61 protein-coding genes, 1 tRNA gene and 1 pseudogene (1 of these 63 running past the window's edge) are annotated in these 54086 nt (G+C 70.3%); 38 read left to right on the top strand and 25 right to left on the bottom strand.

The genetic code is table 11. The annotated features are described in order from the left end of the window. The 3 genes in view from ABZ863_RS23450 to ABZ863_RS23440 are tightly spaced (each overlapping or abutting the next) and all read left to right on the top strand, a layout consistent with a single transcriptional unit that may run on beyond the window. Positions 1-969 carry the 3' portion of a replication initiator gene (locus tag ABZ863_RS23450; RefSeq protein ID WP_358539242.1) on the top strand. 399 nt of this gene lie to the left of the window's left edge, so the window shows 969 of its 1368 coding nt (coding positions 400-1368); its start codon lies off the left edge, out of view; the stop codon is at positions 967-969. Further along, the gene (locus tag ABZ863_RS23445; protein ID WP_358539240.1) at positions 944-1120 is read left to right on the top strand and encodes a helix-turn-helix domain-containing protein; all 177 of its coding nucleotides are present in this window, start codon (positions 944-946) and stop codon (positions 1118-1120) included. The genes ABZ863_RS23450 and ABZ863_RS23445 overlap by 26 nt, the downstream gene beginning before the upstream one ends. Next, positions 1120-2328, top strand: coding sequence for a tyrosine-type recombinase/integrase (locus ABZ863_RS23440; RefSeq protein ID WP_358539238.1), 1209 nt, complete (start codon positions 1120-1122; stop codon positions 2326-2328). The genes ABZ863_RS23445 and ABZ863_RS23440 overlap by 1 nt, the downstream gene beginning before the upstream one ends. Positions 2329-2434: 106 nt before the next feature. On the opposite strand, the gene ABZ863_RS23435 is transcribed toward ABZ863_RS23440, so the two are convergent. After that, a tRNA-Pro gene (locus ABZ863_RS23435) sits at positions 2435-2511 on the bottom strand. A gap of 138 nt (positions 2512-2649) precedes the next feature. Here ABZ863_RS23435 and ABZ863_RS23430 point away from each other — a divergent pair. From ABZ863_RS23430 to crcB, 3 genes are read left to right on the top strand one after another with little or no spacing between them, the layout of a single operon-like run. After that, entirely contained in the window at positions 2650-3081 is a 432-nt protein-coding gene (locus ABZ863_RS23430) for a CrcB family protein (RefSeq protein WP_358539236.1), read from the top strand. Beyond that, entirely contained in the window at positions 3081-3422 is a 342-nt protein-coding gene (locus ABZ863_RS23425; RefSeq protein ID WP_358539234.1) for a DUF190 domain-containing protein, read from the top strand. Before ABZ863_RS23430 ends, ABZ863_RS23425 begins: the two co-directional genes overlap by 1 nt. Continuing rightward, entirely contained in the window at positions 3419-3793 is a 375-nt protein-coding gene (gene crcB, locus ABZ863_RS23420) for a fluoride efflux transporter CrcB (protein ID WP_358539232.1), read from the top strand. Before ABZ863_RS23425 ends, crcB begins: the two co-directional genes overlap by 4 nt. 4 nt (positions 3794-3797) lie before the next feature. Here crcB and ABZ863_RS23415 read toward each other — a convergent pair whose 3' ends face one another. Together ABZ863_RS23415 and ABZ863_RS23410 are read right to left on the bottom strand one after the other, a co-directional pair. Next, the gene (locus ABZ863_RS23415; protein WP_358539229.1) at positions 3798-4751 is read right to left on the bottom strand and encodes an LLM class F420-dependent oxidoreductase; all 954 of its coding nucleotides are present in this window, start codon (positions 4749-4751) and stop codon (positions 3798-3800) included. Further along, a complete protein-coding gene (locus tag ABZ863_RS23410; protein ID WP_358539407.1) occupies positions 4748-6868 on the bottom strand; it encodes a prolyl oligopeptidase family serine peptidase in 2121 nt (706 codons plus the stop codon). The genes ABZ863_RS23415 and ABZ863_RS23410 overlap by 4 nt, the downstream gene beginning before the upstream one ends. A 115-nt stretch (positions 6869-6983) precedes the next feature. Here ABZ863_RS23410 and rocD point away from each other — a divergent pair, with 115 nt between their 5' ends. Further along, a complete protein-coding gene (gene rocD / locus ABZ863_RS23405; RefSeq protein WP_358539227.1) occupies positions 6984-8213 on the top strand; it encodes an ornithine--oxo-acid transaminase in 1230 nt (409 codons plus the stop codon). Between the two features lie 6 nt (positions 8214-8219). On the opposite strand, the gene ABZ863_RS23400 is transcribed toward rocD, so the two are convergent. Then, the gene (locus tag ABZ863_RS23400; protein ID WP_358539225.1) at positions 8220-9851 is read right to left on the bottom strand and encodes an ATP-binding cassette domain-containing protein; all 1632 of its coding nucleotides are present in this window, start codon (positions 9849-9851) and stop codon (positions 8220-8222) included. Between the two features lie 66 nt (positions 9852-9917). On the opposite strand from ABZ863_RS23400, the gene ABZ863_RS23395 reads away from it, so the two are divergent. Continuing rightward, positions 9918-10556, top strand: a complete 639-nt coding sequence (locus tag ABZ863_RS23395; protein ID WP_358539223.1) for a phosphatase PAP2 family protein — start codon at positions 9918-9920, stop codon at positions 10554-10556. Here ABZ863_RS23395 and zapE read toward each other — a convergent pair. Beyond that, the gene (zapE, locus tag ABZ863_RS23390) at positions 10491-11531 is read right to left on the bottom strand and encodes a cell division protein ZapE (protein WP_358539221.1); all 1041 of its coding nucleotides are present in this window, start codon (positions 11529-11531) and stop codon (positions 10491-10493) included. The genes ABZ863_RS23395 and zapE overlap by 66 nt on opposite strands. Positions 11532-11585: 54 nt before the next feature. Here zapE and ABZ863_RS23385 point away from each other — a divergent pair, with 54 nt between their 5' ends. From ABZ863_RS23385 to msrB, 15 genes are all read left to right on the top strand, one after another. Then, positions 11586-12359: a pyrimidine reductase family protein gene (locus tag ABZ863_RS23385; RefSeq protein WP_358539218.1), complete on the top strand. Its 774-nt coding sequence runs from the start codon at positions 11586-11588 to the stop codon at positions 12357-12359. 183 nt (positions 12360-12542) lie between these two features. Further along, entirely contained in the window at positions 12543-13007 is a 465-nt protein-coding gene (locus tag ABZ863_RS23380) for an Asp23/Gls24 family envelope stress response protein (RefSeq protein ID WP_358539216.1), read from the top strand. Positions 13008-13022: 15 nt separating this feature from the next. Then, positions 13023-13358 (top strand): hypothetical protein, encoded by a 336-nt coding sequence (locus tag ABZ863_RS23375; RefSeq protein ID WP_358539214.1) that lies wholly within the window; start codon positions 13023-13025, stop codon positions 13356-13358. Beyond that, positions 13355-13621 carry a hypothetical protein gene (locus ABZ863_RS23370; RefSeq protein ID WP_358539212.1) on the top strand — a complete coding sequence of 89 codons (267 nt, stop codon included), beginning with the start codon at positions 13355-13357 and terminating at the stop codon, positions 13619-13621. Before ABZ863_RS23375 ends, ABZ863_RS23370 begins: the two co-directional genes overlap by 4 nt. Positions 13622-13668: 47 nt before the next feature. After that, entirely contained in the window at positions 13669-13845 is a 177-nt protein-coding gene (locus ABZ863_RS23365) for a hypothetical protein (protein WP_358539210.1), read from the top strand. Further along, complete coding sequence (locus tag ABZ863_RS23360; RefSeq protein WP_358539208.1) at positions 13842-14204, top strand: Asp23/Gls24 family envelope stress response protein; 363 nt, start codon at positions 13842-13844, stop codon at positions 14202-14204. The genes ABZ863_RS23365 and ABZ863_RS23360 overlap by 4 nt, the downstream gene beginning before the upstream one ends. A 21-nt stretch (positions 14205-14225) precedes the next feature. Then, entirely contained in the window at positions 14226-14762 is a 537-nt protein-coding gene (locus ABZ863_RS23355) for a DUF6286 domain-containing protein (RefSeq protein WP_358539206.1), read from the top strand. After that, complete coding sequence (locus ABZ863_RS23350; RefSeq protein ID WP_358539203.1) at positions 14759-15361, top strand: alkaline shock response membrane anchor protein AmaP; 603 nt, start codon at positions 14759-14761, stop codon at positions 15359-15361. The genes ABZ863_RS23355 and ABZ863_RS23350 overlap by 4 nt, the downstream gene beginning before the upstream one ends. A 4-nt stretch (positions 15362-15365) precedes the next feature. Further along, the gene (locus tag ABZ863_RS23345; RefSeq protein ID WP_358539201.1) at positions 15366-16442 is read left to right on the top strand and encodes an ATP-dependent DNA ligase; all 1077 of its coding nucleotides are present in this window, start codon (positions 15366-15368) and stop codon (positions 16440-16442) included. Positions 16443-16520: 78 nt separating this feature from the next. Beyond that, entirely contained in the window at positions 16521-18068 is a 1548-nt protein-coding gene (locus tag ABZ863_RS23340; protein WP_358539199.1) for an alpha/beta hydrolase, read from the top strand. Positions 18069-18120: 52 nt separating this feature from the next. Then, positions 18121-19410 carry an AMP-binding protein gene (locus tag ABZ863_RS23335; RefSeq protein WP_358539196.1) on the top strand — a complete coding sequence of 430 codons (1290 nt, stop codon included), beginning with the start codon at positions 18121-18123 and terminating at the stop codon, positions 19408-19410. Positions 19411-19475: 65 nt separating this feature from the next. Beyond that, positions 19476-20138: a TVP38/TMEM64 family protein gene (locus ABZ863_RS23330; RefSeq protein ID WP_358539193.1), complete on the top strand. Its 663-nt coding sequence runs from the start codon at positions 19476-19478 to the stop codon at positions 20136-20138. Between the two features lie 71 nt (positions 20139-20209). Beyond that, positions 20210-21808 (top strand): protein kinase, encoded by a 1599-nt coding sequence (locus ABZ863_RS23325; protein ID WP_358539191.1) that lies wholly within the window; start codon positions 20210-20212, stop codon positions 21806-21808. Positions 21809-21843: 35 nt separating this feature from the next. Then, on the top strand, positions 21844-22143 hold the full coding sequence (locus ABZ863_RS23320; protein ID WP_358539188.1) for a hypothetical protein: 300 nt from the start codon (positions 21844-21846) through the stop codon (positions 22141-22143). 10 nt (positions 22144-22153) lie between these two features. Further along, positions 22154-22579, top strand: coding sequence for a peptide-methionine (R)-S-oxide reductase MsrB (gene msrB / locus ABZ863_RS23315; RefSeq protein WP_358539185.1), 426 nt, complete (start codon positions 22154-22156; stop codon positions 22577-22579). 42 nt (positions 22580-22621) lie between these two features. On the opposite strand, the gene ABZ863_RS23310 is transcribed toward msrB, so the two are convergent. The 4 genes from ABZ863_RS23310 to hemE all read right to left on the bottom strand — a co-directional run bounded on the left by ABZ863_RS23310 (position 22622) and on the right by hemE (position 26374). Then, a complete protein-coding gene (locus tag ABZ863_RS23310; protein WP_358539182.1) occupies positions 22622-23029 on the bottom strand; it encodes an Hsp20/alpha crystallin family protein in 408 nt (135 codons plus the stop codon). Positions 23030-23158: 129 nt separating this feature from the next. Continuing rightward, positions 23159-23851 carry a hydrogen peroxide-dependent heme synthase gene (hemQ, locus tag ABZ863_RS23305; protein WP_358539179.1) on the bottom strand — a complete coding sequence of 231 codons (693 nt, stop codon included), beginning with the start codon at positions 23849-23851 and terminating at the stop codon, positions 23159-23161. A 4-nt stretch (positions 23852-23855) separates the two neighbouring features. Beyond that, entirely contained in the window at positions 23856-25286 is a 1431-nt protein-coding gene (gene hemG / locus ABZ863_RS23300) for a protoporphyrinogen oxidase (protein ID WP_358539177.1), read from the bottom strand. Beyond that, on the bottom strand, positions 25283-26374 hold the full coding sequence (hemE, locus tag ABZ863_RS23295; RefSeq protein ID WP_358539174.1) for a uroporphyrinogen decarboxylase: 1092 nt from the start codon (positions 26372-26374) through the stop codon (positions 25283-25285). Before hemE ends, hemG begins: the two co-directional genes overlap by 4 nt. Before the next feature lie 96 nt (positions 26375-26470). Between hemE and ABZ863_RS23290 the strand changes: the two genes are divergently transcribed. From ABZ863_RS23290 to ABZ863_RS23280, 3 genes are all read left to right on the top strand, one after another. Then, positions 26471-27025, top strand: coding sequence for a DUF3000 domain-containing protein (locus tag ABZ863_RS23290; protein ID WP_358539404.1), 555 nt, complete (start codon positions 26471-26473; stop codon positions 27023-27025). A 367-nt stretch (positions 27026-27392) separates the two neighbouring features. Further along, positions 27393-28109 carry a response regulator transcription factor gene (locus tag ABZ863_RS23285; RefSeq protein WP_091796107.1) on the top strand — a complete coding sequence of 239 codons (717 nt, stop codon included), beginning with the start codon at positions 27393-27395 and terminating at the stop codon, positions 28107-28109. A 66-nt stretch (positions 28110-28175) separates the two neighbouring features. Then, the gene (locus ABZ863_RS23280; RefSeq protein WP_358539171.1) at positions 28176-29417 is read left to right on the top strand and encodes a ribonuclease D; all 1242 of its coding nucleotides are present in this window, start codon (positions 28176-28178) and stop codon (positions 29415-29417) included. A gap of 95 nt (positions 29418-29512) precedes the next feature. Here the strand turns inward: ABZ863_RS23280 and ABZ863_RS23275 are convergent, their stop codons facing one another. The 4 genes from ABZ863_RS23275 to dxs all read right to left on the bottom strand — a co-directional run bounded on the left by ABZ863_RS23275 (position 29513) and on the right by dxs (position 33491). Then, a complete protein-coding gene (locus ABZ863_RS23275) occupies positions 29513-29644 on the bottom strand; it encodes a hypothetical protein (RefSeq protein ID WP_358539170.1) in 132 nt (43 codons plus the stop codon). Between the two features lie 34 nt (positions 29645-29678). After that, positions 29679-30815, bottom strand: a complete 1137-nt coding sequence (locus ABZ863_RS23270) for a HAMP domain-containing sensor histidine kinase (protein ID WP_358539168.1) — start codon at positions 30813-30815, stop codon at positions 29679-29681. Then, complete coding sequence (locus tag ABZ863_RS23265) at positions 30812-31507, bottom strand: response regulator transcription factor (RefSeq protein ID WP_358539166.1); 696 nt, start codon at positions 31505-31507, stop codon at positions 30812-30814. The genes ABZ863_RS23270 and ABZ863_RS23265 overlap by 4 nt, the downstream gene beginning before the upstream one ends. 61 nt (positions 31508-31568) lie before the next feature. After that, positions 31569-33491, bottom strand: a complete 1923-nt coding sequence (dxs, locus tag ABZ863_RS23260; RefSeq protein WP_358539164.1) for a 1-deoxy-D-xylulose-5-phosphate synthase — start codon at positions 33489-33491, stop codon at positions 31569-31571. Positions 33492-33636: 145 nt separating this feature from the next. Here dxs and ABZ863_RS23255 point away from each other — a divergent pair, with 145 nt between their 5' ends. Next, complete coding sequence (locus ABZ863_RS23255) at positions 33637-34215, top strand: putative glycolipid-binding domain-containing protein (RefSeq protein WP_358539162.1); 579 nt, start codon at positions 33637-33639, stop codon at positions 34213-34215. Positions 34216-34228: 13 nt separating this feature from the next. Here the strand turns inward: ABZ863_RS23255 and ABZ863_RS23250 are convergent, their stop codons facing one another. Continuing rightward, positions 34229-34945, bottom strand: coding sequence for an FCD domain-containing protein (locus tag ABZ863_RS23250; protein WP_358539160.1), 717 nt, complete (start codon positions 34943-34945; stop codon positions 34229-34231). Positions 34946-35036: 91 nt separating this feature from the next. Between ABZ863_RS23250 and ABZ863_RS23245 the strand changes: the two genes are divergently transcribed. Continuing rightward, positions 35037-35546 (top strand): gluconokinase, encoded by a 510-nt coding sequence (locus tag ABZ863_RS23245; protein ID WP_358539159.1) that lies wholly within the window; start codon positions 35037-35039, stop codon positions 35544-35546. A 1-nt stretch (position 35547) separates the two neighbouring features. On the opposite strand, the gene ABZ863_RS23240 is transcribed toward ABZ863_RS23245, so the two are convergent. Then, positions 35548-36732 carry a class I SAM-dependent RNA methyltransferase gene (locus tag ABZ863_RS23240; RefSeq protein ID WP_358539156.1) on the bottom strand — a complete coding sequence of 395 codons (1185 nt, stop codon included), beginning with the start codon at positions 36730-36732 and terminating at the stop codon, positions 35548-35550. Continuing rightward, positions 36732-38783 (bottom strand): APC family permease, encoded by a 2052-nt coding sequence (locus ABZ863_RS23235; RefSeq protein ID WP_358539153.1) that lies wholly within the window; start codon positions 38781-38783, stop codon positions 36732-36734. The genes ABZ863_RS23240 and ABZ863_RS23235 overlap by 1 nt, the downstream gene beginning before the upstream one ends. Before the next feature lie 140 nt (positions 38784-38923). Between ABZ863_RS23235 and ABZ863_RS23230 the strand changes: the two genes are divergently transcribed. Together ABZ863_RS23230 and ABZ863_RS23225 are read left to right on the top strand one after the other, a co-directional pair. Continuing rightward, positions 38924-39589, top strand: coding sequence for a TrkA family potassium uptake protein (locus ABZ863_RS23230; protein ID WP_358539401.1), 666 nt, complete (start codon positions 38924-38926; stop codon positions 39587-39589). Beyond that, entirely contained in the window at positions 39589-40245 is a 657-nt protein-coding gene (locus tag ABZ863_RS23225; RefSeq protein ID WP_358539151.1) for a TrkA family potassium uptake protein, read from the top strand. Before ABZ863_RS23230 ends, ABZ863_RS23225 begins: the two co-directional genes overlap by 1 nt. Positions 40246-40254: 9 nt before the next feature. Here the strand turns inward: ABZ863_RS23225 and ABZ863_RS23220 are convergent, their stop codons facing one another. Beyond that, entirely contained in the window at positions 40255-40917 is a 663-nt protein-coding gene (locus tag ABZ863_RS23220; RefSeq protein WP_358539398.1) for a DUF3159 domain-containing protein, read from the bottom strand. Between the two features lie 105 nt (positions 40918-41022). Next, complete coding sequence (locus tag ABZ863_RS23215) at positions 41023-41403, bottom strand: OB-fold nucleic acid binding domain-containing protein (RefSeq protein WP_358539148.1); 381 nt, start codon at positions 41401-41403, stop codon at positions 41023-41025. A gap of 105 nt (positions 41404-41508) precedes the next feature. Between ABZ863_RS23215 and ABZ863_RS23210 the strand changes: the two genes are divergently transcribed. Beyond that, positions 41509-42219: an alpha/beta hydrolase gene (locus tag ABZ863_RS23210; protein WP_358539146.1), complete on the top strand. Its 711-nt coding sequence runs from the start codon at positions 41509-41511 to the stop codon at positions 42217-42219. A gap of 193 nt (positions 42220-42412) precedes the next feature. Here ABZ863_RS23210 and ABZ863_RS23205 read toward each other — a convergent pair whose 3' ends face one another. After that, entirely contained in the window at positions 42413-43090 is a 678-nt protein-coding gene (locus ABZ863_RS23205; RefSeq protein ID WP_358539144.1) for a DUF3710 domain-containing protein, read from the bottom strand. 2 nt (positions 43091-43092) lie between these two features. Further along, entirely contained in the window at positions 43093-43554 is a 462-nt protein-coding gene (dut, locus tag ABZ863_RS23200) for a dUTP diphosphatase (RefSeq protein WP_358539142.1), read from the bottom strand. A gap of 24 nt (positions 43555-43578) precedes the next feature. Between dut and ABZ863_RS23195 the strand changes: the two genes are divergently transcribed. Further along, a complete protein-coding gene (locus tag ABZ863_RS23195) occupies positions 43579-44082 on the top strand; it encodes a DUF3093 domain-containing protein (protein ID WP_358539139.1) in 504 nt (167 codons plus the stop codon). Positions 44083-44183: 101 nt separating this feature from the next. Here ABZ863_RS23195 and ABZ863_RS23190 read toward each other — a convergent pair whose 3' ends face one another. Then, positions 44184-44492 (bottom strand): DUF4193 domain-containing protein, encoded by a 309-nt coding sequence (locus ABZ863_RS23190; RefSeq protein ID WP_009153915.1) that lies wholly within the window; start codon positions 44490-44492, stop codon positions 44184-44186. A gap of 436 nt (positions 44493-44928) precedes the next feature. Here ABZ863_RS23190 and cei point away from each other — a divergent pair, with 436 nt between their 5' ends. Next, positions 44929-45645 carry an envelope integrity protein Cei gene (cei, locus tag ABZ863_RS23185; protein WP_358539135.1) on the top strand — a complete coding sequence of 239 codons (717 nt, stop codon included), beginning with the start codon at positions 44929-44931 and terminating at the stop codon, positions 45643-45645. 3 nt (positions 45646-45648) lie between these two features. Here the strand turns inward: cei and ABZ863_RS23180 are convergent, their stop codons facing one another. Continuing rightward, positions 45649-46476, bottom strand: a complete 828-nt coding sequence (locus ABZ863_RS23180) for an inositol monophosphatase family protein (protein WP_358539133.1) — start codon at positions 46474-46476, stop codon at positions 45649-45651. 193 nt (positions 46477-46669) lie between these two features. On the opposite strand from ABZ863_RS23180, the gene ppgK reads away from it, so the two are divergent. Together ppgK and ABZ863_RS23170 are read left to right on the top strand one after the other, a co-directional pair. Beyond that, complete coding sequence (ppgK, locus tag ABZ863_RS23175) at positions 46670-47431, top strand: polyphosphate--glucose phosphotransferase (RefSeq protein WP_358539130.1); 762 nt, start codon at positions 46670-46672, stop codon at positions 47429-47431. Between the two features lie 183 nt (positions 47432-47614). Next, entirely contained in the window at positions 47615-49003 is a 1389-nt protein-coding gene (locus ABZ863_RS23170; protein WP_358539127.1) for an RNA polymerase sigma factor, read from the top strand. On the opposite strand, the gene ABZ863_RS23165 is transcribed toward ABZ863_RS23170, so the two are convergent. The 3 genes from ABZ863_RS23165 to ABZ863_RS23155 are packed head-to-tail and all read right to left on the bottom strand — an operon-like array spanning position 48991 to position 51990. After that, positions 48991-49800, bottom strand: a complete 810-nt coding sequence (locus ABZ863_RS23165) for a hypothetical protein (RefSeq protein ID WP_358539124.1) — start codon at positions 49798-49800, stop codon at positions 48991-48993. The two genes, ABZ863_RS23170 and ABZ863_RS23165, sit on opposite strands and share 13 nt — an antisense overlap. 4 nt (positions 49801-49804) lie before the next feature. Further along, positions 49805-51157, bottom strand: coding sequence for a glutamine synthetase (locus ABZ863_RS23160; RefSeq protein WP_358539121.1), 1353 nt, complete (start codon positions 51155-51157; stop codon positions 49805-49807). Positions 51158-51195: 38 nt separating this feature from the next. Next, positions 51196-51990 carry an EamA family transporter gene (locus ABZ863_RS23155; protein WP_358539395.1) on the bottom strand — a complete coding sequence of 265 codons (795 nt, stop codon included), beginning with the start codon at positions 51988-51990 and terminating at the stop codon, positions 51196-51198. A gap of 324 nt (positions 51991-52314) precedes the next feature. Between ABZ863_RS23155 and ABZ863_RS23150 the strand changes: the two genes are divergently transcribed. The 3 genes and pseudogenes from ABZ863_RS23150 (at position 52315) to ABZ863_RS23140 (ending at position 53987) form a co-directional block, all read left to right on the top strand. Next, on the top strand, positions 52315-52494 hold the full coding sequence (locus ABZ863_RS23150) for a hypothetical protein (protein WP_358539118.1): 180 nt from the start codon (positions 52315-52317) through the stop codon (positions 52492-52494). A 133-nt stretch (positions 52495-52627) separates the two neighbouring features. Further along, positions 52628-53379 (top strand): annotated as a pseudogene (locus tag ABZ863_RS23145) (PepSY-associated TM helix domain-containing protein). Further along, positions 53307-53987: a PepSY domain-containing protein gene (locus ABZ863_RS23140; protein ID WP_358539392.1), complete on the top strand. Its 681-nt coding sequence runs from the start codon at positions 53307-53309 to the stop codon at positions 53985-53987. Before ABZ863_RS23145 ends, ABZ863_RS23140 begins: the two are co-directional and overlap by 73 nt. Positions 53988-54086: the final 99 nt, after the last annotated feature.

The following is a 54086-nucleotide window of genomic DNA, read 5'->3' as shown; positions in this document are numbered from 1 at the left end:
TGCGGCGAACACCACCACGACGCCGACCCCCGCATCGGCTCGCCGCTGGACCCCGAGACCTACGACTATCAAGCCTCGGTGCTGTGGCAGGCCCACGCCGGGGTGCTGTGGCAGCGCTTCACCATGCGCCTACGCCGGGAAATCGCCAAACGCGCCGGAATCCGCGTCCGCGAATTCCCAGACCACGCCCGCCTGTCCTACGGCAAGGTCGCCGAATACCAGCGGCGGGGCCTGGTCCACTTCCACGCCGTCATCCGCCTCGACGGACCCGACGGCGCCACCACCCCACCACCCCCCTGGGCACATGCCGACCTGCTCACCGACGCCATCCACGCCGCCACCAGAGCCATCCAGCTCACCGTGCCCCGCCCCGACGGCGAAGCCCTCGAACTGTCCTGGGGCAGCCAAGTCGACATCCGCACCATCCAACCCGCCAACACAGACGACTTCGAAGACCAGACAGGGCAGATCAGCGAACCCCGCCTGGCCGCCTACATCGCCAAATACGCCACCAAAGGCACCGGCAAAACCGAGGCCGCCGACCGGCCCATCCGCTCCCAACTCGACATCGACCTCCTCAAAGTCACCCCCCACCACAAGCGGATGATCCAAACCGCGTGGGACCTCGGCGACCTGCCCCTATACGAGGACCTGAACCTGCGGCGGTGGGCGCACATGCTCGCCTTCCGAGGCCACTTCCTCACCAAATCCCGCGCCTACTCCACCACCTTCAAAACCATCCGAGACGACCGCCGCGCCTACCGGCTCGCCGAAACCCTCGACCGCCTCGGCCTCACCGACCACGCCAACACCGTGCTCGTAGTCAACGAGTGGACCTTCGACGGCGCCGGATACCGCGACGACGCCGAACGCGAACTCGCCGCCGCCATCGCCACCCGCATCCAAGACGACCGCAAAACCAAATACGACAAGGAATACCACCGTGAACAACAAACTACTCACCATTGACGACCTCGCCCACTACCTCGGCATCCCCAAAAACACCCTCTACCAATGGCGCACCAAAGGCTACGGACCCACCGGCCGCCGCATCGGCAAACACATCCGCTACCGCACCGAAGACGTCAACACCTGGATCGACCAACAAGGAACCGTCTGATGGCACGAGCGTGGATCTACGACCGGACGAAGAAGGCGAAGTATCGCGAGGCGGTGGACAGGGCCAAGAGCAAGGGTCGGAAGTCTCCCGCGCGCTGGGAGGTCATGTACTACGACCACACTGGCAAACTTCGATCGGAAGCCATCGCGAACAAGACTCGCGCAGAGGACAGGCGTACCGAGCTGGAAGCATCGCTCGCGGCAGGGAGCTATGTCGACCCAGCCCGTGCCAAGGTGCCGTTCACGGAAATGGCTGAGAAGTGGCTGGAAACCCGGCACGACCTCAAACAGTCGACCTGGTGGAAGTACCGGGGCCTACTCGACAACCACGTCAACGTGCGCTGGGGCGAGCTGGCGCTGAACAAGATCGCTCGCGAGGACATCGACCTTTGGGTTGCCAAGCTACTTAAGTCCAAAAAGGATCGTGGTGCCGAGTTGGGGCCGTCGCAAGCGAGGCATGCGTACCGGGTGCTCGCGATGGTGCTGGAATGGTGCACGCCCTCACGCATCCCGGTCAACCCAGCTCGCGGCGTGAAGCTGCCAGTGCGCCCGGACGCCGAACATGTGTATCTCACCTACGAGCAGGTCGAACGGCTCGCGGACGCGGCGGCAAAGCTCCGCACGAAGTACGACCGGCCAACTGCGGGCGCGGCCATCAACAAACCACTGATTCTCGTCCTGACCTACACCGGGCTACGGTGGGGCGAGGCAGCGGCGCTGCGCGTCGGCAGGGTGGACCTGCGCAAGCGGCGCATCCGGGTCGCCTCCACCTTTTACGAGATCAACGGCGTACAGCACGAGGGCCTGCCCAAGACCGGCAAGCGACGCACCGTCTCGTTCCCGGCCTCGCTCGTCCCGGTCCTCCGTCCCTTCGTCGATGGCCGGGAGGAGGGCGAACTCCTCTTCACAACCGCGCGCGGGCAGTCGCTTCGGAGCCACAACTGGCGCACCCGCGAGTTCGTCCCGGCAATCACGGCGGCCAAGCTCAAGGTCGACGGGCTGACCCCGCACAAGCTCCGCCACACGGCGGCCTCGCTGGCCATCTCGGCCGGGGCAGACGTAAAGGTCGTTCAACAGATGCTCGGACACGCCGACGCGGCCATGACCCTCAACATCTACGGCCACCTGTTCCCCGACCGGCTCGACGAAGTCGCCGACGTGCTCGACCTCCGCAGGACCAAAGCCCTGCGGGACCTGAAAGCGGCGTAGACGATCTCCACCCCGGGACGTGTTGGACAAATGTTGGCTGCCCCGGGGCTGTGATCGTTCCGGAAAGCGACTGAGGGGCCGTCTACCTGCGTAAACGGCCCCTCATTGGTCGGGCTGACAGGATTTGAACCTGCGACCCCTTGACCCCCAGTCAAGTGCGCTACCAAACTGCGCCACAGCCCGGCCATCACCCTCCGTGGAACGTGATGACGCAAAGCCTACCCTGCCCCTCACGCGAGACTACAAGCAGGTGCGGTGTTCACGTCGCGGCAGGTCAGGGGCCAGGCGCCCGAGGGGATCCGGATCGGCAATCATGGTGGGATGGCACGCAGGCCTCACTGGGACGTGCTGCTCGTTATCGCGGCGGGTGGCGCGCTCGGCAGCCTCGCCCGGTACGGGATGGGCGTGGCGCTCCCGCACCCGCCCGGCGGGTTCGCCGTGTCCACATTGTTGACGAACGTGCTGGGCTGCCTGCTGATCGGCGTGCTGATGGTGGTGATCACCGAGACGGCACAACCACACCGACTATTACGGCCGTTCCTTGGCATCGGGTTACTCGGCGGGTTCACCACGTTCTCCACCTACGTGCTCGACACCGTGGACGCCGCCCAGCACGACCGGCCCTGGACCGCGCTGGGGTACGCGGTCGGCTCGGTATTCGCCTCACTCGCCGCGGTCCTGGTGGGCATGCTCACCACCCGGCGGTTGCTGCACCGCAGGCCTACTCGGCAGAAACAGGCAGGAGGCGTGTGATGCGACTGTTCCGCCGCGCACTGCGACTCACCGTGTACCTCGGCGAGGACGACACCTGGCACCACCAGCCCCTGTACCACGAGGTCGTGCGCAGGGCGCGGGACGCTGGCCTCGCCGGCGCCTCCGTCCTGCGCGGTATCGAGGGCTACGGCGCGAGCTCGCTGATCCACACCACCAGGCTCCTCTCGCTGTCGGAGGATCTCCCGGTCGCCGTCGTGATCGTCGACGAGGAGGAGCGGGTACGGGCTTTCCTGCCGCAGCTCGACGAGCTGATCGTCGAGGGCCTGGTGACCCTCGACGAGGTCGAGGTGATCCGCTACGTGGGCCGGCCGACACCGTGACGGTACTGCTGGTGATGCTCGGCGGAGCCGCCGGCGCCGTGCTGCGCTACGTCATCGACCGGCGGGTACAGCGCAGTCACGACTCCGTCTTCCCCTGGGGCACGCTGACCGTGAACATCACCGGATCGGCGCTGCTCGGCCTCCTCACCAGCTGGGCGCTGGCCGGTGGCGAACCCGACGCCGTCCGGGCCCTCCTCGCCACCGGGCTCTGCGGCTCGCTCACCACGTTCTCCACGTTCGGCTACGAGACCGTCCGGCTGCTGACCGACGGCGCCCGCGGCTACGCGATGGCCAACGTCGTGGTCACCGTGCTCGCCGGCTTCGGCGCGGCCGGCGCCGGCCTGGTGCTGGGCACCGCGATCTGGCATTAGCGCCCTACTGCGGCGCGAGGGCCTTCACCTGCTCGACCGGGTCACCACCGGTCGGCAGCAGCGAGATCACCGGGGTGGTGAGCCCGTTGTCCACATAGGAACGGATGCGCTCCCGGCAGGCGGCGGGGCTGCCATGCACGATCAGGTCGTCGACGACCTCGTCCGGAATGACGGCGTTGGCCTGCTTACGGTCACCGGCCGCCCACGCCTCGTGCATTGGCGCGAGCACCTCACCGCGTCCGAGCCAGTCGTGGAACGCCCGGTACACCGGCACGGTGAGGTAGCTGCTGATCAGCAGGCGCCCGAGATGACGTGCCGCTGCGGCATCCTCGGTGGGGCAGACGAAAATCCGCGCGACCAGCTCGAGATCGGGACCGATCTCGGCACGCACGCGCGGCACGTCGGTGGGCGCTAGCCAGTTCGTGATCGCACCGTCGGCCTCCCTGGCCGCGAGCCGCAGCATGCCGGGCCGCAGCGCCGCGAGCATGATCTGCGGCGCCGGTTCCGGCGGCCGCTCCAGCCGGAACCGCCGCACCGCGAACGTCGGATACTCGGCACTCACCTTCTCCCCCGCCAGCGCCGAGCGCAGGAAGCGCAGCGTGTCCCTGGTGCGCCCGAAGGGTTCGGTGAACTCGGCCGCATTCCAGTCCTGCACGATCACCGGCGACGAGGCGCCGATTCCCAGCACGAACCGGCCGGGAGCGCATTCGGCGAGCGTCGCCGCGCTCATCGCCAGCAGCCCCGGGCCACGCGTGTAGACGGGTGCGATGGCCGTGCCGAGCCGCAACCGCGGTGCCCACTGCGATGCCAGCAGCAGCGGGGAGAACGCGTCGATGCCCGCGGTCTCGGCCGACCACGCGTCGGTGTAGCCGAGATCGGGCAACTGCTCCACGATCTCCCGGTGCGCAGGCAGCGGAATTCCGGTGAGCGGGATCGTGAGGCCCCATCGGTCACTCATCGCACTACCCCCAGTTCCCGCTTGATCCACGCCACCTGCGTCAGCATCAGGTTCTCCGCGACCTCCTCAGCCTGCGGCGAGATATGCGTCGCCCCGGCCAGCGGCAGGAAGGTATGCGGCCTGCCAGCCGCGAGTAGCGCCGAGGACAGCCGCAACGCGTGAGCCACGAACACGTTGTCGTCGGCGAGACCGTGCACAATGAGCAGCGCCCTACGCAGGCTCGGCGCATCGGCGATGAGCGAGTTGCGCTCGTAGCTCTCCGGCTCGTCCTGCGGGCGGCCGAGGTAGCGCTCGGTGTAGTGCGTGTCGTACAGGGACCAGTCGGTCACGGGCGCCCCGGCCACTGCAGCGTGGAACACGTCCGGCCTGCGCAACACCGCCAGCGCGGCGAGATAGCCGCCGTAGGACCAGCCGCGGATGGCCACCTTGTCCAGGTCGAGGTCCGGGTACTCGGCAGCCACCGCGTGCAGGGCGTCAACCTGGTCGGCGAGAGTGATCTCGGCGAGCCTGCCCGCGATCTCCTTCTCCCACACCGGCCCCCGGCCCGGTGTGCCCCGGCCATCGGTGACCAGCACTGCGAACCCCTGGTCCGCCAGCCACTGCGAGGTGAGGAAGGCGTTTCGGCTCTGCAGGACGCGCTGGGCGTGCGGCCCGCCGTACGGGTCGAGCAGCACCGGAAGCTTGCCACTGCCCGGCAGGTGTCCGGTGGGCAGCAACAGCGCGGCGCGCAGGCCCCGCTCCCCCACCGTCAGCCACATCGGGTTCGGTTCGATGCCGGGGTCCACTGTGTACGATGCGATCTTCGCGACTGGATGCCCGTCGCGCAGCACCGAGACCTCGGGTCCACTGTGGGCCAGGCTCCACGACGACAACACGGCGACCACGGCCGTGCCCGAACCGATGTGCACGCCATCCATAGTAGACAGACGCTGGACGGAGCCCGGAACGGTGCGGTAGACGTGGATCTGCGTAGAGTCTACATCGGACGCGCTGAAGAGCACCTCGTCACCGACATCCAGAACCGAGCGCACCTGCAGGCCGGGTTCGGTCACAGGTTCGCCGTCGACCAGCAACCGGTAGCCGCCGTCGGCCGCACTGACGTGCACGAGCCTGCCGTCGGCAGTCCAGGCGGGAACGCCGGCCACGATCTCCACCCAGTCGGGGTCGCTTTCGGTGTGCACGAGCGTGGTCGAGCCGTCCTGGGGGTCGACCGAGTACACCTCCAGCCGCCGCTGATCGCGGGACTGCACCGTGATCAGCGGCGGACCGCCCGCGGACCAGTGTGCCGAAACGAGGTACTCCCAGTCGCCGGGCTCGACGTCGACACGGCTGCCATCGAGGCCCACAAAGGACAGTGAAACGTCCACATTGGTCGTACCGGCGGCCGGGTAGGCAACGGTGTTGACAGGCGCCTCCGGCTGGGCCGGATCGGCGATGTTCCAGCGCGGCACCGCCGAACGGTCCGTGCGCTCCACCAGCAGGCTCCGACCGTCCGGCGCCCACCAGTAACCCCGGACGCGGCCCATTTCCTCAGCCGCGATGAACTCCGCGAGCCCCCACGCGATGTCCTCACCCGGCTCCCCGACGACCACCCGGTCGGCGCCGGAGCCGAGCTCGACGACATGCAGCTGCCGCTGCCCGACATAGGCGACCCGGGTTCCGGTCGGGTCCGGACGCGGGTCCACCACCGCACCGTCCACCAGCAGCGTGGTCGCACCGGTACGCAGGTCCGTGGTGTAGAGCTTGCCGGACAACGGGAACGCGACGACGGTGAAGGCGTCGTCGACCGCGTACCCGACGACCCCACCCGCGGTCTCGCGAGCGCGTTCCCGGCGAGCCCGCTCCTCCGGGGGCAGGTCTTCCTCACCGGGCAGCAACTCGGCCGCGTCGACGACCTTCGACTCGCTGCCCGAGCGCAGGTCGAGCTGCCAGAGGCTGTTGCGGCGATCGAAGCCGGACTCCGCACGCAGGTACAGCAGCCGGGAGCCGTCCGGGGAGACCCGGAACTCCTTCGGAGCGCCGAGGGTGAACCGCTGGGTACGCGCCTGCTTGCGCAGGAAGGAGAGATCGTCTGTCACGAGGCCCCACTCTGGCAGACCGGAGCCGCCCAGCGCCATCGAGCAGCCCGCGCAATGAACCAGCGCTAGCCCCGGGTAGATGCGCAACGAAGAGCCGGTGATGACCATCGATTCCGGCTGATATTGCCGCATCGGTTGGTTCTAACCTGAACACATGACGACGTTCGCCGACACCACCGCCAGCACGGCTGCCGACTTCATCGCACTCGACGAGCGCTGGACCACCCGCAACTACCACCCGCTGCCAGTGGTCATCGCCGAGGCCGACGGCGCGTGGGTCACCGGCGTGGACGGTGCGCGCTACCTCGACTTCCTGTCCGGCTACTCGGCGCTGAACTTCGGGCACCGCCATCCGGCACTGGTGGCCGCCGCCATCGAGCAGCTGGGCAGGGTGACCCTGACTTCGCGGGCGTTCCACCACGACCAGCTCGGCCGTTTCTGCCGGGAGCTCGCCGAGCTGACGGGGACCGACCTGGTGCTGCCGATGAACTCCGGCGCCGAGGCGGTGGAGTCGGCGATCAAAGTCGCCCGCAAGTGGGCCTACCGGATCAAGGGCATCCCGGACGGCATGGGTGAGATCGTGGTCGCGGCGTCGAACTTCCACGGGCGGACAACCACGATCGTCTCGTTCTCCACCGACGAGACCGCCCGCGCGGACTTCGGCCCGTTCACACCGGGCTTCGTCGTCGTGCCCTACGGCGACGCCGACGCGCTGGCCACCGCCATCACCGACCGGACGGCCGCCGTGTTGTTGGAGCCGATCCAGGGTGAGGCGGGGGTGATCGTGCCACCCGCCGGCTACTTCGCCGAGGCACGCAGGCTGTGCGACGAGGCGGGAGCGCTGCTGATCGCCGACGAGATCCAGTCCGGACTCGCCCGCACCGGGCGGGTGCTCGCGCTGGACCACGAGGGCGTGCGGGCGGATCTGTACACGCTGGGCAAGGCACTCGGCGGCGGCATCGTCCCGGTGTCGGCCGTAGCCGGGCGCGGCGATGTGCTCGGCGTGCTGCGGCCAGGTGAGCACGGGTCGACCTTCGGCGGCAACCCGCTGGCCTGCGCGGTCGGCCGCGCCGTGATCAGCCTGCTCGCCACCGGGGAGTACCAGCAGCGCGCGACCGAACTGGGCGCGCACCTGCACACGCGGCTCGGTGAACTGGTCGGCAACGGCGTCGACGAGGTTCGCGGCCGGGGCCTGTGGGCCGGTGTGGACATCGCCGCCGAGGGCCCGGGCGGCCGCGAGGCCTCCGAAGCGCTGCTGACCCGCGGGGTGCTGTGCAAGGAGACGCACGGCAGGACGTTACGCATCGCTCCCCCGCTGGTGATCACCGAGCAGGAGCTCGACCGGGGCATCGACGCGATCGCCGAGGTCGTCGGTCCTTTGTAGACACCCCTACCGGCCGAGATCGGCGCGTGCGGTCCGGGCGGTCTCGGCGCCGCCAGGGCCGGGCACCTCCGTGACGGTGCCGTCATCGGCGAAGAGCAGGTAACGGTCGAACGAGTCGGCGAACCACCGGTCGTGGGTGACGGCCACGACCGTGCCGGTGTAGTCCTCCAGCGCCCGCTGCAGCGCCTCGGCCGAGACGAGGTCGAGGTTGTCCGTCGGCTCGTCGAGCAGCAGCAGCGTCGCCCCGGAAAGCTCGAGCAGCAGCACCTGGAAGCGAGCCTGCTGGCCACCCGAGAGGGTCTCGAAGCGCTGCTCGGCCGACCGGGCCAGCCCGTAGCGGCTCAGCGCCGCGGTCGCGGTGCCACGGTCCAGCCCGGCTCGCCCGTCGTCCCCGCGGTGCAGCAGGTCCAGCAGCGTGCGGCCCTGCCACTCCGGGTGCTCGTGCGTCTGCGCGAACAACCCCGGCACCACGCGGGCGCCGAGCCGCCACCGGCCGGTGTAGCGCACCTCGGCACCAGCCAGCAACCTCAGGAAATGGCTCTTGCCGGTGCCGTTGGGTCCCAGCACGCACACCCGGTCGCCGAAGAACACCTCGAGGTCGAACGGCGCCATGAGCCCGGTCAGCTCCAGCGCCTCACAGGTGATCGCCCGCACCCCGGTCCGCCCGCCACGCAGGCGCGGCTTCACCTCCTGCTTCCTCGGCGGCAGCGGCGGTGCGCCCTCCTCGACGAACTTGCGCAGCCGGGTCTGCGCCGCCTTGTACCTGTTCGCCATGACGTCGCTCATCGTCGCGGCCCGCTGCAGCGCGCGCACCAGCTCTTTGAGCTGCTCATGCTTCTCGTCCCAACGACGGCGCAGCTCCGCCATCCGCTCGACGCGAGCTTCCCGCGCGGCGTGCCAGCCGCTGAACCCGCCGCCGTGCACCCACGCCGTGCCGCCTTCGACGGTGACGATGTGCGTGGCGGCCTGTGCCAGCAGCTCGCGGTCGTGACTGACGAGCAGCACCGCCTTGCCGGTGTCCCGCAGCCGCTCCTCCAGCCAGCGCTTGCCGGGGATGTCGAGGTAGTTGTCCGGCTCGTCGAGCAGCAGCACCTGCTCCGCGCCGCGCAACAACGCCTCCAGCACGAGCCGCTTCTGTTCCCCGCCGGAGAGCGTGCGCACCTCCCGGAACCGCGCGCGGTCGAAGGGGGTTCCGAGTGCGGCGACGGTGACGGTGTCCCACAGCACCTCGGCCTGGTAACCACCCGCCTCACCCCACGCCGCGAGCGCACCGGCGTAGCGCAGCTGGGTCGCCTCGTCATCGGTGTCCATGAGTGCGAGCTCGGCCTCGTCGAGCTCGCACGCGGCCGCCCGCAGCGCGGCAGGAGCCGCGGCCAGCAGCAGGTCGCGCACTGTGCGCTCGTCCCGGACCGAACCGATGAACTGCGGCATCACGGCCAGCCCGCCCTGCACGCTCGCGCCCCCAGCCGCGGGAGTGAGCTCGCCCGCGAGGATCCGCAGCAGCGTCGTCTTGCCAGCGCCATTGTCCCCGACCAGTGCGGTGACCTCACCGGCGTTCACCCGGAACGACACGTCACGGAACAGGTCGCGGCCACTATCCAGCCGGTACGCCACACCGCTCGCCTCGAGGAAACCCACCCGCCGGATGATGCTGCAGGACGCATACCTTCGCGACCGATTTTCCGCGGCAGGGAGCATGGACGCGTGTCGCCGCGTAACGCACTGCCGCTCGCCGCCCTGTGCCTACTGCTGGCCATCGTGCCGGGGTTGCTGTTCGCCGGTGAGCGCACGCCCACCGCTCTGGACCGTGCGGCCGCCAACGCGGTCGAGGCACTTTCCGGCGGTGACCGGGGCCTGCTGACCGTGCAGGTACTGCCGAGTGAGCCGGCGGTGGTGGTGTCGGCGATCGCCGTGATCGTGCTCGTCGCGCTCGTCCGGCGCCGCTGGGACGCCGCCGCGCTCGCGGCAGCGGCGCCCGCGCTCGCGGTCACCGTGAACACCTGGGTCCTCAAACCACTGTTCCGCCGGTACTACGACGACCATCTGGCCTATCCGAGCGGGCACACGGTCGGCCTCGTCTCGGTGCTCACGGTGCTGACCCTGCTCAGCAGACCCGGCGCCGTCCGACTGACGGTCGCCGGGGTGAGTGCCGTGCTGACTCTGCTCGCCGGCGCGGGCATGATCGGGTTGAACTACCACTACGGCACCGACATCGCGGGCGGTGCCGCGTACGCGATCGCGCTGACCGCCGCGGTCGCCGCCGTGGTGGGGCGCCTGCTACCGCGGGACGGGTTCGGCGACCGCGTCCCTGGCCAGCGCGGTGAGCCTGCTGACGGCGCGTAGGTACTTCTTGCGGTAACCGCCTGCGAGCATCTCCTCGGTGAAGAGCTCACCGAGCGAGGCACCCGATACCAGCACCGGGATCGCACGGTCGTACAGCCGGTCGGCGAAGGCCACCAGGCGCAGGGCGATCGCCTGGTCGGCGGCGGGCCGCACACCGCGCAGGTGCACGGCTGGCACGCCGTCGACGAGCCGTCCGTAGCGCGAGGGGTGCAGCCGGGCGAGGTGCTCGCACAGCGCGTCGAAGTCGTCGAGTGTCGCGCCGGGCAAGGCCGACGCCGAGGCCAGCAGCTCCTCCTCGCTCAGCGGCCGGGGTGGCTCGGGCAGCCCGCGGTGCCGGTAGTCGGGACCGTCGACGCGCACCACACCGAACTTCGCCGAGAGCGCCTGGATCTCCCGCAGGAAGTCGTCGGCGGCGAAGCGGCCCTCACCGAGCTTGTCCGGCAGGGTGTTGGAGGTGGCCGCGACGAACACGCCTGCCTCGGTCAGCTCCCGCAGCAACCGGTTCACCAGCATCGTGTCGCCAGGGTCGTCGAGCTCGAACTCGTCGATGGTGAGCAGCCGGTGAGCCGACAGCCTGCGCACGGCCTCGGCGAAGCCGAGTGCGCCGACGACGTGGGTCAGCTCGACGAACGTCCCGTAGGACTTCGGACCGGGCACCTCGTGCCAGATCGAGGCCAGCAGGTGCGTCTTGCCGACCCCGAAACCGCCGTCGAGGTACAGCCCCGGCCGTCCCGGAGCGGTGGCCTTCCTGCCGAACAGCCCGCGCCAGCCGGAGCGGCTGCGGCCCTCATCGGCGCGGATGCGCTCGGCGAACGCCGAGCACGCCACGACGGCCTCGGCCTGGCTGGGCTCGTCGGGGTTGGGCACGTAGGTGGAGAAGCGGACGCCGTCGAACCGTGGCGGCGGCACCAGCGTGGTGATCAGCTCGTCCGGACTGATCTCCGGCTGGCGTGCGGTCAGCTGCTCGGCAGACATGGCGCTCAGGTTAACCCGCGTCCTGATGGCCAGGACCGTCCTCGTCGTGTTGGGATGAACACTGTGCACTGCCTGTGGCCTCTACCACCCGACACCGCCTCGCGCGACCCGTTGACGGACGCCGACCTCGAGCGGATCTACGCCTATCCCGACGATCTCGAGCGGCCGTGGGTACAGGTCAACTTCGTCTGCTCCGCCGACGGTGCCGTCAGCGTCGACGGCCGCTCCGAGGGCCTGTCCCACCCCGCGGACAAGCGGATCTTCGCGCTGGGCCGCGACCTCGCCGATGTCGTGCTGGTGGGCGCCACGACCGTGCGAACGGAGAAGTACCGCGGTGTCAAACGGCACGAACTGCGCGTCGAGCGCAGGCGCAGGCTGGGGCTGAGCGACGTGCCCCCGATCGCGGTGGTGTCCGGGCGCTGCACGATCACGCCCGACGACCTGATCGTCACCGACACCGCGGTGCCCCCGATCGTGCTCACCACCGAGGACGCCCCCGCCACCCGCAGGGACGCGCTCACGGCGGCGGGTGCCGACGTCATCGTGGTGGGCGAGCGCTCCGTCGACCTCCCCGCCGCGCTCGGCGTGCTGCACACCCGGGGGCTGCGCCGGATCAACTGCGAGGGGGGCCCGCACCTGTTCGGCACGCTCATCGCGGAGGACCTGGTCGATCAGCTCTGCCTCACCGTCGCGCCGCTGCTGGCGGGTGCCGGCGCGGACCGGATCGCGACCGGACCAACGAACATGGTGCCGCAGCGGATGCGACTGGCGTCGATGCTGCACGAAGACGGGTTCCTGATGATGCGCTACCGCCGCGAGGCCGGCTGACCTGTTGCAGGTGGCTCACGACGGCGGCAGGCTTGTGATGACAGTGGAGGCCGGGGCCGATAACGCCGATCTTCACCGCTCACGCTTTCGAGGGACTTCCCGAAAGGTTGCGCGCCGAAACGACATCGTAAGGGATGTCAGCAATTCGTTTTCCCCTTACGGCGTTGGGAAAGGAGCACTCTCATGGCGCAGGAAAGCACGACCCAGGCCGAGAAGTCGCCCACCTCTCGAACCGGCTCCGCGGCGGCACCCAACGTGGAAGGGTCGGCGGGCAAGACCACCATCGCGTCGTCGGTCGTACAGAAGGTCGCCGGTATCGCCGCACGCGAGGTGTCCGGTGTGTTCGCGCTCGGCGGCGGGGTCTCCAGGGCCTTCGGCGCGATCCGCGAGCGCATTCCCGGCTCCGGAACGGTGACCACCTCCGGTGTCTCCGTTGAGGTCGGTGAGAAGCAGGCGGCGGTCGACCTCGACCTCGTCGTGGAGTACGGCGCACGGATCGTCGACGTCGCGAAGGCCGTGCGGCGCAACGTGATCTCGACGGTCGAGCAGATCACCGGGCTCGAGGTGATCGAGGTGAACATCGCCGTCAACGACATCCATGTGCCCGAGGAGGACGGCGAAGAGGAACCGGTATCGCGGGTGGAGTGACGGCCGGTGTCACCGATGACGACCGAACAGCTCGCCGACGCGATCGCCACGGAGGTCAGCACGCACCCGTCGGTGGTGCGGTTGGACGGCGGCGCGCTGGGCACGCTGGCGACGTACCTGCCGCGCCGCAAGATCGTCGGCGTGCGTGTGACGGAGCCAGACGAGCCGATCGACATCGGGGTGGTGCTGCGGCTCGGACGGCGGCTGCCGGAGGTCACCGGGGAGCTGCGCGAGCGGGTGCGGGCTATCGCCGGGAATGTGCCGGTGAACGTCACGGTCACCGACGTGGTTCCAGCATCGACTGTGGACACTGTGGACGCTGTGGACGCCAAGCCCGGGGCGCCGCGATGACGGTGGATCCGGCCGGCGACGCGCAGCGGCGAGCCGCGTTCCGCGCGTTCGTCCGCGAGCACCATCCGGACGTCGGCGGCGACCCGGAGATCTTCGCCGCGGGGCTGGCGCACTTCCGGGACGGGACCGGCGCCGCGCCGGCCCGCCGGGACCGGTTCGACGCACCAGTGGTGTTCGTGACCAGTGCCACCGGTCCCGCCGGGGCCGCGCGCTGGGTGCGGCAGTGGTGGCGCAGGCGGCGGAGGCCACCCCGCGTGCGGTGACCCGTCCGGTTTGCCAGACAACGCCAAGACAACGAGGAGTCCTTTCCATGAACGCAACCCAGACCGGCCTGCTCGCCGGTCTCGTACTCGGCCTCGCTGCTTCGCAGAGCTTCATCACTTTTCTGGTCACGCTCGCCGTGGGCGTCATCGGCCTCGTCGTGGGCCGGGCGCTGGACGGCCGCCTCGACCTGTCCGATGTGTTCGGGCGCGGGCGGGACCGGTGAACACCACCAGGGAGATCGAGCCCGCCGAGCGGGGCACGCTGCAGATCGCCCACCTCGTCGTGCGCAAGGTCGCCGAGTACGCCGCCGGACGGGTGGTGGGAACGGCGTCGGTCGAGCGCAGGGTCGCGGGGCTGGGCGTCGGGCGCCGCGGCGCGAGCGCGCGGGTGGCCGGCTCCGGCAACGACGTCGATCTCCGGCTGGATCTCGCACTGCACTATCCGGCACCGGTGCGTGAGGTCGTCGAGCAGGTCCGGACCACGGTGACCGCCGAGGTGGAGCACCTCACCTCCTACCGCATCCGGGCACTCGACGTCACCGTGTCGGCTCTGGTGGCGCCGACCCGCCCGCGGGTGCACTGAGCGAGCGGGAGGGGTGACACAGTGCGGGGACTCGTCCGTTTCTTCTCGGCGCTGCTGGCGCTCGCCGTCGCCGCCGCGGGTGTCCTGCTGGTGCTCGAAGTCGCGTGGCGGTGGGCGCGTCCCGGGGCCGCGCCCCTGCTCGTGCCATGGCCCGCCTGGCGGGCCTCGCTGAGCGAACTCACCTGGACCTCGATGGCGGTGCAGGTCACCGCTCTCGTGGTCGCCGTCGTCGGGCTGGTGCTGCTGATCGTGGCGAGCACGGCCCGCAGCCGCGATGTCCGGTTGCACGACCCGGCGACCGAGGTGAGCGTCACGACCTCGCCACGCTCGCTGGCGCGGCTGGTGGGCCAGCACGTCCGCGCGCAGGACAACGTCACCGGCGCGACGGTGACCGCCAGCGCCCGCAAGGTCAGGGTGCGGGCACTGAGCAGGCTCGAGACCGAACAGCAGCTACGCCCGCGGCTGACCGAGTCGGTCGCCCTTTTCCTTGGCGACCTGCCGCTCACCCAGCGGCCCAAGATCTCCGTCGTCGTGGACTCCCCCAAGGACCGCCGATGAGCAAGCCCGTCTCCGTCGCGGCGCAGAGCCGGTCCCAGCGCACCGAGCGCGTCCTGACCTTCGCCGCCGGGCTGGTGCTGCTGGCCGCGGGGGCGCTCGCGCTCGTGGTCGCCTCCGGCGCGCTCGGCGAGTTCCGCGCCCAGCGGCCCGTGCTCGACCCTGTGGCGCTGGACTGGCTGGGCCGCCAGCAGCAGGCACTTGTCCGCGGCGTCGCGATCGCGGCCGGTGTCGCGCTGTTCGCGTTCGGGCTCTGGTGGTTCGTCCGCTCACTGCGGCCGGAAGGACGTCCCGACATCGAGCTGGACCGCGAGCCGGGGCGAGGGGTGACCGTCACGTCGACGGCGATCACCGACGCCGTGGAGGCCGACGCCGAAGCCATCGAGGGCATCAGCCGCGCGCGGGCCCGCTCCGTCGGCGACACCGAACACCCCGCGCTGCGCCTGCACCTGTGGCTGCGCGAGGGCAGCGATCTCCGGCACGTATGGCACGAGCTGGACACCCAGGTGCTCGCGCGCGCCCGCGAGTCGCTTGGCGTGCCGGTCCTGCCGACCGCGGTCCGGCTCGAACTCGGCTCCGGCCGTCGCCAGCGCGTACGGTGATGCCATGTCTCTGCCCGTCACTCCCCCGGTGAAGCCCATGCTCGCCAAGGCGGTCGCGACCATTCCGGACTCCGGCGAGCTGTTGTTCGAGCCGAAGTGGGACGGGTTCCGCTGCCTCGTCTTCCGCGACGGTGACGAGCTGACCCTGCAGTCCCGGTCGCTGAAGCCGCTGAACCGGTACTTCCCCGAGGTGCTCGCCGAGCTGGCCGAAACGCTGCCCGAGCGTGTGGCGCTCGACGGTGAGCTGGTCGTCGGGCTGAGCGGCAGGCTCGACTTCGACGCGCTCACCGAACGGATACATCCGGCGGCCAGCCGTATCGCACTGCTGGCCGAGCAGACACCGGCGACGTTCGTTGCCTTCGACGTGCTGGCGATCGGCGACCGGCCCCTGCTCGACGAGCCGACCCGGGTGCGCAGGGCAGCGCTCACCGACCTGGCGGGCGACAGGCTGCAGCACACACCGGCCACGACCGACCCCGGCACGGCCCGGCACTGGTTCGAGCTGTTCGAGGGCGCCGGGCTGGACGGCGTGATCGGCAAGCCGCTGGACGAGCCGTACGTGCCAGGCAAGCGGTCGATGTTCAAGTACAAGCACTCCAGGACCGCCGACTGCGTGGTCGCGGGCCTGCGCTGGCACGTCGACGGCGCGCAGGGGGAAGCGGTCGGCTCCCTGCTGCTCGGTCTCTACGACGGTGACGGCGTGCTGCACCACGTCGGGGTCGTGGGTGCGTTCCCGGTGCGGCGACGGCGTGAGCTGGCTACCGAGCTCGCACCGCTGATCACCGAGGGCGCGCACCCATGGCTGGGCGAGGCCGTCGTCGAAGGTCAACGGCTGCCGGGTGGGGTGAACCGGTGGCGGCCCAACGAGCAGCCCTGGGTGCCGCTGCGTCCCGAGCGGGTGGTGGAGGTCGGCTACGAGCACACCGAGGGCGGCCACCCGGCCCGGTTCCGGCACACCGCCCAGTTCGCGCGCTGGCGCCCGGACCGGGAACCCGCGTCCTGCGGATACGCCCAGCTGGAGGAACCTGCCCGCTACGACCTGGACGCCGTCTTCCGCGGCGCGGTGAAACGCACCCGCTAACTGCGCCCTCACCGCACCCATGCAAGGGTTGAGGCCACGTTGCAGGCTGTCGCCCCAGGGGAAGTGAGGACCGAATCAGTGCCGCGCCGTGGTCGTGCCCGATCCGTGACCGTAGCCGCGCTGGTCCCGGTGCTGCTCCTCGCCGGCTGCACTGCCGGTCCCTCCACCCGGCCCCCGGTCGTCGAGAACGACGGACCACCGCCACCCGCGCCGAGCAGCACGTCCCGGCAGGTTCCCCTTCCTGACCTGGCCGCGCCCGGCGCCAGTGGCATCGACTGGTCCGACTGCACCAGCCAGACCCGGCAACGGCTAGGACGGGGGGCCGGTGACCGGCTGAGCTTCTCATGCGCGCGGATCACCAGCACCCTCGACGCACCCGACACACCCGGCTACGGCATCACCCGCCTTGCGGTGCTGAAGGTGGGCGCAGGGCCGATCCCGCTCACGGTCGTCAACGACGTCGAGGGCGAGCCCGGCACCCTGTACGCGGCGCGGCTCGCCTCGACGCTGCCCCCCGAGCTGCTGCGCACGTTCTCCCTCATCGGCGTCGACCGCAGGGGAACCGGCGACTCCGACCCGGTGCAGTGCATTCCCGACGACGTGCGCGACGCGCTGTTCGGACACGACCCGGCGCGTGGCACGGAGGATGTGCTCGACGCGGCCCGCACGGCAGGTCAGCAGTGCGCGATCAACCTCGAGGACGAACAGACCGCGCTGGACAGCTGGCGCGCGGCGGGCGACCTCGACCAGCTGCGCCAGGAACTGGGCCTCGACCGGCTCAACGCGATCGGCCACGGGGAGGGGTCGCGGGTCGTGGCGCTCTACGGGGCGCGCTATCCCGAGCACGTCGGCCGCGTGGTGCTGGACGGGGTGCCCGATCCCACGGCCGATGCAGCCGCCGTACTCGGCGGGGTCGCCGAGGGAGCCGAGGCCACGCTCGACGCCTTCGGCGCCGACTGCGCCAGCCGTGGCTGCCCGCTCGGCAGGGACGCGCGGGGTGCTGTCACCGCACTGGCCAAAGAGCTCAGGACGACACCACTGCACGCGGACACCGGCACGCTGGGCCCGGCGGTGGCGCTGCGCGCTGTGCTGGCCGGGCTGGCCGAACGCGATCGCTGGCCCGCGCTCGCCGACGCGCTCGTCGCCGCCAGGGGCGGTGACGGCACCGGGCTCGCCGCGTTCGTCGAGCCGTACCTGCTCGAAACCGAGACGACCGCCGCCCGGCTCGACGGGGTGCTGGCCACCCGGTGCAACGACATGGCCACCCGGCTGCCAGCCGACCAGCTCGCCAGGACCAGCGCGGACCTCGGCGCGAAGTATCCCGTGTTCGGTGCCGTCCTTGCCCAGCAGCTGGCGTGGTGCAGCCCATGGCCGAGCCGGCGGGAGCCGATGCCGGACATCGGGACCGCGGCGACACCACCGTTGGTCGTGGTGAGCACCGCGACCGACCCGGTGACGCCGGAGCAGGGCACCATCCGGGCGGCCGAGCAGCTGCCCAGCGCGGTCCGGATCGCCTGGCAGGGAGCAGGGCACGGCGCATTCGGCTCACCGTGCGTGGCCGACGCGGTGCAGGCGTTCCTCGTCGACGGCAGGGTGCCCCGCGACGGCACCCTCTGCCCGGCCTGACGGCCGCCACGTAGGTGATCACGTTACGGGCACTTGACGACAGCGTTGGAGGATGTTTCGCTGGCGCGCGGTGAAACTTCTGTCGTTGCTCGCTGGTCTGACCAAGCGCGACCCGCACGCCATCATCGCGATCGACGTCGATCCCGGACAGCCCGTACACGTGAGTCGCTCCGAACTGTGGCGGCGCACGTTGCAGCTGCGCGCGGATCTGGCGACCGCGGGCGTCGGTCGCGGGGACGGTGTCGCCGTCTGGCTGCCGAACTGGTCGCACCTGCTCGACTGGCACGTCGCCGCCGCATCGCTTGGCGCACACGTGGTCGGCCTCGGCCCGGACACGCCGGCAGGCGACGCGGCGCGGGTGATCGAGCGGGCCCGGCCACGTGTGGTCGCCATCGCGCCCCGCTTCCGTGACCTCGATCCGGCAGGGCGGCTGCGGGACGCGCTGGCGCAGGGGGGCACGCCGGTACCCGCGGTCGCCGTGGTGGCGGGGCCGCACAACCGCCCGCCGATCGACCCGTCGCCGTGGGACTTCGGCGGTGGCGCGTGGCTGCCCAGCGCCACCACGGCCGGTATGCCGATGCCGGTGACGAAAGGCGACGAGCTCGCCGTGGCGTTCGGCCCCGATCTGGCCGCCCACCGCGAGTCGGCCATAGTGCGGCATGCGCTGAGCGCGGCCGAGGCCATCGGCATCCGCGATGACGATCTCGTGGCCTGCGCGGAGCCGCTGACCAGCGCGTTCGGCCTCGGCATCGCGCTGGCGGCGCTGGCAGGCGGGGCGACCTGCCTGCTCGAACCCAGCTGCGACGACGAGGACACCCTGCTCGACGACATGGCACGCTTCGGCGCGACCCAGCTGGCCGCGGGCGACGACGTGGTGCTGCGGCTGGCTGACGCCTTCGACGCCAGGCGCCGCGAGCTCGGCACCTGGCGCTGGCTGGGCATCGCCGCCGTACTCGGCCGCGCGCAGGAGGCCGCGACCTGGGCGGAGAAGGAGTTCGGCATCACCGTCAGCGGTGTGTACGGCTCGGCGGAGCTGCTCGCCCCCGTGGCCGTGTGGCCACAGGGCCATCCTGCGCCGGACCGCTGGCAGCCGGGCGGGCTGCCGGTGTCGCCGCAGATCGAGGTGCGGGTCGCCGATCCGGTGTCCGGGCTGCCGGTGCCGGACGGCACACAGGGTGAGTTGCAGTTTCGTGGGTTCACCGTCGCGGAGGCACATCTCGGCGCGGCGAGCACCGGAAGCGAGCGCACCGGCGAAGACTGGTTGCGTACCGGAGACCTCGGCGTCCGCACCGACGACGGCGGCTTCCACCACCTGGGCCGCATCGCCGGGTCCACGCTCTGAGAGTTGTCGAGTAGTGTCCGGTGTGGACACTCGCCACGGATCCAGCGGGGTCCGCTACCGTAGCGGTGGTGCGCACAACCAAGGTGATCAGCGGGCTCGTCCTGCTCGCGGCGATCGTGGTGGCGGCATTCACGGTGCCAGTGCCGAGCGCGGCCGAGGTGCGGGCGTGGGCCGACGGAGCCGGTGCGGCGGCGGCTCTGTTGTTCCTGCTGGCGTATGTGCTGTGTACCGTGCTGCCGATCCCGCGCACCGTGTTCAATCTCGCCGCGGGCCTGCTGCTCGGTGAAGCTCTCGGCATTGTGGTCGCGTTCACCGCGACCATCGTCGCCGGATGTCTCGGTTTCCTGCTGGCCAGGGCCCTCGGCCGGGACATGGTGACGCGTCACCTGCACCGGGCCCGCGTCCGTGCGGTCAACGAGAGGCTCACCGGCGGCGGGGTACTCGCCGTGGCGTCGTTGCGGCTTATCCCGGTGATTCCCTTTGCACCACTCAGTTATTGCTGCGGCGTCTCGTCTTTGCGGCTACGCCCCTACCTGGTGGGGACCGCGCTGGGCAGTCTGCCCGGCACCATTGCCGTTGTCGTGCTCGGCGACGCACTGACCGGCGATACACCACCTGCTTTGGTTGCCTGCTATGTGGTCTTCGCCGCGCTCGGCGCGCTAGGGTTGCTACGCATCATCCGCACAGCCGAAGCACAGCAGGCGGAATCCGGACACGCGCTGAAGTAGGTCCGCGCAACCGGCGGTTGAGACAAAGCACCACAAGCGCACCGCTACACTCGATCGGGTGCGCGAACCGGATGATCGCGCTGTGTCCATTCACGATCGCGAGAAGTAGCCGAGGAGTAGGCGTCATCGACACCGGTCAGTTGATCGCAGGCCACTACCGCCTCGTTGAGCACATCGGCAGCGGTGCCATGGGGATCGTCTGGCGTGCGATTGACGAGCGCTTGGAACGTTCAGTCGCGGTCAAGCAGATCCTGACCCAGCCGGGGCTCTCCGAGGCGGAGCGGGACAACGTGCGCCAGCGCGCCATGCGCGAGGCGAAGAACGCCGCACGTTTCCAGCATCCCAACGCGATCGTGGTGTTCGACATCGCCGAGCACGCCGGGGAACCGTGCCTGGTGATGGAATACCTGCCCTCGCGCAGCCTGTCGGCGATCCTGGCCGAGCAGGGAACGCTTCCGGTGGCCGAGGTGGCGCGAATCGGCGAGCAGGTCGCCTCCGCACTCGTCGCAGCGCACCGCGCCGGCATCGTGCACCGCGACATCAAACCGGGCAACATCCTGATCGACGACAACGGCACGTCCAAGATCACCGACTTCGGCATCTCGCGGGCGACCGGTGACCTCACCCTCACGCAGACCGGTCTGATCGGCGGGACGCCCGCGTACCTCGCACCGGAACTCGCCCGGGGCGCCGATCCGACGCCGGCCTCCGACGTGTTCTCCCTCGGCGCGACCCTCTACCAGGCGATCGAGGGGCTACCTCCCTACGGCGACAGCACCAACCAGCTGGCGTTGCTGTACGCGGCGGCGAACGGCAAGGTCAACCCCCCGGTACGGTCGGGACCGGCGACCGCGCTGCTGATGAGCCTGCTGCGCTCGGAGCCCGCGGAACGGCCCACGCTGAGCGAGGCCCGTGACCGGCTCGCCGCGCTCGCCACGAGCGAAGGCAACGGCAAGGCACTCGCCGCCACCCGGGTGTCTCCCCCGCTGCTGGCCACCGGCCGCCAGCCCGCGACGCCGAGCGTGCCGCCATGGCAGCGCAACCAGGCGCAGGGCGGCCCGCCGCCGCACCACCCGACCACGGCGGGCGCCCCCGTGCCCCGGCCACGGAGCCCCGAAGAGAGTGGCGGCGGCCGGGGCAGACGCAAGCCGCTCGTGTTCGGGGCTGTCGGGGTCGCAGTCCTGGTCATCGCAGCGGTTCTCGCCATCGTGCTCACCTCCAACGGCAACAACGACAACGACAACGCCCAGGGCCGGCAGGGCTCGCCGCCGCCCTCGACTCCGTCGTCGTCCACCACGACCAGCCCCCCGACCTCACAGTCGTCTGCGGGGAATTCCGGTGGGCAGGTCGAATGGCAGCCGGCCGGTACCCTCATCGAGAACTTCTACAACAATCCCGCGGGCTCCTGGCACCTGCTGACCGAGCAGGCACAGGCGTACTACGACCACGATCCCGGCGAGTTCGCGGAGTACTGGCACGAGAACCAGGTCACTTCCTACCGCGGAATCCGGGCACGCAATGCGCAGAACAATCCCGATGGCTCCGTGGACATGCAGCTCAACCTCGACATCGGTGAAGGCATGCAGCCGATCATCATGCGGGTGGTCAACGCGGGCGGCACGCTGCTGATCGATGGCAACACGCGGCCGGACGACAGCTCCCACGGCTGATGGGCATCCGGCACCCGGTGCTCTACCGTGGAGCCATGTCCGATGACCATGCCTCCCGCCGCAGCTCGCGCTTCGAGGACGAGCTCATCGGGCTGGACCCGGACGACCCTGAGGTGCAGGCTTTCGCCGCTCACCTGGACCGGATGGAACGCTGCGACCCGGCGTTCACCATCGAGGGATCCCTGCGCGGTGTCGCGGACTTCGCCGAGGGCAGCAACCGCGCGGGTGGGTTGCGCTGGTGGCTCGCCGCGCTGGTCGTGTGCCTGATCCTGGCGGGCGTGCTGGTCAGTGCATGGGACACGTTGGGCGATCTGGTGGGCTGGCTCGCGAGGTAGCCTGGATCGCATGGACCCAGCCGCCGGAACGACCCCGCACGTTCACAAGACCGACGAGGAATGGCGTGCTCACCTGCGCCCCGAGGAGTACGCGGTGCTCCGCCAGGCGGCCACCGAACGTCCCTTCACCGGCGAGTACACCGACACCAAGACGACGGGCGTCTACGAGTGCCGGGCCTGCGGTGCCGAACTCTTCCGCAGCGACACCAAGTTCGACAGCCACTGCGGCTGGCCGTCGTTCTACGACCCCGCCGAGAGCACTGCCGTGATCCTGCGCGAGGACCGCTCGCTCGGCATGGTTCGGGTCGAGGTGCTGTGCGCCACCTGCCACAGTCACCTGGGGCACGTCTTCGAGGGCGAGGGCTACCCGACGCCCACCGACCAGCGGTACTGCATCAACTCCGTCGCGCTGCGCCTGGTGCCTACCGAGGGGTGAGGGATCACGCCCGGCTTGCCGGCCGGCAAGCCGGGCGTACCGTCAGCTCTTGTTCACCTTGATCTGCACGGTCTTCGGCGGCTCCTGCCGCTCGATAGGGACGGCGACTTCGAGAATCCCGTTGGCGTACGTCGCGGTGATGTGGTCGGTGTCGGCGCCGGCGGGTAGCGACACCGACCGGCTGAACGAGCCGTAGCGGAACTCGCTGCGACCCTGCTCCGTGGTCTCGGACTCCCGCTCGGCGGAAATGGTGAGCAGCCCGCTTTCGGCCGCGACATGGATCTGCCGCGCCGGGTCGAATCCGGGCAGCTCCGCACGAACCAGGTACTTGCCCTCGCCCATCGACTCCTCGATGCGCACCGGGTTGCGCTCGCCGAACAACCAGGAGCCGCCGAGCCAGTCGGCGATGTTCGGGAACACGGAGCGGTAACGCGGCTGCAGCGACGCCATTGCCGATCTCCCTTCCTCGAGTTGGCTGGATTTCTCCAGCAAACTCCGCGGACGGCCAGAACGACGTGGCCCATCTTCCCCGATGCGGGGGACCACTGGCCCTTGCGCGAGTGGGCCGCAAGGCCCCGTTTACGGCAGGGCGAGGACGAGCTCTCCTGGCTGGACCCGGGTGCCGGTGTAGAACGGGGTCTCCTCGCGCACGTGCAGGCGGGCCTCGGTACCGCGCAGGTGCCGCATCAGGTCCACGATCCGGTGCAGCTCGTCGGCCTCGAAGGCGAGAATCCACTCGTAGTCGCCGAGCGCGAACGACGCGACCGTGTTCGCCCGAACGTCCGGGTAGTCCCGCGCCTCCTTACCGTGGTCGGCCAGCATCTTGCGGCGCTCGTCGTCGGGCAGCAGGTACCACTCGTAGGACCGTACGAAGGGATACACACACACGTACTTGCGTGCTTCCTCGCCGGCCAGGAAAGCCGGGATGTGGCTCTTGTTGAACTCCGCGGGCCGGTGCAGCGCGACCTGGCTCCACACCGGCGTGGAGGCGCGCCCCAGCGGCGTGCGCCGGAACCCGGTGTAGGCGGCCTGGACCTGCTCGATCTCCTCGGCATGCCACCAGATCAGGTAGTCGGCATCGGCACGCAGCCCGGCGACGTCGTAGACGCCGCGCACCACCACGCCCTTGTCCTCGAGCGCGCCGAGGTACTCGGTGGTCTCCTGCGCCGCGGGCCCGCGGTCGTCCGGGAGCGTGCCGGGCTCGACCTTGAACACCGACCATGCGGTGTAGCGAATCGTGTCGTTGAGTTCTTGGTAGTTCAACCGCGCCATGGCTCTATCGTCCCACCAGACGCCGGGCCGCGGCGTCGGCGGTGGCGATACAGGCGGGGATACCCACCCCGTGGAGTGCGGCACCGGCGACCTCGATGCCGGGCAACGCTGCGACGGCCCGCTCGATGCGGGCGACGCGCTCGACGTGCCCGGCACCGTACTGCGGCAACCCTCCGCCCCACCGCTGCACGAGTGTGTCGACGGGCTCGGCGGCGACATCGGTCAGCTCGGCGAGGTCCGCCCGGACCAGCCGTGCCAGTTCCTCGTCGGCGGCCCGAAGCACCTGCGTCTCACCGAACCGGCCGACCGAGCCCCGGATCAGCACCGGCGCCCCGTCGGCGCTGTGCTGCGCCCACTTGCGGGCCGAGAAGGTGAAGGCCTTGGCGGTGAACGGCCTCCCGTCGCGGCGCCGTTCCTGTGCACCGATGAGTACCCCGGACGCCTGCGGCAGCTCGGTCCCGGGGGGCAGCGCGAGCGCCACCACCGCCATGGACGCCAGCTCCACCTCGGCGAACGCGGTCGCGGCCACGGGCGTCACGGTGGCGAGCAGCCTGCTGGCAGCCGGTGCGGGCACGGCCAGCACGACGGCATCCACGTCGAGTACCGCATCAGCGGGCGCATGCGCCGGGGCCGCCGCGCCGGCCGTGAGCCGCCAGCCACCCCAGGCTCGCCTGCTCAGCTCCCGCACCGGCATCCCGAGCCGCACCTCGGCCGCGGCCTCCTTCGACAGGCGCTCGACCAGGGTCGAGAGCCCGCCGACGAGTGTGGCGAAGACCGGCGCCGTGCTGGGTTTCGCGGGCAGTTGCGCCGCGGCCGCCGCGGTCAGCGAAGCGGCACCGGCGTCGATCGCGGCCGCGATTGCGGGCACGGTCGCCCGCAGCCCCAGCCCGTCGGCGCCACCGGCATAAACGCCGCCGAGCAGCGGATCGACGAGGCGGTCGACGAGCTCGTCACCGAAGCGCGCCCGCAGCAGGCGCCCGAGCGAGACGTCGTCCCTCGGCAGAACGAGCCCGGGCAGACCGGCCTCGGCCGCCACGGCCCGCGCGCCCTCGGCCGAGAGCACATCCGCCACCGCAGCAGCCGAAGCAGGCACGCCCAGCACTGTGCGTGCGGGTAGCCCTACGGTGCGGCCGCCGGCCCGCACGGTCGCCGAGAACCGTGCCGGGTGGGCCAGCTCGGCAGCCATGCCCAGCTCATCAGCCAGCGCGACACCTTCCGGCCTGCGCGCGAGGAACGCCTCGGCACCGACGTCGAACGGCCTGCCCGCCAGCCCGGCGGTGCGCAGCTTGCCACCGAGGACGGAGCTCGCCTCGAAGACGGTGATCGTGACCTGGTCGCCGAGCAGCCGGCGCAGGCGGTACGCGGCGGTCAGTCCGGAGATCCCGCCGCCGACCACGGCGACGCTGCTCGGTGCTCCTCGCTGACCGGCTGTCACAGGCTGTGCACCAGCTCCACGACCCGGGTCAGGACCGCGGGGTCGGTATCCGGCAGCACGCCGTGCCCCAGGTTGAAGATGTGCCCACCCGCGGCCCGTCCCTCGGTGGCGATGCGGCGTACCTCGGCCTCGATCACCGGCCAGGACGACATGAGCAGCGCGGGGTCGAGGTTGCCCTGGACCACCGGCAGCGGCGCATCCGGCAGGCTCAGCCTGCGGACCGCCTCGTCGAGCGGCACCCGCCAGTCGACGCCCACCACGTCGGCGCCCGCGTCCCGCATGGCGGGGAGCAGCTCGCCGGTTCCGACGCCGAAGTGGATACGCGGCACTCCGTACTCCGCCACGGCGGCAAGCACCTTGGCCGAATGTGGCAGCACGAACTCGCGGTAGTCCCGCGGCGAGAGCGCACCCGCCCACGAGTCGAAGAGCTGGACCGCGTCGACCCCGGCGTCGAGCTGCGCCCGCAGGAAGGTCAGGGTGAGGTCGGCGAGCTTGCCCGCGAGCGCATGCCACAGCTGCGGCTCGGCGTGCATGAGCGCCTTGGTGTGCTCGTGGTGACGACTCGGCCCGCCTTCGATCAGGTAGGAGGCGAGAGTGAACGGCGCGCCTGCGAAGCCGATGAGTGGTGTGCTGCCGAGCGCATCGAGCAGCAGGCGGATCCCGTCGGTGACGGCCGTGACCTGAGCGGGATCCAACGCGGGCAGTGCGTCGACGGCCTCGCGGGACCGCACCGGATCGGCCACGACCGGGCCGACACCCGGCACGATGTCGATGCCGACACCCGCGGCATAGAGGGGCACGACGATGTCGCTGAACAGAATCGCCGCGTCCACCCCGTGCCTGCGGACCGGCTGCAGGGTGATCTCGGCGAGCAGCTCCGGGTCGAAGCACGCCGTGAGCATCGGAACGCCCTCGCGCAGCGCGCGGTACTCGGGCAGGGAGCGTCCTGCCTGGCGCATGAACCACACCGGCAGCCGTGTGGGTGTCCCGCCGCGCGCGGCCACGAGCAGTGGCGCGTCAGCGAGATTCCGGCGGGCCGGCGAGGTGGCCGCGCGGTCGAACGGCGGGGACATCGAAGGCGTTGTCATCACCGCCAATCGTGCCACGCCCGCTTCGACCGGCTTTTCTCGGCGCGTCCTTGCCTCCATGGGCACCGCGCGGCTTACAGTCGGGCGGTGACCGCCATGACGCAGGCGCCGGAGGAGTTCCGTAACGCCGTCGAAGCCCTGCAATCGGTGCGTCCCCGGCCGGAGGTGGCTCTCGAGCCGATCCGCGCACCGCAGCGGCTTGCGCCATGGGCCTACGCACTGAGCTGTGAGACCACAGGGCCGGGCGACGTACTCGCCTCGGGCCGTCTGGTGCTGTTGCACGATCCGGAGGGCCAGGAGGCGTGGAACGGCGTGTTCCGCCTGGTCGTCTACGTCCGGGCCGGCCTCGACCGGGAGCTGGCGACAGACCCGTTCCTGCCTGCCGTCGGCTGGTCATGGCTGACCGACGCGCTCGAGACCGCCGGGGCGTCCTTGACAGCGCTCGGGGGCACGGTCACCGAGACCTCGTCGGCCCGCTTCGGCGACATCGCCGGCCCCACCCGCACCGACGACCTGGAACTACGGGCGTCGTGGACGCCGAAGAGCGCGGACCTCGCGCCGCACGGCGAAGCGTTCTGCCAGCTGATGTCACACTACGCAGGCCTTCCCCCAGTTGGAGTAACGCTGTTCGAGCAGCGCCAGACGTCCTGATCGCTGCCACGACATCCCACGCCGGAAGCCTGTGACCGCGCGGGCGATACTTCCTGTGATACGCACGTCCGCCGGTTCTGACTGCACGCGGCATCTGCACGAGCCGCTCGACCTCGGCAAACTAGTTAAATCGTCAACACTGCGCGTTCTGTTAGCCACTCGCCGTGCATTAACCCGAAAGTGCTACACCGACCCCAGGCGGTAACTACCCGATCGGGATAGATACCCGTTCGATGCCCCCACTGACCCACTCGGGCGGCTAGAGTGCATCCGACGACACCACTTTCGGTCTAAAGCTGGCGCGGCTGATTGGCCGAAAGTCCCGGTGCCGGTCGGGGGGCACGACCGACTCCAGGGAGGTAGTGACGTGGCTGCCGTCGGCTTTTCGCAGGCCGTTCGATCCACGCCAGCCGGCGCCTTGCCGGCAAGCATGGTTCCGCATCCGCGGGAAGAGTTGTTTTCCGTGCTGGTGGTCGATGACCACCCACTGTTGAGGGAGGCGATTGCCGCACGACTGGCGCAGATGGGCGCCGGCACGGTGCACGAGGCCGCGACGGTGGCCGAGGCGAGGGCGAGGGCAGCGGCCACCGGGCCGTGCGATCTCGCGATCCTCGACCTCGGACTGCCCGACGGCAGCGGCATTGAGCTGGTCACGGAACTCCGTAGCAGCGGATGGCCGCGAGTGGTGGTGCTCGCCTCGTCGGACGACCCGTACGCGGTGCGGTCGGCGTTCCAGGCGGGCGCCCAGGCCTATCTGCTGAAGTCCGCCTCGCCGGTGGTGGTCACCGACGGCGTGCGGCGTGTCCTCGAGGGCGGCGTCTATGCCGACCCGAGCGTGGCGCCGGTGCTTGCCACCGGCACCAGGGTCGCCGGCACCGACAACACCCCGCGTGAGCTCTCAGCGCGCGAGGTCGAGGTGCTGCAGCTGGTGGCAGACGGTCAGTCGAACAAGGAGATCGGTGAAGAGCTGAGCCTCTCCGCGCTGACGGTGAAGTCGCACCTGTCGCGGATCGGCCGCAAGCTCGGCACCGGTGACCGTGCTCAGATGGTGGCGCTGGCCATGCGTGCCGGCGTCATCCGCTAGGTACGTGGCGTCTCTACGGGGCGGGCAAGCCAGGCGCGGCGAGCCCGTCCCGTAGGGTTGAATGCTGTGGAAATCGCAGATCTCGGCTCCGAGGTGCCGGAGGAGTCTGCGCCCATACCGCTGACCGAACCGGCGGGGGGCACCCCGCCGGTTGTTTCTGACGTCGCCCAGCTGCGCGAAGCGTGCGATCGGCTGGCGGCGGGCAGCGGCTCGATCGCCGTGGACACCGAACGGGCATCCGGGTACCGGTACTGGCCGAAGGCCTATCTGGTGCAGGTCCGGCGAGAGGGCGCAGGCACCGTCCTCATCGACCCGATCCCGCTACACGAGCACCTCCAGCCGCTGGCCGAGGTGCTCAGCAGTGCTGAATGGGTGCTGCATGCGGCCTCGCAGGACCTGCCGTGCCTCGCAGAGCTCGACCTGCACCCGCCCGCACTGTTCGACACCGAACTGGCCGGCAGGCTCGCCGGATACGAGCGTGTGGCACTGGGCACCCTCGTCGAGGCGCTGCTGGGCTACCAGCTGGAGAAGGGCCACAGCGCGGCCGACTGGTCCAAGCGCCCGCTGCCGACGGACTGGCTGAACTACGCCGCGCTCGACGTCGAGCTGCTCGTGCCACTACGGGAGAAACTCGAAGCCGAGCTGTCCGCACAGGGCAAGCTGGACTGGGCACAGCAGGAGTTCGAGGCGGTCCGAACGGCCGCACCCGCACCACCGCGGTCCGAGCCGTGGCGGCGCACGTCCGGCATCCACAAGATCCGTACCCCGCGCGGGCTCGCGGCTGTCCGCGCTATGTGGGAGGCGCGGGACGAGCTCGCCCGCAAGCGGGACCGGGCCCCGAGCCGGGTACTGCCGGACAGTGCGATCATCAACGCCGTCCTCGCCGATCCACGCACGAGCGCGGACCTGCAGGCGCTGCCCGTGTTCGGCGGGCGCGTGCAGCGGCGGTACACGAACAACTGGCTGCGGCACCTGCAGGCGGCCAGGACATTGCCCACCGCCGAGCTGCCCAGCCTGACGGTGCCCAACGACGGCCCTCCCCCGCCGAACCGCTGGGCCGACAAGGATCCGGTCGCGGCAGCCCGGCTGGCGGCAGCCCGCGCGGCGCTGACGAGAATCGCCCAGCACCACCGGTTGCCCGTGGAGAACCTGCTGCTGCCGGACCTGTTGCGGCGCACCTGCTGGCGGCCGCCGGAGGACCGCTCGCCCGACGGTGTCGCGGAGGCACTGCGCGCGGGAGCCGCCCGCCCGTGGCAGGTCGAGCTCACTACCGTGGAACTCAGCAAGGCCCTGCAGGCCACTGCGTAGCGCTCCCCGGCGCTTTCTGGAAACCGGACTGTTGCCGGCTCACCGCGCTCGGCGCGTGCCGGGCACCAGCGCCGTGCCGTATAGGGCATTATACATCAGACCGGCGCGTCGGGATGGGGACCGAGGCGTTCGCCGTCGTCGAGAGTCGCGAACGCGGCCATGTCCTGCTCGTCCGGCTCGAACTTGGGGATCGCGATGTGCCCCAACCCGAGGTGCCAGCGCAACACGACCTCTCACCGACCATGCCCCGACCGTAACCGGCTATCCGGTGGCCGGTAGGTGCACCGTGACCGAGAGCCCGCCGCCCACGACCGGCTCGGCGTTCACCACACCACCATGCGCCTGGACGGCAGCACGCACGATCGACAGCCCGAGGCCCGCTCCAGAACGCGCGGTGCGCGCCACCCCCGCCCTGCGGAACGGTTCGAACAGCTCGCCGACCGTCGCCGGGTCGATGAGCGGTCCCGACGAGCGCACGCGCAGCGTCACCGAGCGCGCCCCTGGCTGGGTGGTCACCTCGAGCCAGCCGCCGTCGACGTTGTGCCGCACGGCGTTCTCCAGCAGGTTGCCTGCCACTCGCTCCAGCAGCGCGGAATCCCCGGTGGTCAGAGCTGGCGTCAGGTGCAGATCCACCCGCAGCCCGCGCTGCTCTCCCTCGGCCCGCACCGCGCTCCAGGCACGGCCTGCGACGACGGCGAGATCCACCGGCTCGGTGAGTGTCAGCCCGGCGCCGTCGGTGCGCGCGAGCAGCAGCAGCGAACCGACCAGCTGGTCAGCGCGTTCGGTCGCGTCGCGCACTACGGCGGCCATGCGGCGCAGCTCGGCTTCGTCGGCATTCTCGTCGGCCAGGGTGACGTCCAGCTCGGTGCGAATCACCGACAGTGGTGTGCGCAGCTCGTGACTGGCGTTGGCGACGAAATGCCGCTGCGCCTCGAAGGCGGCCTGCAGCCGGTCGAGCATGGCGTCGACGGTACGTGCCAGCTCCGCCAGCTCGTCCCGGGTGGTGAGCTCGCCGATCCGCTCCCCCAGCGACTCCACCGACAACCGCTGCGCCGTATCGGTGATCTCGCGCAGCGGCCGCAGCACGCGGGAGGTCAGCGTCCAGGCCAGGATGCCGGAGGCCGCCACGACGAAGCAGAACGCGATCGATCCCGCGATCACCACCCGCTTGCGGGCGTGGTCGCGTAGATGCTCGGCCAGCACCGAGGCGTCCACTGTGGAACCGTCGACCCGCACGGTCGTACCAGGAGGCAGCTGGGGTACCGCCGCCACCGCGTCACCGACGAGAGTCCAGGCCAGCCACAGCAGCACCACGCTGACCGATGCGGCCAGAACCGTCGCGAGCACGGTGATACGTGCACGCAGGCTGCGCGCCGGGAAGCCGGTTCGCGGGGTCACCCCCGAAGGGAACCAGACCCCGCGGTCGAACCCGCATCCGGCACCCGGTAACCCGAGCCCACCACCGTCTCGATGATGCCCGGCTCACCGAGCTTCTTCCGCAGGGTCATCACCGTCACCCGCACCGTCGTGGTGAAGGGGTCGGCGTTCTCGTCCCAGACCCGCTCGAGCAGGTCCTCACTGCTGACCACGGCACCACCCGCGGCCAGCAACACCTCGAGTACCCCGAACTCCTTGCGGGTCAGCTCCACGAGCCGGCCCGCCCTGCGCACCGTCCGCCGCGAGGGGTCCAGCTCCACGTCGCCCGCGGTCAGCACGGGCGGCGCGGCCGGTGTGGCACGCCTGCCCAGCGCGCGCACCCGCGCGACGAGCTCGGGGAACGCGAACGGCTTGGCCAGGTAGTCGTCGGCCCCGAGCGACAACCCTTCGACCCGGTCGGACACGGCACCACTCGCGGTGAGCATGAGCACCCGCGTCAGCTCGCCGGAGGTGACGATCTCCTTGCACAGATCGTCACCGGACATCCCTGGCAGGTCCCGGTCGAGCAGCACCACGTCGTAGCGCGTGACCGACGCCTTCTCGTGCCCCTCGTCGCCGGTGAAGGCGACGTCGACGGCCATGCCCTCGCGGCGCAGCCCGCGCGCTATCGCCTCGGCCAGCGGCGCTTCGTCCTCAACTACCAATACCCGCACGTCAACACGGTGTCACAGATTCCTGAGAAGGACCTATGTGAAGGGCGGATGTGCTGAAAGGTCAGTCGCGAGGCGATTCGACCGCGTTCGGCGCCGGCGTGGCGGACTGCCCCTCGCCGAGCCGGTTGGCCGCCCACTCGGTGACCCGGCGCGCGACGTCCTGAGCGGTCAGCCCGATGTCGGCGAGCACCTCCTCGCGGGTCCCGTGCGGGAGGAACCGTTGCGGGATCGCCAGGTCACGCAACGCGACATCGCAGTCGGCATCACGCAGGGCGGCCGCCAGCGCGGAACCGAAACCCCCGTGCCTGCCACTGTCCTCGACGGTGACCACCAGCCGGTGTTCCGCTGCCAGCTCCACCAGCTCGTCCGGCACCGGCACGACCCACCGCGGGTCCACCACGGTGACCCCGATGCCCTGGTCGGCGAGCCGGTCCGCCGCAGCGAGCCCGAGGCGCGCGAACGCGCCGACCACGACCAGCAGCACGTCGTCGCTGGTGCCGCGGCGCAGCACATCGACGGTCCCGATGCGGGTCAGCGCCGGCACCGAGTCCACGACGCCGCCCTTGGAGAACCGCAGCGCTGTGGGACCGTCGGAGACCGCCATGGCCTCACGCAACTCCTCGCGCAGCGTCTCGGCGTCGCGCGGTGCGGCAACCCGCAGGCCCGGGACCATGCCGAGCAGGGAGAGGTCCCACATGCCGTGGTGGCTCGGCCCGTCCGGGCCGGTGATGCCCGCCCGGTCCAGCACGAGCGTCACAGGCTGCTTGTGCAGGGCCACGTCCATCAGGAGCTGGTCGAAGGCGCGGTTCAGGAACGTCGAGTACACGGCGACCACCGGGTGCAGCCCGCCCATCGCCAGTCCCGCCGCCGAGGTCACCGCGTGCTGCTCGGCGATGCCCACATCGAACCAGCGGTCCGGGAAGGCCTCGGCGAACTTGTGCAGCCCGGTCGAGCGCAGCATGGCCGCGGTGATGGCGACGACGTCGTCCCGCTCGGCGCCGATCCGCACGATCTCATCGGCGAACACCGACGTCCAGCTCGGTCCCTTCACCGGCGGCAGCCCGGTCTGCGGGTCGATCGGGTCCGTCTGGTGCATCTGGTCGGCTTCGTGGTTGACGGCAGGCGCGTAGCCGTGTCCCTTCTGTGTCACCGCGTGCACGATGACCGGCCCGCCGAACGCCTTGGCGTTGTGCAGGGCCTTCTCCAGCGCGCTGAGGTCGTGCCCGTCCACCGGGCCGAAGTACTTGAGGCCGAGGTCGGAGAACATCACCTGCGGGCTGAGCGCGTCCTTGATCCCGGCCTTCGCGGCGTGCAGGGCCGTGTACAGGGGCTTGCCGACCACGGGCGTGTGCTGCAGCAGCTCGCGTCCGCCGTCGAGGAACCGCTCGTAACCGGGCCGCAGCCGCAGCGAGGCGAGGTGCTCGGCGAGGCCGCCGATGGTCGGTGAGTAGGACCGGCCGTTGTCGTTGACCACGATGACGACCGGGCGGTCGGGGTTGGCGGCGATGTTGTTGAGGGCTTCCCAGCACATGCCGCCGGTGAGGGCGCCATCGCCGACCACGACGACGGTGTGCCGCCCGCCACCGGCGAGCTGGAACGCCTTGGCGAGACCGTCGGCATACGACAGCGCAGCCGAGGCGTGGCTGTTCTCGACGTGGTCGTGTTCACTCTCCGTGCGCGCGGGGTAGCCGGCGATACCACCCTGCTGGCGCAGCTGGTCGAAACCATCGCGCCGGCCAGTGACGATCTTGTGCACGTAGGACTGGTGCCCGACATCGAACAGGATCGCGTCGCGAGGCGAGTCGAACACCCGGTGCAGTGCGAGTGTCAGCTCGACCACGCCCAGGTTCGGCCCCAGGTGTCCCCCGGTCTTGCACACCTTGTCGACGAGGAACTGCCTGATCTCCTCGGCCAGCACGCCCAGCTGCTCGTGGTCCAATCGCTTGAGGTCGGCCGGTCCGTTTACGGACTCCAGCAACGTCACCCTCCACCTCGCTCGCCGTCGGTTCCTGCCTTGACCGCCTAGTCTACGGAGAGTCCGCGGCTGTGAATTCACCCACACGTGGTGGATACCTTTGTCCGAGCGTTTCCCGCCGGTGCACTGGCTTGCACTGGCTACAGTCACCGCCATGCCCTTCGCCACACCGCCCGCGAGCGCGGCATGGACGCATGTGACTGCGCGCGCAGGGTTCGAAGTCAGTTACTTCCGGGTGTCGGCGGACGGCTGCCACATCGACGGATGCACTACCGCGGTCGAGGACGGCCTGCCGTGGATCGTCGCCTACCACATCGTCGTGGACAGCGGCTGGCGGACGCGGGCAGCCCGCATCACCGGGCGGACGGCTGCCGGGGAACGCACGACAGTGCTCGAGTCCGACGGCGCGGGGCACTGGCGCATCGACGGCGCGGCAGCGCCCGAGCTGGACGGCTGCCTTGACGTTGACCTCGAGTCGTCGGCGATGACGAACACCTTCCCCGTGCATCGCCTCGACCTGCCGCTCGCGGCGCGCGCGGCAGCCCCGGCGGCCTACGTCCGCGCAAACGACCTGTCCGTCCAGCGGCTGGAGCAGGACTATCAGCGCGTGGGCACGGAGGACGCCCAGCAATACGACTACGCCTCCCCCGCGTTCGACTTCGCCTGCCGGCTGGCCTACGACGAGTCGGGGCTGGTGCTGTCCTATCCCGGCATCGCCGTCCGGACGGCCTGAGAGCGCCGGCGGCTCAGCGGTCCCACAGCGGCTGCATCGCGTCACGCACCTCGGCCAGCAGCTTCCGCATGGCGGCCTCGGCGTCCTGCCCACGCCCCGCGCGGACCGCACGGGCGGCCTCCTCGTGCAGATCGAGTGCCTCGGGTACCGGTTGGTGGGGCATGAGACCGAGCTGGGTGCGGCCCCGCAGCACCACGGCCACGACATCGGCGAGCGCACCGAACATCTCGTTGCCGCTGGCTCGCAGCAGCAGCGTGTGGAAGGCGACGTCGAGCTCGAGGAAGTCATCCAGCCTGCCCGCCTCGCCCAGCGCCCGCATCTCCGCCGCGAGGTGCACGATATGGTCGCGCTGCGCGGCCGACGCGGAGCGGGCTGCCGCACTCGCCGCGAGCGGCTCGACAGCAATGCGCAGCTCCGTCAGCGAACGCAGCTGCGCGGGCCTGCCGGAGCCGGACAGCCGCCACCAGATCACCCTGGGATCGAAGACGTTCCACGCCTCACGCGGCTGCACGGTGATGCCGACGCGGCGCCGGGACGTCACCAGCCCCATCGACTCGAGGATCCGCATGGTCTCGCGGGCCACCGTGCGGGAGACGCCGAACCGCTCCTGGATACGGTCCAGCGTGAGCACGTGCCCGGCGGGCAGCTCACCGGAGGTGATCTCGGACCCGAGCGCGTCCAGCACTGTGCTGTGCCGGACCTCGGCGCCCGGCTCGAAACCAACGCCCACTGACAGAGCCTATCCCGGGTGAGGACTTCCCCGACCGACCTAATGGTGTTATCTTTCATCGCCAAAGGTAGCACCTTTAAGAGGAGCCGTGATGACATCCACATGCCTGGTGGTGATGGGGGTATCGGGCGCGGGCAAGACCACCGTTGCCCAGCTACTCGCCGAGCGGCTCGGCTGGCGGATGGCCGAGGCCGACGAGTTCCATCCACAGGCCAACATCGACAAGATGAGCGCGGGCGTTCCCCTCACCGACGCCGACCGGGCGCCGTGGCTGCGGACCATCCGGGACTGGATCAGCGAGCGCGCCGCCGCCGGCGAGAACACCGTTGTGACGTGCTCGGCGTTGAAACGCTCCTACCGCGACATCCTGCGCGAGGCGAGCGCCCGCGTGCGGTTCGTGTTCCTCAGCGGCAGCGCCGAGGTCGTCGGCACGCGGCTGGCCGACCGCACCGGGCATTTCATGCCACCGTCCTTGCTGGACTCACAGTTCGGCGACCTCGAACCGCTCGCGTCCGACGAGGACGGCATCACCGTCGACGTCGCAGGCACACCTGGCCGGATCGCCGACTCGGTCATCGCCGACCTCGGCGGAACCGCCTGAATCACCGGGTCAGCAGGGCCACGCATTCGACGTGGTGCGTCATCGGGAACGCGTCGAAGGCACGCAGCCGCCGCAGCCGGTAACCGTGCTCGGCGAAGGCGGCCACATCGCGCGCCAGCGCCGCGGGATCGCACGCCACGTACACCACGCGCTCCGGCGAGGCATCCACAATGGACTTGACGACGGGCAGGCCGGCTCCCTTGCGCGGCGGATCGAGCACGACGACCTCGGGCCGCTCGGCGGCGCCGGCCAGCACGTGCTCCACCCGGCCGCACTGCCAGCGCACCTGCGGCAGATCGGCCAGGTTCGCCTCGCCGTCGGACACCGCGCGGCGACCCGACTCGACGGCGAGCACCGCGCCGTCCGGCCCGACCTGCCCGGCGAGCACCGAGGCGAACAGGCCGACCCCGGCGTAGAGGTCCCACACGCGAGCGCCGGGCGATGCCGCCGACCACTCCCCCACGGCGTCGGCGAGCGTGCCGGCCGCCGCCGGGTGCACCTGCCAGAACCCGTGCGCGGCCAGCCGCCACCGGCGCCCCGCGCCCTCCTCCACCGCCACGCCTCCACTGAGCTGGCGCGGCCTGCCGCCCTCGCGCACCTCAGCGACGTGCACTCGCCCCGTGCCGTCCTCGGTCACCTCGACCTCGGTACCGGGCCGCTTGCGCCGCTCCAGACCGGCCGCGGCCGCCTCGCGGAGGGTGATCGGGCAGTCGGTCAGCGGGATCACCCGGTGACTGCGGTGCGCGCGCAGACCCGGCGTTCCGTCCGGGCCCGCCACGAACCGGACGCGCGTGCGCCAGCGCAGCAGGTCCCCCGGTAGCTCCTCGACCTCCACCGGCCGGTCCAGCCCGGCCAGCCTGCGCAGCTGCTCGGCCACCACCTGCGCCTTCAACCGCCGCTGCGCGGCGCCGCTCGCATGCTGCCAGTCGCAGCCACCGCACAGCCCCGGCCCGGCGGCAGGGCATGGCGGTGCGACGCGATCCGGCGAGGGACGCAAGACGCGCACCGCGTCGGCGCGGCAGAACGCCTTGCCCCGGTCCTCGGTGATCTCGGCGACGACGAGCTCACCCGGCAACGCGTGCCGGACGAACACCACCCGGCCCTCGGCGCGGGCGACACAGTGCCCGCCGTGTGCGACCGCACCGACCTCGAGCTCGAGCGTCCGGCCGGTCCAATCCTGTGTCACTACTCGGAGTCCTGTCCCTTGCTGGAGCGACCGCGGCTGCCGTCCGGTCCCTGGGCCAGCTCGTAGAGGCCGCGCCGGACGTCACCGGCGACCGGGCGCGCCCGGTCGGCGCGCGTCGAGGCGATCTTGGACGACTCCAGCTGCCACGGCACGCTGGTGACCATCACCCGCGACTGGAACAGCAGCCGGGTCTTCAGCCGCAGCGCGCTCTGGTTGTGCAGCACGTGCTCCCACCACCGGCCGACCACGTACTCGGGGATGAACACGGTGACGACGTTGCGGGGGTGATCGCCCCGGATGCGCTTGACGTAGTCGAGTACGGGCCGGGTGATCTCCCGGTACGGCGACTCCACCACCTTCAGCGGCACCGTGAAGCCACGGCGGTGCCACTCGTCCATGAGCTTGCGCGTGTCGGGCTCGTCGACGTTGACCGTCACGGCTTCGAGCACGTCGGGGTGGGTGGCCTTGGCGTAGGCGAGCGCGCGCAGGGTGGGCCGGTGCAGCTGCGACACCAGCACGATGGCGTGGTTGCGCGCGGGCAGGGTGATCGGCTCCCCCTCGACCTCCTTGAGCTCCTCGGCCACCCGGTCGTAATGCTTGCGGATGCCGCCCATGAGGAAGTAGATGGCAGCCATCGCGGCGATCGAGATCCAGGCACCGGCGAGGAACTTCGTCGCCAGGATCACCAGGAGCACCGAGGACGTCATGAACAACCCGAACGCGTTGACCGACTGCGCGCGGCGCATCCGGCGCCGGACCGCCGGATCGGTCTCGTCGCGCAGCTCGCGGCTCCAGTGCCGGATCATCCCGCTCTGGCTGAGCACGAACGACACGAAGACACCGACGATGTAGAGCTGGATGAGCTTGGTGACGTCGGCGTTGAACACGATGACGAGCACGATCGCCGCGCCGGCGAGGAACAGGATGCCGTTGCTGAACGCCAGCCGGTCGCCGCGGGTGTGCAGCTGGCGCGGCAGGAACCGGTCCTGCGCCAGTATCGAGCCCAGCGCCGGGAACCCGTTGAACGCTGTGTTGGCGGCCAGGATCAGGATCAGGCCGGTGAAGAAGATCACGTACCAGGTCGCGGGCGGGAAGCCGGCGAACACGGCGTTGGCGAGCTGGGCGACCAGCGTCCTCTGCTCGTAGCCGGGTGGCGCGTTGACCAGCTGGCGCGCCGGGTCCTCCGCCATGATCACGCCCGTGCGGCTGGCCAGGAACAGCAGGCCGAGGAACATCGTGATCGCGAGCGTGCCCATCAACAGCAGCGTGGTGGCCGCGTTGCGCCCCTTCGGCTTGCGGAACGCCGGTACGCCGTTGGCAATGGCCTCGACACCGGTGAGTGCCGCGCTGCCGGAGGAGAACGCCCGCAGGATCAGGAACACGAACGCCAGACCGACCAGGTGGTCCTCCTCGGCGACCAGGTGTAGGCCCGCGCTCTCCGCGCGGATCTGCTCACCCAGCACGAAGGTGCGAAACGCCCCCCAGGCGATCATGGCGAGGATGCCGATCACGAAGGCGTAGGACGGGATCGCGAAGGCGGTGCCCGATTCGCGCGTACCGCGCAGGTTGATCGCCATCAGCACCAGGATCGCCACGACCGCGAACTCGACCTTGTAGTCGCCGACGAACGGCACCACAGAGCCGATGTTGGCCGCGGCCGAGGCGATCGACACGGCGACGGTGAGGATGTAGTCGACGAGCAGCGCACTGCCGACGACCAGGCCCCACCGTGGACCGTGGTTGACCGTCGCGACCTCGTAGTCGCCCCCACCGGAGGTGTAGACGCGGACGTTCTGCCGGTAGGAGGCGACGACCGCAACCATGACGAGCGCGACGACCAGCCCGATCCACGGGCTGTAGACGTACGCGGATGCTCCGGCGATCGACAGCACGAGGAGGATCTCCTCGGGCGCGTACGCCACGCTCGACATCGGGTCGGATGCGAACACCGGCAGCGCGATCCGCTTGGGAAGCAGCGTGTGCGCCAGCCTGTCGCTGCGGAAGGGGCGGCCCAGGACGAGCCGTTTCGTCGCCGTGGCGAACTTGGACACGGCAGGAGCGTAATCCCCGATGTTGTGCGGGTATGTCGCGCCCGGGTCCTTCGGGGATCGCCTGCGCACCTGCTCACGAGAACGGCAGGGTGCGGGGTAGGTTCAGCGCTGTCGGCGACGACTCGGAGGAGGCAGACGAAGTGCACGTGGTGATCATGGGGTGCGGTCGCGTCGGCGCGTCCCTGGCCGCGGCGCTGGAGCGGCTCGGCCACGACGTCGCCATCATCGACCGGGATCCCGAGGCGTTCCGCCGCCTCGGCAGCGACTTCCACGGCCAGCAGGTAATCGGGATGGGGTTCGACCGGCAGGTGCTGGTGGAGGCCGGCGTCGAGAGGGCAGGCGCGTTCGCTGCCGTGTCCAGCGGTGACAACTCCAACATCATCTCCGCGCGGGTGGCCCGCGAGAACTTCGGTGTCGAGCACGTCGTCGCACGGATCTACGACCCGAAGCGCGCGGCCGTCTACGAACGGCTGGGCATCCCCACCGTGGCGACCGTGCCGTGGACGACCGACCGCTTCCTGCGCACGCTGCTGCCGGACGGCGTCGCCACCTCGTGGCGTGACCCGACGGGGACCGTCGCCCTGCTGCAACTGCCCCTGCACGAGCGCTGGATCGGGCACAGCGTGCGCGAGCTGGAGGAGGCCGCCGGCTGCAGGGTGGCATTCGTCATGCGGTTCGGCACCGGGGTGCTGCCGCAGTCCAAAACCGTGCTGCAGGCCGGCGACGAGGTCTACGTCGCCGCGCACTCCGGCACGGTCAGCGACGTCACGAGCGTGGCTGCTCGCGGTCCTGAGGAGGAAAGCTGATGCGTGTCGCGATCGCAGGCGCGGGCGCTGTTGGCCGCTCCATCGCCTCCGAGCTGATCGAGGCGGGGCACACGGTGATGCTCATCGAGCGGCAGTCGCAGCAGTTCATGCCGGAGACGGTCGAGCAGGCCGACTGGGTGCTCGGCGACGCCTGCGAGGTGTCGACGCTGGAGGAGTCCGGAATCCAGCTGTGCGACGTCGTGATCGCCGCGACCGGCGACGACAAGGTGAACCTCGTTGTCGCCCTGCTGGCGAAGACGGAGTTCGCGGTCCGGCGTGTTGTTGCCAGGGTGAACAACCCGGCCAACGAGTGGCTGTTCAACGATAGCTGGGGCGTCGACGTCGCGGTGTCGACACCGCGCATGCTCGCCGCGATGGTCGAGGAGGCCGTGAGCGTCGGCGACCTGGTGCGGTTGATGACGTTCCGGCAGAGTCAGGCCAACCTCGTCGAGCTGACCCTGCCCGCCGAGACGCCGCTCGCGGGCATGCCGGTGCGGGACCTGGCACTGCCCCGCGACGCCGCGCTGGTGACGATCCTGCGTGGGGATCGGGTCATCGTGCCGCAGCCGGACGACCCGCTGGAGGCCGGTGACGAGCTGCTGTTCGTCTCGCCGGGCGATGTGGAGCCGGAGATCCGCAAGGCGCTCGGTTACTGAGCCGCGCTCTCACGCCTCCCGCGTGGGCGGGGTGCCGTACTTCACGCGCAGTTGCGCCTCGATCTCGGCGTCGGAGAGCTCGTCGGACCGCTGCGCCTCGGCCAGTTCCGCGAGCCGCTTGTCCGACCGGCGCACGGCCCACACGACGACGAGCAGGGCCAGGCCGTACAGCGGGTACCCCATCGCGATCTTGGCGAAGGCGAGCCAGCCGGTGTAGTCCTCTTCGTACAGCCAGCGCTGGACGATGAAACGCGCGGCGAACACGCCGGCGAGCGCCAGCGTGGCGAGGTCGTAGCCGAGGCGGGACGGCTTGTCCTTGCGCCACGCCATCCCGCTGCCGTTGAGGAAGCTCCACACCACACCGGCCAGCGGCCAGCGCACCAGTACGGAGATGACCAGCGCGGAGCAGTAGACGAGGCTCGCCCAGATACCGAAGAGGAAGAAACCCCTCGCCGAGCCGGTGCGATAGGCGATGAACGCGGCGATCGCGATACCGAAGAACCCGGAGATCGCGGGCTGCAACGGCTCCTTGCGGACGAGCCGCACAACGGTGATCAGCACCGCGCTGCCCACCGCGCTCCAGATGCCGACCTGCAGGCCGAACAGGGCGTTCGCGATGACGAACACGATGACCGGCAGCGACGAGTAGAACAGCCCCGAGACGCCGCCCATCTGCTCGAGCAGTGTCGGTTCGCGCTCAGCCTCGGTGGCAGCCGGTTTCCCGGTGCTCTCGGACTTCTCGCCGGTGCGGTCGGGCTCAGTCACGCGCGCTAACTCTCACTCAGTCGTCTGCAACAGTTCGTAGTAGGGGTTGTACAGCACCTTCTGACCGTTGCGATCGGCCATCCGGCCGCGGACCTTGATGGTGCGCCCCGGCTCGATGCCAGGGATCCGGCGCCTGCCCAGCCACACCAGCGTGACCTCGTCGGTGCCGTCGAACAACTCCGCCTCCAGGGTGGCGGCTCCGTTCGCCGGGCACAAATCAACACTCCGTAACCGGCCGAGGACGGTTACTTCCTCACCCGACCGGCAGTCGCATGCCCGCTGCGCACCACCGGCCTCGGACTTCTCCGACAGATCAGCGGCGTCCAACTGTTCGATGTCGCTGGTCAGCTTCCGAACCAACCGGCTGAAGTAGCCGCCCTCTTTGGCGGACATAGGCGCCCTACTCCTGTGCTCTGCGGGCCCGGATTCCCCGACCCGTGCTTACCAAGCCTAGCTCTCGTGGCAGCAAGGGAAACCGAGTTACGCCAGGATCGCAACGTGACGTCCGTTAACCCGAGACCAACCGCCGTCCTGCTGCCCGGCACGGGTTCGGATGAGGTGTTCGTCCGTTCGGTGTTCGCCCGTCCGCTGGCCGCACTCGGGATCGAGCTGATCACACCGGCACCTCCGCGTGGCACGGCTGTGGTTGCGGGGACCATGGCGCTGGTCGACGACCTCGCGCGGACGGTGAGCGGGCCGTTGCTGGTCGGCGGTATCTCGCTCGGCGCCCATCTCGCCACCGACTGGGCACTTGGCAACCCCGGCCGCTGCGCCGGGGTGCTCGCAGCGCTGCCTGCCTGGCACGGCGAACCGGGACACGCACCGGCCGCCGTCGCAGCGCGGGCCTGCGCCGATCTGGTCGACCGGGCCGGGCTGGACACCGCGCTCGCCACAGCCACGCATGGTGTCGCGCCGTGGCTGGCCGCGGAGCTGGACCGCGCGTGGCGACGGCACGGCGACACGCTGCCTGCGAGCCTGCGGGCCGCGGCGGCGCATCCCGCCCCCGAGCCGGTACGGCTGCGCACGCTGGAGGTGCCGGTGGGGATCGCCGCCTGTGCCGACGATCCTGTGCATCCGCTGGCCGCCGCCCAGGTGTGGGCCGGCGCGCTACCGAGGGCGCGCGTATGCGAGACGACGTTGGAGGCGTTCGGCGCCGACCGGGAGGCCGTCGGCAGGGCCGCCGTCCTCGCGTGGCTCCGCGCCCGCTGAGGCTGCTTGTTTCACAAGCGGCGGAGCCGCTTGCCGTGGGCCACCAGCCCACGCCGCCGCGGGTTCTGAGACGTCTTCTCGCGAGGACAGCGACGACGTGGTGAACTGGACATTCTTGAGGAGGCGATCCCGGAGCGAGAAGGCCTCTCAGGTTCCGCCACTCGCACCGCCACGCAAACCATCAAGACATTCTCTAGCTGCCCTGGCCCTGCTGTTGTGCGATGTGGCTTGCCACGGCTTCGGGGAGCTTGATCGGCAGCGGGGTGCGGACGGGCATCGGCGAGTCGCCGCGGACGACGATGGTGTCGCGCACGATGTCCCGCAGCGCCACCGGCGCGTGGGCGGCCTGTGACTGCGGACCGGCGATCACCCCGCGCAGCATCCACCGCGGGCCGTCGACGCCGACGAAACGCAACGCCACCTCCCCGACGATGGCCGACAGCTCGATGCCCCACTCGCCACGTCCCGAGGTGACCTTCGCGCCGTCGGAACGCAGCTGCTCGGCCAGCTCGGTGCTGACGTCCTTCCACAGCCCGCCCGAGCGGGGCGCGGCGTAGGCGCTCACCGTGGCCTGGCCGTGCGCGGTGACGACGTGGACGGCGCGAACGTTGCCGTTCTGCTGGTCCATCTCGACCTGCACCTGCGAACCGTCCGGGACCGGTATCCGCACCGAGCCGAGATCCATCCGCGGGCGACCGTCGTCGGGCGCGTCGGCGATGTCGAACGGCCCCTCCGCCGCGGAGGCGTCCGCGGCGGGATCGTCCGGCCCGGTGACGACCGCGGCCGTCACCTCGGGAGCCTCGGCGACCTCGGCTGCCTCGGCGCGCTCGTCATGCCTCCGGTCTCGGCGCTTACGTCCGAAAATCCCCACCACTACTCCGTTCCGAGGGCCGCATGCCCACCCGTCGAACCGTAACCCCCCGCGCCGCGGACGGTCGCTTCGAGTTCGGCGACCTCCACGAACTCGGCGTGCTCGACCCGCTGCACGATCAGCTGAGCGATCCGGTCACCCCGTGCCAGCACGACCGGTTCCACCGGATCATGGTTGACCAGGCACACCCGGATCTCCCCGCGGTAGCCGGAGTCGATCGTGCCCGGCGTGTTCACGATCGAGAGCCCGACCCTGGCGGCCAGCCCGGAGCGCGGGTGCACGAAGCCGGCATAACCGGGCGGCAGCGCGATGGCCACCCCCGTGCCGACGACCGCCCGCTCCCCCGGCTGCAGCACCACGTCGGAGGTGGTCACGAGATCGGCACCGGCATCTCCGGGGTGGGCGTATGCCGGCAGCGGCACACCGGGATCGAGGCGGGAAAGCAGGACCTGCACGCTGGACACGACTCGCGAGACTACCCTGACCCTGTGAGCAGCGGGACGAGTGCGCGAACCGAGACCGGCCGTCAGTATGCGGAGCGGCTGTACCTGTCGTGGTGGGGCTGGCCGTTGCCGCTGGTGGGCAGCGCACTGCTGGCCGCGGAGATCCACATGGGCTACCCGGGCGTCCGGGCCTGGCTGCCCTACGTGATCCTGCTGCCGCTGGCGGTGGTTCTGCTGCTGGGCATGGGCAGGTTGAAGGTCCAGGTCACCGGTGGCGACGAGCCCGAGCTGTGGGTCGGCGACGCGCACCTGCCGCTGCGCTACCTCGGCGCCGTCGAGGTGATCGGCAAGGACCGCAAACGCAAGGCGCTCGGGCCGGAACTGGATCCCGCCGCGTTCGTCGCGCACCGCGGCTGGGTGCCGACGATGGTGCGCGTCCACCTCACCGATCCCGCGGACCCCACGCCGTACTGGCTGTTCAGCACGCGTCACCCCGAGCGGCTCGCGGCGCTCCTGCGTGCACGGGGCGTGGCGGAAGAGACCGCCTGAAACGAAGCGGGGTGGTCGAGCGTGTGCTCGACCACCCGTTTTCAGCGTGAGCCCCTCCGGATGCCGTTCCACCCCCGCGGCTGCGCTTGCCGGCCGCGCCGTCAGGCGCAGTCGCGGCAAATGAGCCGTCCGCCCGACTCCTCGGCCAGCCGGCTGCGGTGGTGCACCAGGAAGCACACCGAACAAGTGAACTCGTCTGCCTGCTTCGGCACGACCTTGACGGTCAGGTCCTCACCCGACAACCCCGAAAGGTCGGCCCCCGGAAGCTCAAAGTTCTCGGCGGTCGCGTCTTCGTCTACGTCGACCACACCAGACTGCGTCTCGTTGCGCCGCGCCTTCAGCTCCTCCAACGAGTCTTCAGCCAGCTCGTCGGCTTCGCTGCGGCGCGGAGCGTCGTAGTCGGTCGCCATTGTCCCTTCACCCCTGCGATAGCTTCGATACCAGTACGGGAACGCCCGAGCCGCCGCTCGAGAGTCCTTCGTGCCGCTGGTCAACGTCCCAGCGCCCGTGTTTGTGCCCGGAAACGACAGTGAGCGACGTCTCTTTCGGCGGTCGTCATGAACTCGTGTGCGAGACGGTCGCTGTCGGCCGGGAGCCCGCAGAGGGTAGCCCACTGCTCACCCGGGCTTGCGGCAGGTCGCCCTAGTCCGACGATACGTCACCCGACAGGGCTAATCGCCCCTCAATGAACTCGCGCCGTTCGAGGCCGAATCCGGAGTCGACGGGCTGGCCGGCGGCGATGTCGCGCGCTCTCGGGTCACAACCTGACGACATCCGATAGGGGTGTGCCATGGGTTGATCTGTAACGCCTAGGCTGATCAGCAACGACGGTGTCGATGAAATGACATGGTGCGGGCGGGAAATGCGGAAGGGACGGCTGTGGTGTCGGGGAACGGGGGCGTCCGAGGCAGTCGCGTCAGACCGTACCGGAAGTACAAACCGGTGCCCGCACTCATCGTGCTGGGGGCGATGGGCCTCGTGGCCACATTCGTCTGGGTCAACGCACTGTCGTCCACCGACGATCTCACCACGGCAATCCACTGCGAGCCGACCGCGACGCCACCCGCGGGCGTGACCTACGACGTGCAGGCCAACGACGCACTCGCCGGCGCCCAGCCCGCGCCACCGGACCGGGTCGCGGTGCGCGTGCTGAACGCCAGTGGCGCACGTGGCGAGGCGGCGATGACGACCGAAGGGCTGCGGCAGCTCGGCTTCACGCAGATCGCCCAGCCGGACAACGATGACGCCTACGGCGACCGGACGGCGAACTGCCACGGGCAGATCCGCTTCGGCACCAACGGTGAGAGTGCAGCGCGCACTCTCCAGCTCGTCGACCCGTGCCTGGAACTGGTCAGAGACAACCGCCAGGACGCCACCGTCGACCTCGCGGTCGGCACCAGGTTCAACGACGCCCGCCCCACCCGCACGGCACTGGATGTGCTCGACCAGCTCAAGACCTGGTCCGCCCAGAACCGCAATGCCGGCAACAGCGAGCAGTCGACGGGCCAGGGCCCCGTCGTCGACCAGGAACTCCTCGACCACACCGCCCCGACAGTCTGCTGATCGTCACACGGTGGCGGCGCCGCATTTGATGGCGGCGACGCGAAGGGCTTCGGCGATCGATGGTGGCGCAGCGAGGGTGGCGTCCACCCCGAGCTCCGGATCCGTACCCGGCAGGGACACGACCGCGCCCGCTTCCTCGGCGATGAGGGCGCCGGCAGCCCAGTCCCACCGCTTGAGGCCGTGCTCGAAGTAGGCGTCGGTCCAGCCGGCGGCGACAGCGCACAGGTCCAGTGACGCCGCGCCGGGCCTGCGGATGTCACGGACGTGGCCGAGCAGGCCTGCGATCAGCTCCGCCTGGCGGGCCCTGCGCTCGGGCACGTAGGCGAAACCGGTGCCGAGCAAGGCGAGATCGAGCCGCTCGGGTGCGTTGACCCGCAGCCGCCTGCCGTCGAGCCACGACCCGGCACCCCGCGCGGCCGTCCACCGCCGCCCGCTCACCGGTTCGACGACGGCGCCGGCCACGGACACACCACCGACCTGGGCCGCCACCGAGACGGCGAACTCCGGCAGCCCGTAGAGGAAGTTCACGGTGCCGTCGATGGGATCGACGACCCAGGTGACCCCCGCACCGAGCTGCCCGCCCGCTTCCTCGCCGAGCACGGGCTCCCCGGGGCGCAGCTCGGCCAGCCGCGCCCGGATGAACCGTTCCGACTCGTGATCGACCGCAGTGACGACGTCGGTCTTGCTGGTCTTGGTGTCGACAGCGACTTCCCCACCAGCGAGCATGGACTCACGCGCATGCAGGACCAGCTCGGCGGCTTCGGCCGCGACCTGTTCCGCGACGACGGCCAGTGCGGTTGGCTCGGGTTCGGTAACTCCCATGCCCACCATGGGATCACAGAGGGGGTATGGGGGCTTGCCCCATGTGGGGTGTGAGGTCGCGGGTATGGGGGCTTGCCCCCATGTCGGTATGGGCCGCGGGCATGGGGACTTGCCCCCATGTGGGGTGTGAGGCCGCGCCCCACAAAACACAGCTAAAGTCTCCGCCAATGGCTTCTGAATCGAATAGGAAAGGACGACGCCAATGACGGCGACCCGCGGTCTCGGCATCGACATCGGCGGCAGCGGTATCAAGGGCGGCCTTGTCGATCTGGAGATGGGCCAGCTGATCGGCGACCGGATGCGGATCGACACCCCGCAGCCGGCGACGCCCGATGCCGTCTCCGACGTCGTCGCCGAGATCCTGGACCGGTTCGAGTGGGACGGCCCGGTCGGCATCACGCTGCCCGCGGTCATCAAGAAGGGCGTGGCGCAGACCGCCGCGAACATCGACCCGAGCTGGATCGGCACCGATGCCGACGCTCTGTTCGCCAAGCGGATCGGCAGGCACGTCGACGACGTCGCGATGCTCAACGACGCCGATGCCGCGGGCATGGCCGAGATGCGCTTCGGTGACCCTGCGGCCCGGCACGGCGTGGTCGCACTGCTCACCTTCGGCACCGGCATCGGCAGCGCGCTGTTCCAGGACGGCAAGCTCGTCCCCAACACCGAGTTCGGTCACCTCGAGGTCGACGGGCACGATGCCGAGAAGAAGGCCGCCGCCTCCGTCAAGGACAACGAGGGCCTCTCCTACCCGGATTGGGCCAAGCGGGTCGATCGTTACCTGACCGTGCTCGAGAACCTCATCTGGCCGGACCTGTTCATCGTCGGTGGCGGGGTCAGCAGGAAGGCGGAGAAATGGGTGCCACTGCTGAACATCAGGACCCGCGTCATCGTCGCATCGCTGCAGAACAACGCCGGAATCGTGGGCGCAGCGGCGGCCGCGGCGGAGGGCATCGGGCACTGACCGGCAGCGTCCGGCGACACACCGCGGCAGCACCGGCTCGCGGCGGAAAAGTTGATCGCTTGGCGCCGCTTTCCCACATCGTCGTTACAATGGAACACGGCCCTCGGCTGCGGGAGGAAAACCGCAGGCCGGGGCATGTTTCCCCTATCTAGGGCAGCCGGGACGCATGCGTACCGGCTCGTCATGATCGACCGCTGCGAAAGGGCGTACGTGGCAGCCGCAAAGACCGCAACCCGAAGCGGGACGAAGACAACGAGCGCCGCCAAGCAAGCGACAGCCGAGGACAGCACGGCGGCCGCGAACGGGACGGCCACGTCAGAGGGCACGCAGGCCGCGAAGAAGGTCCCCGCGAAGACGACGCGGGCGCGCAAGGGTGCCAAGACCGACAAGCCCAAGACCAAGGGCGAGTCCTCGGAGTTCGGCGACGACATCGATGCCGCCGAGCTGGAAGACGTCGATCTGTCCGACCTCGATGTCGACGCGGTGGAAGTCGACGTCGTCGACGCGACGGTGACCGAGGAAGAGGGCGAGGACGAGCCCGCCGAGGAGGAGCCGGCCAGCAAGCCCCGTTCCTCCAACGACCCGGATTTCGTGTGGGACGAGGAGGAGTCCGAGGCGCTGCGGCAGGCCCGCAAGGACGCCGAACTGACGGCCTCCGCCGACTCGGTGCGCGCCTACCTCAAGCAGATCGGTAAGGTCGCGCTGCTCAACGCGGAGGAGGAGGTCGAGCTCGCCAAGCGGATCGAGGCCGGGCTCTACGCCGCCGAGCGAGTGCGGATCGCCGAGGACGAAGGCGAGAAGCTCAGCACCCAGATGCGCCGCGACCTCAAGTGGATCGTGCGCGACGGCGAGCGGGCGAAGAGCCACCTGCTGGAAGCGAACCTCCGCCTCGTGGTGTCACTGGCCAAGCGCTACACCGGCCGGGGCATGGCGTTCCTGGACCTGATCCAGGAAGGAAACCTGGGTCTGATCCGTGCGGTCGAGAAGTTCGACTACACCAAGGGCTTCAAGTTCTCCACGTACGCCACCTGGTGGATCCGGCAGGCGATCACCCGTGCCATGGCCGACCAGGCCCGCACCATCCGTATCCCGGTGCACATGGTCGAGGTGATCAACAAGCTCGGCCGCATCCAGCGTGAGCTGCTGCAGGACCTCGGTCGCGAGCCCACCCCCGAGGAGCTCGCCAAGGAGATGGACATCTCGCCGGAGAAGGTCCTGGAGATCCAGCAGTACGCGCGCGAGCCGATCTCACTCGACCAGACCATCGGCGACGAGGGCGACTCGCAGCTCGGTGACTTCATCGAGGACAGCGAGGCCGTGGTGGCAGTGGACGCGGTGTCGTTCACGCTGCTGCAGGACCAGCTCCAGTCGGTGCTGCAGACCTTGTCCGAGCGCGAGGCGGGCGTGGTGCGGCTGCGCTTCGGCCTCACCGACGGCCAGCCGCGGACTTTAGACGAGATCGGCCAGGTCTACGGCGTGACCCGCGAGCGCATCCGGCAGATCGAGTCCAAGACGATGTCGAAGCTGCGCCACCCGTCCCGTTCCCAGGTGCTGCGCGACTACCTGGACTGACCTCGCGGTGCGGGGCTGCCGTTGTCCCACAGTTGGGCACGCAGCCCCGCATCCGTGACCAGCGCCCGCGCCGCGCCTGCCCAGTCCGCGCGGACGATCAGCAACATCCCGCCCGGCGCCATTCCTTTGCGCCGCAGTGCGGCGGCCAGGTTCTCGATCGGCTGTAGATGCACCCCCTGCTCACCGAGCGAAGGATAAGTGTCCACAACGGACACAAGCGTTCCCGCCGTACCGGTGGACATTCCGGCCACGAGCACGAAATGGCCGACCCGCCAGCGAGATGTCCACAGTGGAATCTCTCCGGCGTCGAGATAATCACGAAGTAGACGCTGTGGCGTGTCGTGTGCGGCGAACTTCCCGGTGTCGACATTGGCGATCACGACCACCCTGCCCAGCCTGCGTGCGCCGTCGAGCAGCCTGCCGAGCGCGGGCACGGTCCACTCACCGCTCGCCGGCACCGCCGCCAGCTCGCCGTGGGACAGCGTCTCGATCGCCCGTGCGAGCCCGATCGCCGAGGTCCCGGCGCTTGCGGAGCCGCCGGCAACCGGGAGCGTGAGCCGGAAGTCGGCACGGCCGCACTCCCCCGGCGGCCAGCTCGGCTCGTCACCTGACGCCAGCACCGTTCCCGCAGCGAGTGCCACCTCATCCTGGTCGGTGACCTCGACACCATGCGCACGCAGCGACACCAGCCCGGCGAACGCGCCACACAGCTCGTTCTTCTGCGGTCGTTCGGCGCGCGCGTGTCGGAGCACCTCCTCGGCGCCGGGCAACGAGCTCAGCTCGTGCAGGAGGGACACGTCGTCAGTACCGCCACAGGTGGGCGCGCACGATCTCCTCGAGCGGCTTGTCCCTGGCCCATTCGGCATCGGAGCGCCGCACCGCCTGGAACGCGCCGAACAGCTCGGGGCCGAGTGCATCGGCGATCCGTGGCGAGCCGGCGAGCGCGGCAGCCTGCTCGTCCGGTGTGACCGGTAGTCGGTGCACGCCACGCGCCTCCCGCTCCGTCTCGGCCCAGGTGCCGGGATCCGCTTCGATGGGTGCGGGCGGCGTGAGGCGTTCGGTGAGGCCGGCGACGCCCGCGGCGAGCAGCACCGCCAGCGCCAGGTACGGGTTGGCGGCGGCGTCACACGGCTTGAGCTCGAGGTTGGCGTGGTCGGCGCCGAGCAGCTCCGAACCAGGGACGTACCGCAGCGGCGCTTCCCGGTTCTCCACGCCCCAGAACGTGTAGGCGCTCGCGAAGTACCCGGGCCGCAGCCGCGTCAACGACGGCACGCTCGGCGCGGTCACGGCGGTCAGCGCGGGCAGGTCGCGGAGCAGGCCTGCGAGGTAGCCCGCGCCCTCCCGTTCCGGCGCAGCCGAACCCGCGAGGAGGTTGCGGCCATGGCGGCGGATCGAGGTGTGCACGTGCCAGCCGTTGCCCGCGGCCTCCGGACTGACCAACGGGGCGAAGCTCACCCGCAGCCCATGCGCGTGGGCTGCTGCATGAATCGTCTGGCGTGCCAGCAGCTGGTCATCCGCCGCGGACACGGGGTCGGTCGCCGCGAGGCTGAGCTCCAGTTGCGCCAGACCGTACTCGGCGTGCAGCTGACCGATGCGCAGCCCGTTACCGTCGAAGTCGCGCAGCAGCGCGGCGATGAAGCCATCGAGCGGTACGAGCGCATGCGGGCTGTACGCCGGTCCCGCATGCCCGGGCGCCGAGGCGATGTCCACGCTGCCCGCCGGTGCCACCGCGAACTCCATCTCGAACCCGGCTCGCAGCTCGAACCCCTGCTGGGCTGCCGCCTCGACCTGGCGTTGCAGCGCCGTGCGCTGGCAGTAGGGCGACGGGGCGCCGTCCGCCAGCACCTGACGAGCGGGCACCCATGCCAGCGCGGGCTGCCCTGCGAGCCTGCGGAGCCGGCCGAGTACCGGGAACAGCCGGATGTCGCCCGACGGCGTGGCCAGGCCGGAATGCGCGTAGGTGATGCGGTCGTGGGTGTCGAACACCGCGAACAACGTCGTGGCCCCGACCCCGCGCGCCGCGGCGTCGGCGAGGCCGCCGATCGGCACGATCCGCGAGCGCGGGATGCCGTTGTTGTCCGCCCACGCCAGGTGCACACCGCGGACGCCCGCGAGGGCGAGGTCCTTGGCGGCCGCCGATGCCGCCTTCGTCATCCACTCATCCTGCCAGCGCGGTCGCGCTGCGTCACCCGCTACGGAGGTTCGCGTACCGCGCCATTGTCACGGGAGCGCACCGCGACCCCGCCGACGACCGCGAGGATTCCCAGGATCTCCAGCGGGCGCGGGACCTGCCCGAGTACGAGGAAGCCCGCGACCGTGGCTGTCACGGGCAGTAACGCCAGCAGCACCGCGAACCGGGCCTGCCCGACACGGCGCAGCACCACCTGGTCGAGCGCGTAGGGCACCACGGTCGACAGCAGCCCCACGCCGACGCCAAGCACCAACAGGTCCGGCGCAGCCCACACCGCCTGTGTGCCCAACGCCAGCGGCGAGAGCAGCACCGTGGCCACGGCGAAGCCGACCGCGAGGCTGTCGATGCCGTTGCCGTCGAGCGCCACCTTCCTGCCGAGCAGGATGTAGCAGGCCCACGCCGCGGCGGCCGCCAGCGCGAACGCGACGCCGGCGGGGCTTCCGCGCAGCTGGACGTCGGCAATGCACACCACGCCGACGGCGACCAATGCGAGCGCGGCGACATCGCGCCGCCCGCGGGTTCCGGCGGCGGCGACCACGACCGGTCCGGTGAACTCGAGCGCCACGGCGGTGCCGAGCGGCAACCGCGCGACCGCCTCGTAGAACACGACGTTCATCCCCGCCGTCACGACGCCGAACACCGCGGCCAGAAGCAGCGGCCGCCCCCGCCACGCGGCGCGGCCCGGCCTGCGCCAGGCGAGCAGGATCAGCGCGGCTCCGAGGCAGCGCAGCCACGCGACTCCGGACGGCGACGCGACGTCGAACAACCACACCGCAACCGCAGCCCCGACGTACATCGAAATTCCGCTGAGAACGAACAAGATCGGCGCCGGGACCGTGTCGAATCGCCGTTTCGAACCCGCAATGTCCACGCAATGATGGTGCCTGACCATGGCAAACGTGCCGCCACGACCACCGGTTTCGGCGAACAGCGGGATCGATCTAGGGCATTCGGGGGAAATCGACGTGACGCACCTCCCACACACACGGGAACACTTGCGGGCGGCCAAACGTCTGCAAGAGTGGAGGCAGCGAACACCGGGAACGGCGCCAGCCGGGAACGGTGTCGTGGCTGAATTGATGGCATCGGCGCGCCGATGCCGGGACGGAGGGAGACTCCAATGACCTCACCGACGCTCACCCGCCCCGAACTGACCGCTGCGGACCGTTGTGACCGTTGTGGCGCAGCCGCACAGCTGCGCGCGGTACTTCCCAGCGGCGGAGAGCTGCTGTTCTGCGGACACCACGGTCGCGAGTACGAGGCCAAGCTCAAGGAGATGGCCGCGGACATCCAGCGCTGAGCCACTACCAGCCGCGTAACGGGCGGGGATCCTTCGGAGGATCCCCGCCCGTTCGGCATTTCGGAGGCCAGTGAGCCGCGCCACAGTGCGATGGCGTGGGAACCACCACGGCTGAGGCGGCGACCTGGTCAGTATGTCGACCGCCGAGCTCGAGACCTCATCGCCAACGCCCACCAGCTGGTCCGTGCGGCCGCTGCTGCTCCGCCTGCATTTCTATGCGGGCATTCTGATCGGGCCGTTCGTTCTCATCGCGGCGCTGACCGGCTTGCTGTACGTGTTCGCACCGCAACTCGAGCAGGCGCTCCACACCATGAGCTGCGCGTTCCCGCCTCACCGGTGTCGGTGCCGCTGGCCGAGCAGGTCGCGGCGGCACAGGCCGCCCTCCCGGAGGGCACGCTGGCGGCGATCCAGCCTGCTCCCTCGGACACCGACACCACACAGGTGCTGTTCAGTTCGCCGGAGCTCGCTGAGAGCTACCACTACACAGCGTTCGTCAACCCGCACGACGGCGAGGTCCGCGGAGTGCTCGAAACGTACGGGTCAGGGCAGGCGCTGCCCGTCCGGGCGTGGCTGGACCAGCTGCACCGTGGCCTGCATCTCGGTGACGTCGGCCGAATCTACAGCGAGCTCGCCGCCAGCTGGCTGTGGGTCGTCGTGCTCGGCGGCCTGGTGTTGTGGTGGGGCAAGCGCCGCCGACGCAGGCTGCGGCCCGACCGCACCACGACGGGACGCCAGCGGACGCTGTCCTGGCACGGCGTCACCGGCACCCGGGTGGCGCTCGTGCTGTTGTTCCTGTCAGCCACCGGCCTGACCTGGTCGCAGTTCGCCGGGGAGAACGTCGCCGCCCTGCGGGAGGCACTGTCCTGGCAGACGCCGTCGGTGTAGGCGAGCACGCGGAGCACGGCGCGGCCGGCCACGAGCCGTCGACCGGCGGGCAGGGTGATTCCGCAGTCGATATCGGCGTCGATCGCGTGCTCGCCACGGCACGCACGGTGGGGCTGGACAATCCGGTCGAGATCGTCCCGCCCGTGGCGGACGGCGAGGCCTATGTCGTCAGGCAGATCCAGCGCAGCTGGCCGGAGAAGCAGGATTCGGCAGCGATCCATCCGGCAACCGGCGAGGTGCTCGACGTGCTGCGGTTCGCCGATTACCCGCTCATGGCCAAGCTCGCCCGCTGGGGCATCGACGCGCATATGGGCCTGCTGTTCGGCTGGCCGAACCAGGTCGTGCTGGCCGCGGTGTGTGTTGCGGCGATCGTGCTGATCGTGCTCGGTTACCGGATGTGGTGGCAGCGCAGGCCGACCAGGGACGTCTTCGGCGTCGGCAGGCCGTTCCCGCGCGGCGGGTGGCGCCGGTTGCCATCTTGGGCACTGGCGCTGCTCCTGGTGGCAACGGCCGCTGTGGCCTGGTTCCTGCCGCTATTCGGCATATCGCTCATGGCGTTCCTGGTGCTCGACGCCGTACTCGACGCCCGCCGCCGCGCGGTGCGCTGAACGACGATGCCGCGGCCGAGCACCCGGCACGACATCACCAGGTTGTCGATGACGATCGTGCCCGCGTCCTGCCGGGCGAACAGCACACCGACCACGCCG

This window comes from Saccharomonospora sp. NPDC046836 (assembly GCF_040645195.1).
GTDB lineage: Bacteria > Actinomycetota > Actinomycetes > Mycobacteriales > Pseudonocardiaceae > Prauserella_A.
This window is presented reverse-complemented; position numbering and strand designations above follow the sequence as displayed.

What these genes read in the sequence shown, in the direction of transcription:
- ABZ863_RS23440 (WP_358539238.1), top strand. Translation starts at nt 1,120, where the DNA reads ATGGCACGAGCGTGGATCTACGACCGGACGAAGAAGGCGAAGTATCGC.
- ABZ863_RS23430 (WP_358539236.1), top strand. Translation starts at nt 2,650, where the DNA reads ATGGCACGCAGGCCTCACTGGGACGTGCTGCTCGTTATCGCGGCGGGT.
- ABZ863_RS23425 (WP_358539234.1), top strand. Translation starts at nt 3,081, where the DNA reads ATGCGACTGTTCCGCCGCGCACTGCGACTCACCGTGTACCTCGGCGAG.
- ABZ863_RS23415 (WP_358539229.1), bottom strand. Translation starts at nt 4,751, where the DNA reads ATGAGTGACCGATGGGGCCTCACGATCCCGCTCACCGGAATTCCGCTG.
- ABZ863_RS23410 (WP_358539407.1), bottom strand. Translation starts at nt 6,868, where the DNA reads ATGGCGCTGGGCGGCTCCGGTCTGCCAGAGTGGGGCCTCGTGACAGAC.
- rocD (WP_358539227.1), top strand. Translation starts at nt 6,984, where the DNA reads ATGACGACGTTCGCCGACACCACCGCCAGCACGGCTGCCGACTTCATC.
- zapE (WP_358539221.1), bottom strand. Translation starts at nt 11,531, where the DNA reads ATGTCTGCCGAGCAGCTGACCGCACGCCAGCCGGAGATCAGTCCGGAC.
- ABZ863_RS23385 (WP_358539218.1), top strand. Translation starts at nt 11,586, where the DNA reads ATGAACACTGTGCACTGCCTGTGGCCTCTACCACCCGACACCGCCTCG.
- ABZ863_RS23380 (WP_358539216.1), top strand. Translation starts at nt 12,543, where the DNA reads ATGGCGCAGGAAAGCACGACCCAGGCCGAGAAGTCGCCCACCTCTCGA.
- ABZ863_RS23375 (WP_358539214.1), top strand. Translation starts at nt 13,023, where the DNA reads ATGACGACCGAACAGCTCGCCGACGCGATCGCCACGGAGGTCAGCACG.
- ABZ863_RS23370 (WP_358539212.1), top strand. Translation starts at nt 13,355, where the DNA reads ATGACGGTGGATCCGGCCGGCGACGCGCAGCGGCGAGCCGCGTTCCGC.
- ABZ863_RS23365 (WP_358539210.1), top strand. Translation starts at nt 13,669, where the DNA reads ATGAACGCAACCCAGACCGGCCTGCTCGCCGGTCTCGTACTCGGCCTC.
- ABZ863_RS23350 (WP_358539203.1), top strand. Translation starts at nt 14,759, where the DNA reads ATGAGCAAGCCCGTCTCCGTCGCGGCGCAGAGCCGGTCCCAGCGCACC.
- ABZ863_RS23345 (WP_358539201.1), top strand. Translation starts at nt 15,366, where the DNA reads ATGTCTCTGCCCGTCACTCCCCCGGTGAAGCCCATGCTCGCCAAGGCG.
- ABZ863_RS23335 (WP_358539196.1), top strand. Translation starts at nt 18,121, where the DNA reads ATGTTTCGCTGGCGCGCGGTGAAACTTCTGTCGTTGCTCGCTGGTCTG.
- ABZ863_RS23325 (WP_358539191.1), top strand. Translation starts at nt 20,210, where the DNA reads ATGATCGCGCTGTGTCCATTCACGATCGCGAGAAGTAGCCGAGGAGTA.
- ABZ863_RS23320 (WP_358539188.1), top strand. Translation starts at nt 21,844, where the DNA reads ATGTCCGATGACCATGCCTCCCGCCGCAGCTCGCGCTTCGAGGACGAG.
- msrB (WP_358539185.1), top strand. Translation starts at nt 22,154, where the DNA reads ATGGACCCAGCCGCCGGAACGACCCCGCACGTTCACAAGACCGACGAG.
- ABZ863_RS23310 (WP_358539182.1), bottom strand. Translation starts at nt 23,029, where the DNA reads ATGGCGTCGCTGCAGCCGCGTTACCGCTCCGTGTTCCCGAACATCGCC.
- hemQ (WP_358539179.1), bottom strand. Translation starts at nt 23,851, where the DNA reads ATGGCGCGGTTGAACTACCAAGAACTCAACGACACGATTCGCTACACC.
- hemE (WP_358539174.1), bottom strand. Translation starts at nt 26,374, where the DNA reads ATGACAACGCCTTCGATGTCCCCGCCGTTCGACCGCGCGGCCACCTCG.
- ABZ863_RS23290 (WP_358539404.1), top strand. Translation starts at nt 26,471, where the DNA reads ATGACGCAGGCGCCGGAGGAGTTCCGTAACGCCGTCGAAGCCCTGCAA.
- ABZ863_RS23255 (WP_358539162.1), top strand. Translation starts at nt 33,637, where the DNA reads ATGCCCTTCGCCACACCGCCCGCGAGCGCGGCATGGACGCATGTGACT.
- ABZ863_RS23245 (WP_358539159.1), top strand. Translation starts at nt 35,037, where the DNA reads ATGACATCCACATGCCTGGTGGTGATGGGGGTATCGGGCGCGGGCAAG.
- ABZ863_RS23225 (WP_358539151.1), top strand. Translation starts at nt 39,589, where the DNA reads ATGCGTGTCGCGATCGCAGGCGCGGGCGCTGTTGGCCGCTCCATCGCC.
- ABZ863_RS23220 (WP_358539398.1), bottom strand. Translation starts at nt 40,917, where the DNA reads ATGGGCGGCGTCTCGGGGCTGTTCTACTCGTCGCTGCCGGTCATCGTG.
- ABZ863_RS23215 (WP_358539148.1), bottom strand. Translation starts at nt 41,403, where the DNA reads ATGTCCGCCAAAGAGGGCGGCTACTTCAGCCGGTTGGTTCGGAAGCTG.
- ABZ863_RS23190 (WP_009153915.1), bottom strand. Translation starts at nt 44,492, where the DNA reads ATGGCGACCGACTACGACGCTCCGCGCCGCAGCGAAGCCGACGAGCTG.
- cei (WP_358539135.1), top strand. Translation starts at nt 44,929, where the DNA reads ATGGTGCGGGCGGGAAATGCGGAAGGGACGGCTGTGGTGTCGGGGAAC.
- ABZ863_RS23180 (WP_358539133.1), bottom strand. Translation starts at nt 46,476, where the DNA reads ATGGTGGGCATGGGAGTTACCGAACCCGAGCCAACCGCACTGGCCGTC.
- ppgK (WP_358539130.1), top strand. Translation starts at nt 46,670, where the DNA reads ATGACGGCGACCCGCGGTCTCGGCATCGACATCGGCGGCAGCGGTATC.
- ABZ863_RS23170 (WP_358539127.1), top strand. Translation starts at nt 47,615, where the DNA reads ATGATCGACCGCTGCGAAAGGGCGTACGTGGCAGCCGCAAAGACCGCA.
- ABZ863_RS23160 (WP_358539121.1), bottom strand. Translation starts at nt 51,157, where the DNA reads ATGACGAAGGCGGCATCGGCGGCCGCCAAGGACCTCGCCCTCGCGGGC.
- ABZ863_RS23155 (WP_358539395.1), bottom strand. Translation starts at nt 51,990, where the DNA reads ATGTACGTCGGGGCTGCGGTTGCGGTGTGGTTGTTCGACGTCGCGTCG.
- ABZ863_RS23150 (WP_358539118.1), top strand. Translation starts at nt 52,315, where the DNA reads ATGACCTCACCGACGCTCACCCGCCCCGAACTGACCGCTGCGGACCGT.